Source organism: Acetomicrobium sp. (assembly GCF_059026225.1).
In genome coordinates this window covers 109514-167184 of the sequence record NZ_JBWQOQ010000002.1, presented here as the reverse complement: position 1 = coordinate 167184, position 57671 = coordinate 109514, and the positions used below count along the sequence as shown (strand labels likewise).

Genomic DNA, 57671 nt, shown 5'->3' with positions numbered 1-57671 from the left:
TTTGAGGGCAAAGCGGATAAACCTGTGTATCTGTGGATCTACAACGATCACGTGGAGTTAAAAGATGCCTCGCATCTTTGGGGAAAGGATTGTTACGAGACGACAGACGCCATTTTAGCCGAAAACGACCCAGAGGCGAAAGTAGCCTGCATTGGTCCTGCGGGAGAAAACTTGGTGCTTTTTGCATGCGTCATGAACGACAAACACAGAGCAGCAGGTAGGACTGGCGTTGGGGCTGTAATGGGATCGAAGAACTTAAAAGCCATTGCTGTTAGGGGAACGGGTGGGGTAAAAATTGCCGATCGAGAATCCTTCTTGGAAGTTTTAAGGAAGGCGCGCAAAAAAATAGCGGAGCATCCCGTTTCTGGTGGGGGACTTCCGACTTATGGCACGAACGTCTTGGTGAACGTTATCAATTCCGTTGGCGCCCTGCCAACCAGGAATTTTAAAGAAGCGTGGTTTGAGGGTGCTGACAAGATCTCCGGAGAGACCATGGCTTCGACAATCCTTTTAAGGAACAAGGCTTGTAGCAGCTGTGCATCTGCTTGTGGCAGGGTCACCAAGGCTATGGGAGAGATTGGCGAAGGGCCTGAGTACGAAGCAGTTTGGGCTTATGGTGCACAATGTGGCGTGGACAACTTAGAGGCAATCTCGAAAGCCAACTTCATTTGCAATAAACTTGGAATGGACCCCATAACCCTGGGAAGCACCATAGGGTGTGCCATGGAGTTGGCCGAACTTGGACTGATCGACGAAAAGAAGGCGGGCGTATCCTTACATTGGGGTAACGCCGAAGCGATTGTGAAATTAACTGAAGATACGGGCTATAGGCGTGGCTTTGGTGATGAGCTAGCCCTCGGATCTTACAGGTTTGCCGAAAAGTACGGCCATCCGGAGCTTTCGATGTCAGCTAAAAAACAAGAGATGCCTGCTTACGATCCTAGAGCCTTGCAAGGAATGGGCTTAGAATACGCCACGAGCAACAGGGGTGGATGTCACGTTAGGGGATATCTTACTTCTCCCGAAGTCCTTGGCATTCCAGAAAAGCTCGATCCAGCTGATACGCAGTCTAAACCACAGTGGACTAAGACGTTCCAGGATTTGACTGCCGCGGTAGATTCTTTGGGCTTTTGCCTGTTTTTGACCTTTGCATTGGATGCAGGTGACTTGGCTTCTCAAGTTACTCCTATCATTGGCAGAGAAGTTACGGCAGAAGAGCTGCTTACAATAGGAGAACGTATATGGAATTTAGAGAAGCTCTTTAACTTAAAAGCTGGCATATCACCTAAGGAAGATGCTTTACCTCCTCGATTGCTCAAAGAGCCAATACCTGCAGGTCCTTCCAAGGGGAGCGTTAACAAGCTTCACGAAATGCTTCCAAGATATTACGAACTCAGAGGTTGGGACAAAGATGGCACACCTACCAAAGAAAGGCTTGAAAGCTTAGATCTGCTGGACCTAGCAACTAAATAATTACATCAATATTTCGCCCCTTGGTTTGTTTCGAGCAAAGCGATATAAAAAGCAGGGAAAAGGTGTCCTTTTCCCTGCTTTTTACGATGTAATCGTTATTTTCTTTCGCGTAAGGTAAGCGGTAAAATGAAAATATACTGTGAGTTTGCTGTTTAATCAAAAACATTTTGAAATTCAGAGGTATGGTTTATGGAGAATCGAGATGACTTGAAATTTAGAGCAAGAAGCGCAAGCAGGGTTATACTCATTGGCCTAGTATGTAATGTTCTTTTGATGGTTTTTAAGGTTGTGGTGGGGGTACGGGCGAAAAGCAGTGCTTTGGTGGCCGATGGGGTAAACTCTTTGTCTGATTCCATAACGGACGCTGTCGCCTTGCTTAGTTTTTTTGCGGCGGGTAGGCCCAGAGATGATAGCCATGACTTTGGACACGCAAAATTTGAGACTTTGGCAACCTTGATAATAGGCATTTTTTTAATTATCGCTGCGACATTTATACTTTGGAAAAGTGGTCGCAAGATAACGTCAGTTATTATGGGATACCCTCTTGAAAGCATTAGAGCTGTTGCATTGGTGCCCGCGGCGTTAACCGTGATAATTAAAGAATTGTTATATGTCCATACCAATAAAATGGCCCAGGAGCTTGACAGTAGCTCGCTGAAACTTAAGGCGTGGGATCATAGAAGCGATGTTTTTCTCGCTTGCGGGACTCTTTTAGGAATCGCAGGAGCCGCTTTTTTTGGTGAAAAATGGCGTGTTCTTGATCCCATAACAGCGGTTATCTTGGGAGCCATCATTTTAAAATTGGCAATTCCATTAACTCTTGAAAGCTTAAACGAATTGCTCGAAGCATCTCTTACCGAGCACGAGGAGAAGGATATTCTTAAGATGATATGGAGTATTCCTGAGATAAGAGGGATTCACGATTTGAGGACACGACGTCTGGGTCCGCACATTGCCGTAAGCGTTCACATCATGCTCGAAGGAAATATGCCGCTCTCTAGGGCACACGATATAACGATTCAGCTAGAACGAGATTTCAAAAGGCGCTTTGGACCCCACAGCATCATAACAATACATATGGAGCCGGCTGACGTAGGGAGGTTGTCTAAAAGTTACCCTAGACTTGAGGAAGGCGATAAAGAAGTTGAGAAGCCGCCAGAGGACAACAGAAAAGGAGACTAGTTCTCCTTTTCTGTTGATGATTTAGAAGTTCTAAACTTTAGTCGAATAGTTTTGATGCCTCGGTGTTATTTTTCATTTGGGGTTTAGAATGGCTCGAAACCCATTTCTGCCATGAAATCCCTGTGCAATTGTTTAACTTGCTCCTCGATGATTCTCATGTGCTCTGCTTCCCAATTTGCTAACATGTTTAAGACTTTCTTTCCATCTGGATGTTCTATCTTCTCCGAGGCTTTTTTGTAGAAGTTGTTAAAATCACGTTCTAAAGTAAGTGCCATGCGAAGCACGCTTATGTCGGACACATCAGCAACGCGCGACGCTTGAAGTTCTCCTTCTGTCCAAGGTTTTCTCAAAATCTCCTGGGCAGACTCCTCGTCCATTTCTGTGGCAGCAGCTGGGTCCCATTTGCCAACGCTTTGAATTTTTTTAAGCTGATCATCAATGAAATTGCAATGGGATAACTCCCAATCTGCAAGGTGAGCGATCAGTGATTTGTTCGTCGGATCGGCAACTCGATCTTTGACAAGAAGGTAAAAATCCCTCGCTTCATTTTCCATCTTTAAGGCAAACTCAAGGATTTTTCTTTCCATTTTTACTCCGGCCCCCCTTTTTAAAAAGTTCGAAGCTACTCAATTATACACCACGGTTCAATTAAAAGTCATGTTAATAGTATAACTTGCAAAAATTGCGTAGAGTTTTATATTCCCCTGATTTTGGAAGTTATGATTAGCTTAAGCGTGCATTGCGTGACTTTTTAGCGTATTTTATGTTAACCTCCTGCTCTTAGGAAGCGCAATCTAAACTTCTTCATAAAATCTTCCAATTTATCATCCTTTACGTTTATCTTGACGTAAAGGGAAGAAAAGTTCATGGCACCAAGTTTTACCTCCCAGGGCTCGCTCACACAAGCTTTCCAAAAAGGACCTTCAAAAGTGCCCGGTTTTGTTTCTATACCCCCAATTTGACGAAACCACTCAATAAATTCCTCCCTTTTTATCGTCCTCATTTCAAGAAGCACTTCTTTGCTCATGTTAATTGCGCCACCTCACGCCATGCTTAGGGATGTTGCCCGGGTAACCCTATATACCTAGGAAAGATGTCTTTACCTGCTCATTTTCCAGAAGCTCTTCAGAGTTGCCGCTCAACGTGATCCGACCGTTTTCTAAGACATATCCGCGATCGGATATGGCCAATGCCTCTGAAACGTTTTGCTCCGTAAGCAGCATGCTGATACCTGAGTCCTTCAATGCTTTTAATGTTTCAAATACGCTGGATACAAGTTTTGGCATGAGCCCCATGGAAACTTCGTCAACCAAGAGTAGTTTGGGCTTTGACACTAATGCCCTTCCAATCGCTAGCATTTGTCTTTCTCCGCCGCTTAAAGTGCCCGCCTTTTGGGTTAGCCTTTCCTTCAAGACCGGGAATAGCGAGTAAATCATATCAAGCCGTTTTCTCACGTTCAACTCATTTTTACAAAGGCTTGCTATTAGTTTTAAGTTATCCTCAACGGTTAAATCTGGGAAAACTCTGCCTCCCTCGGGGATATAGGCGATGCCCATTTTTGCTCTCTCCCATGGATGTTTTTTAGAAATATCGTGTCCTAAAAAGTTTATGCATCCCTTTCGTAAGGGTACTATGCCCATTATCCCCTTTATTAAGGTGCTTTTTCCTGCTCCATTGGCTCCTACTAAAGAAACGATTTCACCCTCGCCGACACAAAGTGAAATGCCCCATAAGACCTTTATGCGACCATAAGCTATCTCCACATCTTGAAGGTTAAGAAGCATGTTTACCACCCTTCCGGCCAAGGTATACCTCAATTACAAGGGGATCGTTTGCGACATCGGAAGGAGAACCCTCCGCTATTTTCCTTCCTCTATGAAGTACCACTATTCTGTCGCTCAAATTCATTACGAAACTCATAGTATGCTCTATAAGTATGATAGGAATACCTTTTTCTCTAATTTCCCTTATTAGCTCTGAAAGCTCATTTCTCTCCTGGTTATTCAATCCAGCTGCGGGTTCATCCAGCAACAACAACGATGGATCCGTTGCCAAAGCTCTGCCAATTTCAAGCTTCCTTAACAAACCTATAGGCAAAGAAGAAGTCAATCGATCTTTACAATCATAAAGCCCAATCAGATTGATTATCTCGCGTGCTTTTTGGAGGATTTCCTTTTTTCTGCAATTTTGGAATAAAGACGAAATTGATCCGTGTAATTTACATCCTAATCCCACAAGTATGTTTTCCTCGACAGTCAATAGTCCAAAGGGCTTGGCTATTTGGAACGTACGGGCTATTCCCAATTTCGCTCTCTTAAACGCGGGTAAAGATGTAATGTTTATGCCCCTAAATACTATTTCTCCTTCGTTGGGCATTAAAAGGCCGCTTATGACGTTTAAAAGTGTAGTCTTACCGGCACCATTCGGTCCGATTAATCCTAAAATTTCCGTCTCATTTAGGGTCATATCAACACCATCAACCGCTTTTAACCCCTCAAAGTGCTTTTTAACATCTTTTAAAGACAAGACATTCTTATCTACAAAATTCCTTGGTTTTCCGCTTTCTTTTTCGTGAGTTTGGAGAAGCATCTATCAAGCAATCCTCCTCTTCCTAACATGCCATTCGGTTGTAAAATGACGATCATCGTGAGCAGCGCTCCGTAAACTAACATTCTATAATTTTCTATGAACCTGAAGCATTCGGGCAATAAGTACAAAAAGAAGGCTCCAAATATTGCTCCCCTTATAGTTCCAAGACCTCCGAATACCAACATGGATAAAAAGAGCACCGACATCTCGAAGGAAAAATTTCTGGGGAATACCGATCCTATGCTATGTGCCCAAAGAACACCGGCTAAGCCAGTAAAGGTTGAACTTAAAGCAAATGCGTATATTTTATAAAGAGCAGTATTGATACCAAGGGATTGAGCAGCCTCTTCGTCCTCTCCCGTGGCTTCCATGGCAAGCCTTCCCCAAGTTTTTGAAAAAAGATAGCTGACGCAAAGGGCTAACATGAGGAAAAACACAGTGATCGTGAAATATCCCGACGTGCTTATGGGACGACCCCAAAGTGTGGGCATCGTAATCCCTATGATACCCATGGCGCCACCGAAAAAATCGAAGTACTCGGTTATTCCCATTACGATAAAATTGAGCCCTATAGTGGTCAAGACAAGGAAATCGTCAGAGACACGAAGGCTCGGCAGTCCCATGATAACCCCTATTGCCATAGATAAAGCTATGGACAAGGGGAGAGCACTCCAGAAGGTTAGTCCGGCTTTGGTAACTAAAAGCGCCTGCGTGTAGGCGCCTATGGCGAAAAACGCAGCATGTCCTAACGATACCTGCTTTGTATAACCTGTTAAAATGTTTAAACCCAAGATCAGGATTGCGTATATACTGGCAAAGGTGCAAATGGAAAGAATATATCCGAAAGTCATAGCATCATCTCCCAAACAATCCTTTTGGCTTGAACATTAGCACTAGGACCATCACTAAGAATGCTATTGCTTCCCGTGGCAAATTAAAAAGAGGGACCATCCCGAGCAAGCTTTCTGCAACTGCCAAAAGAATACCTGCAATGGCTGCTCCTGGAATGCTGCCAAAACCCCCAAGCACCACGACGACAAAAGCTTTATAGGAAACCATAGCACCCATCGTTGGAAAGACCGAATTTCGATACAAAGCCATTAAAACTCCTGCAGATCCTGCCAAGGCTGAACCTATCATGAAATTAACTGCTATGATGAGATTCACGTTTATGCCCGATGAAGCGGCCAGTTCCATATCTTGGGTGCACGCCCGCCACATCATCCCAAGATTAGTATTATTTATGACCAAGTACAAACATAAAAAAGCACCTATCATAAAAGTTATTATTAGCATTTGTGTCTCTGTTATCCTTAAATGAGAGTGCGTTAGGGATAGAAACTTAAAACTCGCATTAAAGGGGTATGGATACGGTCCCGCTAACAACCTGAATATTTCTTGTGACGCTATAAAAACTCCCGCGCCAGCAATTAGAGGCACATATCTTGGCGCAGTAAGCACAGGGTTGTAAATTATCCTATACATTAATGTCCCGATCAAGGCAGAGAATATGGCACCAAATATCAAAGAAAGCCATAAGGATGAGGAAAAATGATATAAACAATAAAGTCCGATGTAAGCTCCTAAAGTGTAAAGAGCAGCGTGTGCCACATGAATGATCCTCAAAAGGCCGTAGACCATGTTAAGGCCTACGGCCATAAGCGCGTAGGAACATCCCAAAACGATTGCATCTACTAAGACTTGGAGCATTTATTTCCCCTCGGACGGCGGATTAAGATAAATGACCTCAGGCTCATAATATCTGTAAAAATACCTAAATTGATTGTTTAAAACGATCTGAATATCCATTGGCCTTATAGCAGACCTGTTTTGGAACATTAGTATTGGTCCTGTTGAGCAGTCCTCGAAATTCTCAATTGTATCCCAATATTCAATTATCTTGTTCGCATCGGTTCCAACTTTATTTAGGATGTGGGAAACTAACATAACTGCGTCGAAAGCAGAGGCTCCGACCATATCCGCGTCTATATTTGTCCGCTCCTTGTAATTTTTGAGGAAGTATTGAGTCATTGGCCTATCGCTGTCTCTGTTTAGGTCAGTCGTTATAAATACTCCATTAGCTGTTGCTCCTGCCAGTTCGATGAACTTTGGAGAATCGTATCCCTCATCGCCCATCAGCCAGCACTTTAATCCGATTTCCCTTGCTTGAGGTACAATGTTTGCAGCTTCGTTATAATATCCGGGCGCATAGATCAAATCGGGATCGGCTGCCTTGATGGCATTTAGGTAATTTCTAAACTCGGTCTCCCCTAAGGGGTATTTTTTTCATATACTATTTGAGCGCCAAGCTTAATTGCGGTTTCCTTCAAAGCTTCGGCGAGAGATACTCCGAAATCGTTGTTCATGATAAGTAGGGCGATGCGCTTTGCCCCAAGCTCTCTTACTGCGAAATATCCGCCAGTTCTGCCTTGAATGGGAGCGGCCATTCCAATTCTGTGACAATATTCTCCTGCCTCGACTATACTGGGATGTACTGCATAAGTGGAAGTGAAAGGTACTTTAGCTTGCTGGCAAATGACTGCTGCTGCACGACTTGGCGAAGAATAGGAACCGCTTATCATTACTGCAACCTTGTCATTTTCGATTAGCTTTCGCGTTAACGCCGAAGCTTGGTCAGGCTGACAGGCATCGTCATAGGATACGAGTTCCAATTTTTTCCCTTTAATTCCGCCATGTTCATTGACATAATCAACGGCTAGTTTTGCGCTTTCCAGTGAGCTATATCCATCGGCAGCTGCAAAACCGGTCAAAGGCGCTATAAAACCTACTTTGACGGTCTCTTGAGCGTAAGCACTAATGGATAATAGCCCGCAAATAGAAATAATTGCTATAGCAGCTATACTGAAAAATCTTCTCATTTTACCCACCTCTTTGACCTGAGATTTAAATTATTAATAAATCTTACATCGCATTAGTTAATACAACAACAAAAAAGGGGGGCTGACCCCCCTTTTTAAAATCTTCCCTACACTCCCAGTAGGGTCTCGATTTCTTCTTCGTGATGCATTTCCTCGCCCATGATATGGCGAATGACATGGAAAGTGACAGGATCTTTAACTTCTGTTTGTAGAAAGTTTATAATGTTGGCATAGACCTCTATGGCTCCCTGTTCTGCCACGTGGACCGACTTTAATATTCCAACGTAATCGGATCTATCTTCGGGTATTTCTATCTTCGGGTAATTTGCGTTTTTAGTTATAGCGTCCCAGTCATCTATGGGTTCTCCTCCAAGTTGGATAATGCGTTCGGCTAATTCTTCTGAGTGTTCTAATTCTTCCTTGGCAATTTCTTCCAGCTGATCAGCTACAGTTTTAGCGTGAATTCCTTTGACCAAAATAGCTGCCGTCTTGTAATAAAAATAGGCTATTAGCTCATCGGCATAAGCTTTATTTAGCAACTCTATCAGCTTATCAACATGTTCTCCAACTAACTCTCTTGTCTTTTGTGCCATTTACGCTCCCTCCTTTGAGAAGTTTTTGATGATTTTACAGGACTATTCTAACTTAAATATCCCGTTTGAACAATAAGCTATTCTCAGCAGACAAATTAGGAGCATGATAATTTACAAACCGGGGGGGCTTGTGAAAGTTTGTACCATAAAGCACGCAACTGCTATATAGCGAATAGTTAACCTATGGCAATCTCACGACAGAGAGCTATTGAAAACCGCACAAAAATATCTGCCAAGATGGAAAAGCTACTATAGTTTTAAGTACTTAAATGCCAATCACGAGCCATAGTGCTGCCATTTTCACACAGGCGCTGTATAGAATCGGCAAATAGTGGTATACTATGTAAAATAAAAAATAGATGATGAGAGATTTGAGAGATAAATCGTTAATGTGATATGCAGATAAACAATCTGCGGGGAGGTTTTGAAAGATGAGTGTTGTAAGAGCTGGAGTCAAATATGTATTTCGCTTTGACGAGGGTAATGCCGGCATGGTAGCCCTTCTTGGCGGTAAGGGAGCAAATTTAGCTGAAATGAAGATGCTGGGCTTGCCAGTGCCAAATGGGTTCATCATTTCTACGGAGGCCTGTCGTGCTTACATGAAAGAAGGTTCAAAGTGGCTTGATGTCTTATGGCCCAAGGTTATTGAGCACATGCACTATCTTGAGCACATCAGTGGAAAAATTTTCGGTGGCAGCGAAAATCCACTTTTGGTATCAGTTCGTTCGGGAGCGCCCGTTTCGATGCCCGGGATGATGGATACCATATTAAATCTCGGTTTAAATGACAAAACTGTCAAGGCCCTAGCTGATAATTCTAAAGATTTGCGATTTGCCTATGATTGCTACAGAAGGTTTATCCAGATGTTCGCAAATGTAGTTTTAGACATCGAACTTGATGCCTTTGAAGATGCTTTACACGAAGTTAAACAAAGGCTGGATGTTACATACGATTACCAGATACCTGCAGAAGAGCTACAAGAAATGGTGAGTAAATTTAAGGGCATTGTGAAAGAAAAAGTGGGAAAGCCCTTCCCTCAAGATCCCTGGGTTCAGTTAAAAATGGCCATAGAAGCGGTGTTTAAAAGCTGGAATAATAAAAGGGCTGTCACATATAGAAAGATCGCCAATATACCGGACGACTTGGGGACCGCGGTGACAGTTATGGAAATGGTCTTTGGAAACTTGGGTGAAGATTGCGGCACGGGGGTTCTTTTCACCCGCAATCCCTCGACTGGTGAGAAAAAACTTTTCGGAGAATTTTTGATCAATGCTCAAGGAGAAGATGTGGTGGCTGGCATAAGGACGCCACAGCCTATTTCATTGCTTAAAGAAGTCAATTTGGAGCTTTATAATGAACTTGCAAGGGTGGCTGAACTGCTTGAAAAGCACTTTAGAGATATGCAGGATATTGAATTTACAGTAGAAAGGGGTAAGCTTTTCATTCTGCAGACGAGAAGCGGAAAGCGCACGGCAAAAGCAGCAGTAAAGGTTGCCGCCGATATGGTAAACGAGGGCATTATTGACGAGCAAACTGCTGTGACCAGGGTAACTCCAAAGGAAATAGAACAGTTGCTTCACCGCCAGGTTGATCCGTCCGTTCAGTTGTGTCCCATCGCTAATGGCATCGCTGCATCGCCCGGAGCTGCCGTTGGCAAGGTAGTTTTTGATGTGGATGAAGCGGAAGAGCGCGGCAAAAAGGGGGAACCGATAATACTTGTAAGGCCCGAGACGACGCCTGAAGATATTCACGGCCTTTCAAGGGCAGTTGGACTACTTACCAGTAGAGGTGGTCAAACAAGTCACGCTGCTCTCGTTGCCCGTTCGTTGGGAATACCTTGTATAGTAGGTTGTGAGGCTATAAGCATTGATATGATCGATGAAAGGTTTACAATTGGAGAGCATGTCGTCAATAAAGATACCGTCATCACGATTGATGGCACAAGCGGAAATATTTATTTAGGCGAAGCGCCATTGGTCGAGCCTTCCTTGCACGAGAAATACCTTCATGAATTTCTGAAAATGGCCGATAAATTCGCCAGATTACAAGTATGGGCTAATTCCGATACCCCCGAAGAGGCAAGACAGGCGCGGGAGCTTGGAGCCAAGGGAATAGGGTTGTGTCGAACGGAACATATGTTCCGAGAGGCCGACTGCCTACTCATTATGCAACAAGTCATCATTGCTGAACAGAAAGAAGATAGGGTAGATGCTTTAGATAAGCTTGTGAAACTGCAAAAGGGCGATTTCATGGAAATTTTCAAGGTGATGTCCGGACTCCCCGTCATTGTTAGGCTGCTGGATCCTCCATTAAATGAATTTTTGCCCAAAGAACATGAAGTGACCAAAAAGCTTGATCTTCTTCGGGCGGAAGGAAAGGGAGAATCCGACGAGGCAAAAAAACTTGAACTCCTTTTAAAGAGGGCTGAAGCATTGAAAGAAAGCAATCCCATGTTAGGCTTTAGGGGCTGTCGTGTGGGGGTGTTGTATCCTGAAATATACGAAGCTCAGGTAAAGGCCATTGCTGAGGCTGCATGCGAACTAGTTAAGCAGGGAATTGACGTGAACGTGAAGATAATGGTTCCTTTAGTGGCAACAGGGCAAGAGATGTGTATGCTTCGTGCAAATATAGAGAAGGTAGTTGCCGAAACAGCAGGATTCTTTGGAATGAATTTGCATTGCAAAATAGGGACCATGATTGAGCTCCCCAGAGCGGCGATCGTTGCCGATGAGATTGCCGAGTATGCCGATTTCTTCAGTTTCGGCACCAACGATCTTACTCAAACGACTCTTGGCGTATCCCGCGATGATGCAGAGGGTAGATTTTTAGCTGCTTATGTACAGTTAGGGATATTTATGGACGACCCATTCCGGACTATAGACCGCAAAGGCGTAGGGACGTTGATGAAGATAGCGGTTGAAGGGGGCAGAGGCGTCAAAAAAGATCTCGAACTTGGCATATGTGGCGAACATGGCGGGGATCCCTCCAGTATCGCCTTTTGTAACTCTGTAGGGCTCGATTATGTTAGCTGTTCGTCCATGCGTATACCTGTAGCGCGTCTGTCCGCTGCACATGCGTCATTGGGATTATTAAATTAAAGTTTCAAGTTTAGATCGTAGCGCGGATCTAAGCACGAAAAGGGTTTAATGTCGATAACAGGGGTGCCGTCTATTGCCTCCAATCCTACAAGATCCAGGTCCAAGCCATTGAGGGCAATTAGACGGCATCTGTTTGTTCCTATGGAGTTTGGCCTTGTAGGGGAACATGTGGCAAATACCCCTCGTAAGGGCTTCGAGGTGTCTCCTCGCGGGTGCACTAAAAGATGAGCTTTTCCGATGTTCAAATGAAATAAAAAGAGGACCAAAATATCTTTTCCTTCCTCGAGGCCAAGCAGTCCTTCCGCAAATTCAGGATATATCTTTATGGTGCATCTGATGTTGTGAAATAAGTCAGGACTGATGGGCTCTTTGATCGGTGAAACAACTTCGCCTATAGGTACTATCTCCCATCGATCGTACATTTGTGTCATGACCTTCCTAATTCGCTTGATCTTACTTTTTCTAAAAATTCCATGTTTCGCCTTTGTTGGTATTCTTCGGGGCTAAACTTGCGTTTCGGAGTATAAGCTTCTCGTAGTAATGGCGAGGAAATCAGGTAATCAGCGGTTGATCTGTTGCAAGCCGTTGGTATATTGTAAACGACGGCTATTCTAAGGAGTGCCCGTACGTCCGGATCGTGAGGGTGTATGTTTAAGGGATCCCAAAAGAATATCAATATATCGATTAAACCTTCAGCGATCCGAGCACCTAATTGCTGATCCCCGCCTAACGGTCCCGATTTAAATTTAAAAAGCGTAACACCTAGCTCCTTTTCCAGCAAAAACCCCGTCGTGCCCGTCGAATAGAGATCGTGTTCTATTAATGTTCCTTTATTGTAAACTGCCCACTCTATCATATCTGCCTTCATGCTATCATGGGCAACCAAGGCGATCCGCTTTCTCTCCATACTCCCCAGCTCCTTTTTGTGCTTTCATAATATAAAATGCTACATAATGTAAAATGCTATAATCACCCTTGGGTGATGTCAAGTGTGTATAAATGGCGGCAAAAAACTTCAAGAGATATTAATACTTTTATACTCTACAGCAAAATGGGGAATACTTTCTGTCATGGCAGGGCTTGTCGTAGGTGGGGCCGTCTCACTTTTTTTGTATCTCTTGGAAAATTCTATCGCCTTTGTCAGTGGATTGCCTTCATGGCGTTTTTCCCTTCTTCCCCTAGGGCTTCTTATAAGTGCTTTTTTGATCAAAAAGTTGGCTCCTGAGGCAGAAGGGCATGGCACCGAAAAGGTAATAGAGGCAATTCACTTTAAGCAAGGGTTAATCCCTTTGAGGGTAGTTCCGGTAAAGCTTGTAGCAACTGTAGTTACTTTGGCATCTGGCGGATCGGTAGGCGAGGAGGGGCCCTCCGTTCAAATTGGAGGCGGGCTTATGTCATGGATAGCCCAGATCCTTCGCCTTGATGTCTACGACAGGAAAAAGTTGGTAGTCTGTGGCATATCGGCCGGCTTTTCGGCGGTTCTTGGAACTCCAATTTCGGGTGCTGTATTTGGAGTCGAGGTGTTATATGTAGGGCAAATGCTTTATGACGTGTTGTTGCCTTCGTTTATAAGCGGCATTATTGCGAGAATTGTTGCTTCAAGTTTTGGCGTTCCAAGTTTGACTGGTAAAATTATTGCCATATCCTTAGATTGGAAAGTAGTATTATTATCGATTCTTGCCGGTGTTTTCTTTGGATTGGTTTCAATCATGCATGTTGAGATGCTGCATTATGTTGAAAGTAAATTTAAAGGAATCAATGTATTGTGGTGGAAGAAACCCATTTTGGGCGGTTTTATACTTTTGATTGTCGTTTTAGTTTTTGGGACCAGGTACTTAGGTCTAGGTACAGATACAATATACGATGTTTTGTCCGGAGGCCAGGTTCCCTTATTTGCTTTCATCTTGAAATCATTTGCCATGGCAGTGACGCTTTCTTGTGGAGGAAGCGGAGGAGTTCTCACCCCTACGCTTTTCGTGGGAGCCACGGCGGGATCAACTTTGGCACGATTAATTGGAATGGATTCGGCTTTATTTGGCACAATGGGCTTAGCGGCAGTGCTGGCGGGCGCTGCGAACACACCTATAACTACTAGCATTATGGCCATGGAATTAATGGGCCCTCAAGCAACGCCCTTGGCTGCCATTGCTTGTGTCGTTTCTTTCGTCGTTAGCGGACATAGGAGTATATACCCGACACAAATTTTATCTAGGCCTAAATCGAAGGTTTTTGAGGTTTCGCCTCTTTCGTGGGGGCAAAATTTATTTAAAGTGAAACTTCTTTCTTCCAAACTTTTTTTCGCACGATACATGAGAGCTTTAAGGCTTAAACGAAAAGGATAAAGTATTTACGCTATTACGCGATTTTAAACCTTAATATTAACCGATAAGCTATAAAGGGAGATGAAGTAGCGATGAAGACAAATCTTTATTATGACGGTTGCGATTACGTAGGATTGGCACTGAAATATGGCACTCCTTTGTATGTATTTTCTAAAAGCATGATCGAGGGACGTTGCAGTGAAATAAGAGAAAAATTCCTAAAGCGCTATGAAGGTTCCCGTGCTTATTACGCAGGTAAGGCTTTTTTAACGCTTGCTATGTGTCAAATAGTAGAAAAAGAAGGCTTAGGCCTTGATGTGGTCTCTGGTGGGGAGCTCCATCTGGCTCTGAAGGCCCACTTTCCGCCTGAAAGGATAATCTTTCATGGCAACAACAAGACTCGCCAAGAAATCGAAATAGCGGTGGATCAAGGCGTAGGCAGAATAGCGGTAGATTGGGAAGGCGAAATAGATATCATAGACAAAGCAGCGGGCCTGAAGGGCAAGCGGACTTCAATTTTGCTCAGGGTTACTCCCGAAGTGGAAGCTCTAACCCATAAATACATACGAACCGGCCACAGGGGATCGAAGTTTGGGATTCCCTTGGAACGCATTCCCTATGTGGTCAAAAAGTCACTTTCATTGCAGAACCTAAATTTAATGGGCTTTCATTTTCATCTGGGATCGCAAATAGAAGATTACCGCCCATATATCGAGTCCGTAGATGTGATCACTAAGGTTATGAGCGATTTGCGTGACGACTTTGGTTTTATAACAAAAGAGCTTGACATAGGCGGTGGCTTTGGGGTTGAAGGTTTCGAAAAGACTACGTCGAAGCCGATATCCTATTTTGTAGATCCGATTATGGAGAGGATTAAGGCGAGGTGTTCGGAGTTTGAATTGCCCATGCCCTCTGTTGCCATTGAGCCGGGCAGATGGATCGTTAGCGAAGCGGGCATTACCTTGTATACGATAGGAGCCATAAAGGAAATACCAGGCTCAGTTACCTATGTAAGCGTCGATGGAGGAATGTCAGATAATCCAAGGCCTGCTTTATATGACGCGAAGTATTATGCGGAAGTGGCAAACAAGATGGGGCGGTCAAAGGATAAGATAATTACCGTGGTTGGCAGATGTTGCGAGAGCGGCGACATTTTAATAGAGGGCCTTGCTGTTCCAAGCGATGTGAAGCCTGGCGATATTTTAGCAGTCTTCAATACTGGAGCTTATAATTACTCTATGGCAAGCAACTATAATATGCTTCCGAAGCCTGCCGTTGTTTTTGTCGATAAAGGGAAAGACATATTAGTGGTCGAGAGAGAAACACACGATGATCTGCTGGCTAAACAAAAGTTCATCTTTAATGTATAGGAAATTGTTGTACAAAACTCAAGTTTCTGGTTTTATCGGCAAACTGATCGTCGGGCACGCTTTGTAGATTGGTGGAAAAAGGGGGAATTGCAGTGCTTTTTGGATATAACGGCAAAGTGCTGCACGTTGATCTTTCGTCCGGAGATTTTGACGTTGAAGATATATATGAAGAATTTTATCGCACTTACATGGGCGGTTCCGGGCTAATTGGTTATTATCTGGTAAAAATGCTAAAACCTGGCATAGATCCTTTCAGCCCAGATAACGTGTTAGTCTTTGCCCCCGGCGTGATGACTGGTGCCCCTTTGGGAGGTATGTGCAGATTCGCAGTCGGGGCTAAATCCCCATTGACATGCGCCTTTGGACAGTCCGAAGCCGGAGGTTTTTGGGGGCCGGAATTAAAACGTGCAGGCTTTGATGCCATCGTCATCAAAGGCAAAGCAAGCAAGCCGGTTTACATTTACATAAATGATGGAGATGTGAAAATATGCGACGCCGATCATCTGTGGGGAAAAAAGACCGGCGAAGTTCAAGATATTATAAGAGCCGAGCATAACGATCCAGCAATACGCGTTGCGCAGATAGGACCTGGCGGAGAAAATCTGGTCAGGTTTGCTTGCATAACGAATGAGCTGAAGCATTTTAACGGGAGAAACGGCTTAGGTGCGGTTATGGGTTCCAAGAATCTGAAGGCAATTGCTGTTCGCGGCAAAAGGCAGATTCCCGTAGCGGATCGCCAACTTATGTCAGAAATATCCAAGGAATTTGGTGCGACTGTGATGGAAAGTCCTTTGACCAGGGGACTTTACGAAAACGGCACGGCTGCAGCTGTTTTGGGAAACAGCGCTGCAGGGATTTTGCCGACCAAAAACTTTCACTACGGCGAATTTGACCGTGCCGAATCAATCTCCGCTAAAGCGATGAACGAAAAGATATTAGTCGCAAGGGAGGGTTGTTACGCCTGTCCCGTAAGATGCAAGCGGGCGGTTAAATCCGAGCGTTACTCCGTAGAGCCTCGTTTTGGAGGGCCTGAATACGAGACGTTAGCATCCTTTGGATCTCTGTGCCTAATTGACGACATCGAAGCAATAGCCAAGGCAAATCAAATGTGTAACGAATACACCCTTGATACCATAAGCACGGGGATGACCATAGCTTTTGCGATGGAGTGTTTCGAGGCCAATATATTGACCAAGGAAGATACTGACGGTATAGAGTTGGTCTTTGGCAACAAAGAGGCGCTTCTTACCACGATAGAAAAGATAGCAAAAAGAGAAGGCTTCGGCAACGTTTTAGCTGAAGGGAGTAAAAGAGCTTCGGAGATCATAGGAAGGGGATCGGAACGGTTTGTTTTAACCGTAAAGGGGCAAGAACTTCCAATGCACGATCCCAGGGGGAAATATTCCGTTGGACTAGCTTATGCTCTCTCTGAAAAGGGTGCAGATCATATGGTTGCCGCCCACGATACAATGATAGCTTCAAAGGATCAATTTAGTTTTAAGGAGATAATGCCCTTGGGGATACTTGAGCCGGAAAAACCCACCAAATTTTCTCCCTTAAAGGTCCGGACCTTTGCCTATCTTTCGATGTGGTGGAGCTTTTTTAACGCCGCGGGCATATGCGATTTCGTCCCAGTGCCAAGAAGTTCGATGTCTATAGATGATGTAATCAATGCTTTGAATGCTTTTACAGGATGGAAGACGAGCGTATTTGAAGTCATGAAAGTAGGAGAACGGGCTTTAGCATTGGCCAGGATTTTTAATGCGAGGGAAGGTTTCGATGCTAAAGATGATATTGTTCCGGAAAGATTACATGGCCCTCTTAAAAATGGCGCCCTTAAGGGCAGTTTTCTCCCTAAAGAAGATTTTATGCAAGCTTTGCAGCTTTACTATGGCATGATGGGTTGGACAGAAAATGGAATTCCGACCAAAGAAAAATTGTTGGAGTTAGGGCTTGAGTGGTTGGTCGAAGGGTAATGGCTAAAGTGATCATATTCAAGGGCAATAAATTAATCGAACGCGAGATAAAGTTGGATTCTCCTTTCCCCTTGGGGGATTTGTTGGATAAAATTGACGTTTCAAGGGAAGAAGTGGGGTTTGCAATTTGTAAATCAGATTTTATCTCCATGGATGATTTGGTGAACCCCGATGATGAGGTACGAATTTTTCCTCCTTTAGGGGGAGGTTAAAAAGATTATGCTGCCAAATACACTTTATATTAAAAAGGGCTTTGAGAAAAGCATTTATGACGGACATCCCTGGATTTATAAAAACGCCATAAACAGAATCAGGGGTAAATTTACACCTGGGGATTTAGTGGAAATTAAGGATTGGCGGGGGAAGTTTTTGGGCATAGGATACGCAAATCCCGCTTCTTACATCACTGCGCGCGTGCTCACCAGAGAGCAGGAAAACATCGATGAGGGCTTTTGGCACAAGAGGCTCAAAAGAGCTTTAGATTTCAGGAGGAAGATCGGCGTTAACACCGTAGATGCCTATAGGCTAGTATTCAGCGAAGCGGACTTTTTGCCTGGTTTAATTATCGATAAATTTGGCGATTATATTGTCATGCAAGTTTTAACCCTTGGCATGGAAAGAGTCAAAGATACGATCGTAAAAATCTTGATCGATTTGTTTCCCGTGAAAGGTATATACCAGAAAAACGATGCAGCCGTTAGAGCCTTTGAAGGGTTAAGTTTGGAGGATAGCATCATTTTTGGTGAAGTACCAGAGAAGGTAGTAATTGAAGAAAATGACGTAAAGTTTTGCGTGAATATAGCTGGAGGACAAAAAACCGGTCATTTTTTAGACCAGCGTTGCAATAGGATCCTTTTAAAAGGGATAGCTCAAGGAGCAAACGTCCTGGACGCCTTTTGTTATACGGGAGGTTTTGGCCTCAACGCCGCAAAATTTGGTGCTAAAAGCGTTTTAGGTGTTGATGTGTCCGAGGAAGCCATAAAGACGGCAAGTCACAATGCAAAGATGAATGAAGTCGATGAAATTTGTGAGTACGAAGTAGCTAACGTCTTCGATAGATTGAGGGAGCTTGAAAAAGAAGGTCAACAGTTTGACGTAGTTGTTTTAGATCCGCCTGCTTTTACAAAGAGCAAAAAGGCAGTTGAAGGAGCCCTTAGAGGATATAAGGAGATAAACTTGCGGGCCATGAAGATCGTAAAAGACGGCTGCTTCCTTTTGACCTGTTCGTGCTCTCATCACATCTCATGGGATCTTTTTGAAGGCGTCATCTTTGAAGCAGCAAAAGATGCACATAAAACCCTTCGTACCATAGCCAGAGGGGGACAACCTCCCGATCATCCTATACTATTGGGCTTCGATGAATCTTTATATCTCAAATGCCTTTTATTGGAAGTATCATAGGCTTTGATCTTTAAGCCCAAATGGTTTTAGTTTTCATCTTGCGGTTCTTTTAAGATTGCAGCTTTTTCCTTTTTCCTTATGATGGAGACGAAACATAAGCTTGCAAGGGGCAGAGCGCCAACTACTACCAAAGCACAAGTAAGGCCAAGATGATCGCCGATGATGCCCAACGGTGGAATTAGCAAACTGCCCAGTCCCCATGCAAAACCCATGACTATGGAGCTTGCCATGGCCCGAGAATGAGGCATCCATTCCTGAGAGATAGCGCCCGTTATGGGAGTAGTAGCCTCGATGCAAGCCGCGCCCAACGTGAAAAGCAACACTGATAGGACGCCTTTCGTCAAAGCAGCCGGGATGAGCAAAGCGCCTCCCATGGCCATGCATAAAAAAATTATTTTAGCCTTGCTGGTGCGGTCAGCAATATAACCTCCCAAAAGGGGCGATATCGATCTTGCTATCATTATGATAAATAATACTTTGCCAACGTCTCCAATTGTTCCCCCCTTGGCCGCAATTGCGATAGGCATGAAGAATTGGATCCCTTGGATCGAGGTGTCTCGTATCACGGCAACGGATAGGGGGGCAAAGGTAGTTTTCATGGAATGCAGTATAAACTTTAGCCCCTTTGTCTCGACAGAGCTTTGATATGCATGCTTGCCTGGTATGGTGGGCAGGAACTTAAAGACGAGCATCGCGTATAGTAAGACCGGAATGGACGTCATTATGGGCAAGAAAGCCTCACCCAACCTTTGATAAAGATAAGCTCCGTAAAGCGGGCTTAGAGCACTTGCCAATATCCCTCCCACCGAGAAGATGGAAAAGGCAAAGGATAAGTTTTGCGAAGTGGTTAAATGGCCGACCGAACCTTGACCCTGTGGATGAAAAGTAGCACTTCCTATAGCCCACAGCCCGACAAAGAAAAAAGCCAAAGCATAACTGGGCGACGAGGGTATCAGCGAAGCGCCAAGAGCTGCGAGGATGGGTCCTATAAGTATCATTAGGGGACGCGACGTTTGATCCGAAGCATAGCCCAGCAAGGGCTGCATAAACGAATTAATTATGCCTGATAGGAACGTTAACATACTTGCCTGAGTGATGGATAGTCCCAAATTCATCATTAAGATGGGAGTAAAAGTTGGCAAGAAAGCGGCGTGCACGTCATTTATAAAGTGCCCTATGGTAAGTATAGCAAGTCCCTTGTGAGTATTTGTCTTTGAGTTTTCAGCCTCCAAAGTCGCAACCCCCCATACATTAGATATGTTATTATTCAAGTGTAACATACCAAATAAGACTATTTAGTCCAAGGGGGTATAAAAAATGCCAGTAATCATTGTAAATGGTCCGGCTTTAAGTTTAGAGAAAAAAAGAGAATTGATTAAAGGCCTTACAGAAGTAGCAAGCAGGGTTATGAATGTGCCCGAGGAAGCCTTCGTTGTTTTGGTCAACGAAAATCCGCAGGAAAATGTGGGGGTTGGCGGGATACTTTTGGCCGATAGAAAACAAAGTTGTGAGGAATCAATCGAGGTAAAACCAAAAAGAAGCGGATGCCGCAAGCGCAAGACCGAAGTTTGACGATGTGGTGTTTGCACATGAACCATTGCCCTTGGTCATAAAAAATTAATGAAAAGCAGGAAAATACGTGCGGATCATTCGATGTCTCATCGAATGATCCGCACGTATTTTTTATTGAAAAAGCGGCATAGGGTTAACAGCATGCCCTAAAAGGTATAATCCAAAGTGCAAGTGGGGACCTGTTGCCCTTCCAGTTTGTCCAGAGTGACCTATTATTTCGCCTTTTTCAACATACTGAGCCTCTTTGACGCCTATATTAGACAAATGCATGTAGCAAGAAATGATGCCGTTCCCGTGATCGACGTATATGCTTTTCCCGCCGAAGTAGTGATCTCCCACAAGAATGACGACCCCACTCGCGACGCAATGCACCGGTGTTCCCAAGGCTGCCCTGAAATCAACTCCTCGATGAGGACTTCCGGGATTGCCGTTATATATTCGCTTTAATCCGTATTGGGATGTGATTGCCCCGTTGACCGGACGTGTCAACGGCAGTTTCCAATATCGCTCATTCGTTATGGTGTTAATGGCATTGGCAACTAATTTAGCTTCTTCTTGTATTCTTTTTAAGGTTTCTTTTGGTGGTGTTACCATGACTTGCGGTAGTCTTAGTTCCTGTGTCGGATAAGACTTTGATTTTACCTTCACATTATGTTTTAACGTCCAATATCTTTCCCTTTCGTAATATTTTACTATTAGCTCGTAAATGCCAGGTTTAACTTCCCTAACGTCAGTTCCCAGAAGCATCCATGCCTCATGTCTGTCATTGGTGTATATCACCTTTAAAGGGACCTGGCGATTCAGCCAAGTTATGGTGACGTCAGACAGAGCATAAGGCGAGACAAGGCGCATGAGGAAAGGTTCTCCCAAATTTGCATCGTAAGTGCATTTGAGCTCAGCAGCCCAAGCGGCAGGTATATGCAGAAGAAGGATCAACAAAACGATCCAGGTTAGCATAATGACTCGTAATTGCTTGATCAAATACCATCACCTCATCGAATGAAGTTTATGAAGTTTGTCGTTTTCATGACAAACATGATAGCATAAATGATGTATTGATTGAAATTTGCGTCTATTAACATTAAGATTCTTTTTAATAGAAGGGTTTCTTTAAATGCTAAAGCGTGAAAACTCATCCCTGGTCTGGTAAATGTCCTACCTGAAGAAAACCCTAAATGCCAACTATAGAAGCAGTTTTGTCTTTAAAATCAGTGTAGCGTGTTGACCCACAAATATGGTATTATTGTTTAGAAATGATTGAGCAGTTTTTGTATCAGGACAAAGGAGGGAAGCAGCATGGGAAGTGCGAGAGTGTCCATAGTTAAGGCAAGCGGAATAAAGGGAAATGGGGAATTTATGGGCGGCAAATTTGTTAGATATGACGAAGATGTCGCAGCTATAAAGACAGCCGTTAAAAAGGCCATTGAGCTTTCAGTTGGCAGTATAGATGCCATCATAAAACCTGGCGATAGGGTACTAGTCAAACCAAATTTGGCTTTCCAGGCACCTCCCGAAAGTTTTGCTGTGGTGGATCCCAGAACGGTCGAAGCTGTGGTAGCTTTTCTGAAGGAAGAATCAAAAGCTGCCGAAGTGTGGGTGGGCGATAATCCATCGCTAGGCTTACATGTTGGCAAAGCTAAGCCTGCGTTCAAGGAATCGGGGATGGAAGAAGCCGCGTTGCGTGGCGGGGCAGATCGAGTGATATATTTCGACGAAGAATCAACCGTAGTTGTGGAAATTCCAGAAGGAAAGGTATTCAAAAAGGCAGAGGTATTTCGCCCTGTTTTAGAGGCCGACGTTGTCATCAATTTGCCAAAGATGAAAGTTCATGTTGGCGGGACTGTGACCCTTGGTATCAAAAACTGGAACGGCATTGTTCCTAATAGACATCCAAGCGGACAACAGCAGGGTGCCCACAGAATAGACTTGGGACAAAAGCTTGCTGATATGCTGCGAATTAGGAAAGCGGATCTCACTATCATCGATGGGATTATCGGCATGGAGGGCCAAGGACCGCACGCAGGCACGCCTATTGAGATGAACCTGATAATAGCAGGTAAAGATACGGTAGCTGTGGACACTGTTACTTCGTATATCATGGGCTTTGAACCCGGCGAAATTCCTGCGGTTCGGATAGCGGCTACGGAAGGGCTTGGGGTCGGCGATTTGGCGTCCATTGAGGTCGTGGGCGAAAAACTGGAGGCTGTTAGGAAATTCTTTAAACGTGCTAACGATAACCCTGTTGGAGTATACAAAGGTTTAACGGTAATAATTCAGCAAACCTGCCCTGGTTGTTATGTATACCTTCGTGGAGCTCTCGATTCCTTCAAGAACACAGGGATTGACGTGGAAAAGATGGTTGCAGAAAAAGGCGAATGCGTCTTCATTGCAGGTGGAGTGCCCGACTTCGATCCACTTTATGCAGAAGGCAAAAACCTTTTTGTCCTAGGTGATTGCTGGAAATACTTCCCCTCGAAAGAAAAGGTCGAAGAAGCCATGAGGCTCGCGAAAAAAGTATTTACCTATCCTGGTTGCGCTCCGGTTTATGTTTTCTCCAAAGTTAATACTGATCTTCAAGCTTTTGCTGAAGGGAAGGTTTAGAGATTAAATGGCTCAAGCAAGTTTGCTTGAGCCATTTAATGATTCACATACAAGCATCGTGTCCTTTATTCCTATTTTGATAGAGAAGGTAGAGAGAAATATAAATGGGGAAGTTGCGATGTGATCTTGGGAGGTGATATCTCAGGAGAAGGGGGCATAGTAGTTTTTGGGAATAGCGCAAATTTTTTGAGGGGAGGGTTTTAAGATGAATTTTGCAACGCTTCTCGCTTCTTTTGGCGGAGGTGTATTTGGAGCGGCTTTGGGTGCATTGCCGGCCTTTGTTTTTACCGGATTCGCCGTGTTAATAGGGGCTGCTGCTGTACTTGGAGGGTCATCATTTGATTTCATTTCTAACGTGGCCTTTGGTCCCGTTTTTGGTCCTCACATTGCTTTTTGTGGTGGTGTCGCTGCTGCAGCGTATGCCGCAAAAAAAGGCATACACAAGGCTGGCAAGGATATTGTATCAGGCGGGGCTGGCTTCAATGATCCTATGGCATTACTGATTGGTGGACTATTTGGTATTTTAGGTTATTTGTTGGTCTCCATTTTTAATACAATTTTCCCCGCCGGTTTTACTGACAATGTCGCTTTAACAGTATTTCTGTCAAACACCATTACAAGGGTAACCTTTGGGAAAACAGGTGTGTTTGGCACCTTAAGTGAAGAGGCTAAGGCAAGAGGGCGCTTTACTCCCGGTGGAAATGATGTATGGTTGCCACATCAGCAAGATTTTGGTCAAATCTTTGTAATATCTCTGGGAGTTAGCTTGCTGGCAGCGTGGTATGCTCTTGCTGTGATTGGAGTAGACCAAGCTTACTTCCCAGCAGCCGCTTTTGTAGGATTTGGGATCTCGGCTGCGTCGTTGATACTCCTGTGCATTGGCACAAATGTGCCTGTCACACACCACATAGCGATTATAGCTTCTTTGTCCGCCATTGCTAGCGGTTCTTTGGTCGTAGGCGTCATTATGGGGATTATATCCGGGTTCCTCGGGGAACTAGCTTCGCGCACGTTCTTTATTCATGGCGATACCCATATTGACCCGCCCGCAACGGCCATTTTCATAATGACATTCTTACTATGGGTGATCTTTTAGGTGGATGACTCTTTATCAGGGTTTTACTTAGCAAATGTAAAAGGGCAGCACCATCTTAATAATCAGGTGCTGCCCTTTTACATTTTTTCGGAGCAAAGAAATTTTGAAATAATTGCATTGTTCATCGAGCATTTTGTCCGAACTATTCAATTTAGGATTAACGCTGGTGGACATTTCGTGATTTTGATGATACATTTACTAATGTATATGTAATGTAACTGTACGCAATATTCCTATCAGATGAGAGCCTATTTGTAATAGCTAAAGAGAATAGAAGTTGCTTTAGTAATTGATACTATGCCAGTATAAGCATAATAGAGCATTAGATGGCAATATATTTGACATCAAAGGTATAACAAAACAATAAAAATATTATTAAAAGGGGGTTGTTCTGGTTGGAAATATTTAATTACATGCAAAAGTATAATTACGAGCAATTGGTTTTGTGTCATGATGAAGCGTCAGGTTTACGGGCCATAATTGCAATTCACGACACTACATTGGGGCCTGCGCTGGGTGGGTGCCGCATGTGGACATACTCATCCGAAGATGAGGCCATAGAGGACGCCTTAAGGCTTGCCAGAGGCATGACGTACAAGAACGCTGCCGCTGGCCTAAATCTCGGAGGAGCAAAAGCCGTTGTCATTGGCGATCCTAGAAAGGACAAGTCCGAAGCATTATTTAGGGCTTTGGGTAGATATGTCGAAACGCTAGGCGGTAGGTACATCACGGCAGAAGATGTCGGTACAACCATCGAGGATATGGAATACATAAGGATGGAAACCAAATATGTCGCTGGATTGGGAGAAGGCAGCGGAGATCCATCGCCCATTACTGCATTGGGCGTGTTTCACGGAATAAGGGCCGCTTGTAAGGAGGTATTTGGGACCGACGATGTAGCTGGCAGGAAAGTTGCCATCCAAGGCATAGGAAACGTTGGATATAACCTGGCAAAGTACTTAAAAAAGGCTGGGGCAGAACTTATCGTGACGGACATCTTTGAGGATAACGTAAATAAGGCGGTAAAGGAATTGGGCGCAAAGGCCGTAAAACCCGATGAGATTATCGGCGTAGAATGCGATATATTTTCTCCCTGCGCTCTTGGCGCCATCATAAACGATGAAACTATAGATAAGCTTAAATGCAAGGCGGTTGCAGGTTCGGCTAATAACCAATTAAAGGAAGATAGGCATGGCGATATGCTGGAACAAAAAGGTATTCTTTACGTGCCTGATTATATAATTAACGCCGGAGGGGTCATCAACGTAGCTGCGGAGCTCGAGCCGGGCGGATACGTTAGGGAGAAAGCGGTAAAGAAAGTCGAAGCCCTCTATAACGCTGTTTTAGAAGTAATTGAGATAGCTAAACAAGAAAACATACCTACATACAAGGCAGCAGATAGGTTGGCGGAAAACAGGATTAATTTATTGGCCAAGGTGAGGAAGAATTACGTAGGATAGCTTGCATGTAGCGTTAGGACAACTGGCTTAGCTTGAGCATTTTAAAAAGATTACATACAAAGCAAAGAGCTTTTGCAGCTATTCGTCGAATCGTCTCAAGGTAAAGGTGCTTGAGCAGGCATTTCTGTTAAGTAAACAATAAACACATAGGAGCAGATCGATCGATCTGCTCCTATGTGTTTATTTGAAATGTTTGATCAAATTCGGGCTACATGTTTATCCTCAGGTATTTAAAACGCTCCACTTGTTCTTTTATTGCCCTTTCCACGGGGATGCGCTCCATGCTCGATGCACCAAAGAACCCAACAATTCCTTTGGTGTGTGCAAAAATATATTCCACGTCCTCCGGCTCGGCTATGGGGCCGCCATGACATATTACCATGACGTCAGGATTGACTGATTTTGCAGCATCGTGTATCTCTTGCACGCGCTTTGCTGCCTCTTCCAATGTTAAAGCAGTTTTGGCTCCAATGCTTCCTTTGGTAGTCAAACCCATGTGGGCAACTATGATATCAGCGCCTGCTTTTGTCATGGCTATGGCTTGTTTTGTGTCGAAGACGTAGGGACAGGTCAGCATGTCCAGCTCGTGGGCCAAGGCTATTGCCTCAACTTCTAGATCATAGCTCATTCCTGTTTCCTCCAAGTTCTGTCTAAAGACGCCATCTATTAGTCCCACCGTGGGGAAATTTTGAACGCCATCGAAGCCAATTTCTTTTAACTCTCTTAGAAAAACTTTCATGAGCCTAAAGGGGTCCGTCCCGCATACGCCCGCTAAAACTGGTGTATTTTTCACCACGGGGAGAACTTCAGAGGCCATTTCTACAACTATGCCGTTGGCGTCACCGTAAGGGAGAAGCCCTGCCAAGGATCCTCTGCCGCCCATGCGATATCTGCCCGAGTTGTATATTATTATGAGATCTGCCCCGCCAGCTTCCGCGAACTTTGCTGAAATCCCCGTGCCAGCGCCACATCCTACTATAGGTTTTCCTGCCGCTACGTTTGAACGTAGTTTTTCTAATGCTTCTGTTCTAGTTATGAAGGGCATTTCAACTCCACCTCCTAAATTATCTTTTCGATAAAAACTCAAACGTCTTATCCGTGACGGCCTTCGCAAATTCAGCGTCATTTATGTTGGCATCCACTTCGATTAAGGGTATGTCCTTTCTGAGATTTTCTTTTAAAGCGTTTAATAGGGCCTCATTAGCTTCAGGCCACCAAAAATCTTCACCCGGAGAATCAAGCTGAGATAACCCCTTTAAAGGGAAAAAGACGGCGGTTGGTCCTTTTGATTGGTTCAGCCTTTCTGCCATTATTTGACCTAATTTCGTATTTTCTTCGGGATTCGTGCGCATTAGCGTAACATTTGGATTCCATGGATAGAGCTTTCTATTTTTGTACTTTTCGGGAACCGTATCGATAGCCCAAAAGTTAACCATATCGAGACATCCTGGTGCAACGACTTGCGGGATGCCCTTTAGCCCGGCAGTTGTGAGTCTCTTTGGCCCGGCTGACATGACCCCTCCACATAGTTCATCGGCCAGTTCGGTCGTTGTCAAATCTAAAGCTGCGATGAAATAATCGTTTTCGATCAAGTCTTCCATCGTCATTCCGCCGGTGCCAGTAGCATGAAACACCATCACTTCGTAGTTTTCTACTTCCATTATCTCCTTACATTGCTCTATAAGCTTAGTTGTGTTGCCAAACATGGAAGCGGCTATCAAGGGTTTCGATTCTATCTCCGGCACCTCAGTTTCCATCATCCCCGTGAGAGCCCCCACAGCTCGCGAGTAAATATCTACGCTTATTGCGTTAACGCCTGCTACATCTACGATTGAGGGAATCATAACTATGTCTTTTGTTCCAACGTAAGGCTTTGTATCGCCCGATGCAACAGTGGAAACCAATACCTTAGGTACTCCCAAGGGAAGAGCTCTCATTGCAGCAGAGATAATAGCAGTCCCGGCAGATCCACCCATCCCAAATATGGCATCGAGATTGCCTTCCGCGTAAATTTTTTTGGCAATTTCCGCTGCTCCTTTGGTCATGACTGCCATAGCATGACCCTTGTCCTTTTTTTGTCTTAAAGAGACCAAGCTTTCTCCGCCCGCTTTTGCGACAGTATCAGCATTGATATCGGGTTTAAAAAATGGCTCTCCCATAACTCCTACATCTACGACGAAAGCTCGGAAACCTTTTTCTTCAATTCTTTCTTTGACGAATGCGTAGTCTTTGCCCTTTGTATCTAATGACCCAAATAAAACGACAATTTTTGACATTGACTTCACCACCCTCACTTTCAATTGATTTTTTCGATAGCAAGTTTATTATATATCACAACAGGGCGAAAAAATATCTTTAGTGTAGCGAAGGTCCCATTTTGCATTTTTGCCGAAAGGTTTCCTCCTTAGGAGAGTTGGTGCTACTTCCCAGTGAAGAAATGAAACTTATCCTTGAAAAATTCAAGACCTATAATATATAAAAATAAATGATGAGCGATGAAATTTTTAGTTGTCGGTGATGATTTTGGAAGAAGCTTCCTTTTCGTTTATGTCATGTAAGCATGGGAACTGTAGCAGCTAAAATTAAAAAGACTATGGATGCTGTCGCTGGCAACAAGAGAAATTTGGAGGCGAGACTGTATGGTAACAGTTGGACTCTTTGATTCCGGGTTTGGGGGGCTTACGGTGGTGCGTGAGGTGAAACGCCAATTACCAGGAGCCAATGTAGAATTCTATGGGGATAATGGACGCGCACCCTACGGACCACTTTCTAAGGAAACAATTGTTGGATACGCACGGCAGATTTTGGATTTTCTAGCTGGCAAAAAAGTTGATATTGTTATTATTGCCTGTAACACGGCTACTGTTGCTTCTTGGGAAGAAGTAAAGGACCAATACCCATTCCCCGTACTGGGGGTAATCAAGCCTGGAGTGAGAGCTGCGCTGGCGGCAACGCGTAACAAAAAGATCGGCGTGATAGCTACTAACTTTACCATCGAAAGCGAAGCCCACAAGTCAGGGATCCAGGCTATAGACCCGAAAGCCGAAGTTATCGGTCTGGCGTGTCCTAAGCTTGTACTTCTGGTGGAATCTGGAAAAACCTCGGGGCCGGAAGTGGAAGAAGCAGTTATTTGTTATCTTAAAACATTTAAGAGCACGGGAATAGATACGCTTGTTCTGGGGTGCACTCATTATCCGGTGCTAACGGACATAATTCGGCGATACTTGAATCCCGATGTTGTCATTGTAGATCCGGCAGTGGAGACTGTGACTGAGATCAAGAAACTGATCGCGAAGAAGGGACTTGTGGTTGATTGCGCTTATCCGGTCTACAATTTTTATACCAGCGGTGACCCCGAGTTGTTTGTAAAAGTGGGATCAATGATTTTGGGATGGCCAATTGATAAAGTAGAAAAAGTTGTTTTAGATGCCTGACGTTAGCTAAATTGCCACGATGGCACCGGGATCAGAATCAAACATTTGTAATTCGGGATCGCGTGTTTTAACAAGATCACCTAAAAAGCTGGGCAAAATCGATCATGTTTAGTAACCAGTTACGTTATAATAAATAATAATAAGCAAAGTTAAAAGTTGAATATAAATTTATTTTGCTTGGAGAGACAGTAAATGGCTTCCTATGGTTCTTACGAATGGTGGACTGAGATAATTGAACTAAATACACTTAAGAACCTTGTGGACAGATTTGCTGCAGCAATGAATGTAGGTGCCGTTATAGCGACGACAGATGGCACCGCCTTAACTATACCAAGCAATTTTTGCGCTTTTTGCCGCAGACTTCGTTCTCACCCGGAAGGTAAATGTGGGTGCGAGAAAAGCGATGCATGGGGAGGGGAACATGCCTTAGATGTCGATGGGCCGTTAGTTTATAGATGTCATTGCGGATTGATAGATATGGCAAGCCCGTTGATCATTGAAGGAAGATTTGTTGGCACTTTACTGTGCGGTCAGGTTTTGCTTAGACCATACACAGAAGAGGAAGTTAGAAAAGAGTTAGTTCCCCTTTGGCCCTGTAGCGCAAATGAGGTTGATGATTGGGTTCGCGACTTTTTATCCTTGCCGATCGTAGATGAGACTACTCTCCTTAATGCCATGAATCTTTTAAATGTGATGGCATCGCATATAGTAGAACTCTGCGAACGCCACCTAATTGAAAGCAAATTATTGCACAAGACGATGGAGTTAGTGAAGGCACAACGCGACAAGGAAGTGCTTGAGAGAAGCTTAAAGATGGCACAACTTAAAGCCCTTCAGAATCAGCTCAATCCGCATTTTATGTTCAATACTTTAAACATCATGTCGCGTTTGGCCATGTTTGAGGGTGCGCCGCAAACGCAAGAACTTACCATTCAATTCGCTGAATATCTTAGATATATTCTTAGAAGGCAATCGTCTGACGAGCTGGTTTATTTAAGCAGTGAACTTGAGTGTCTTAAGCAGTATTTAGCAATTCAAAAAGTCAGATTTAGCGATCGATTTTCTTATGTTTTGGATGTAGAGTCAGCAGCTTTGTCGTGCAAGATTCCTTTTCTAATACTCCAACCGCTGATAGAAAATGCGGTTGTACATGGCATAGAACCATCGTTACGCCCAGGTGTTGTGCTCGTAAAAGGAAGAGTAAGGGCGGAGAAATTAGAAATCAATGTAGAAGATAATGGTGTTGGTTGCTCTTTAAAGAAAATCAAAGAAGGCGTTGGAATTTCTCATGTAAAAGAAAGACTGAAGCTGCATTACGGCAGCGATGCTTCATTTGATATTTGGAGCGAGCCCAATGTAGGCACAAAAGTAAGTATATGTATGCCTTCTATGGGGGATTGAAATTGGTGTCCAGAAGAGTACTTGTAGTGGAGGACGAACCGTTAGAAAGAAAAGCATTGGTGGAAATGCTCAAGTCTTACCCTTTGCTTCTCGAGCTTGACGAAGCATCAAATATCCCTGATTTTGAAAGAAAGGCCCGACAATGGGACCCCGACGTTGTTTTATTGGATCTGAAGATTCCCGGGGGTAGTAGCCTCGACTCCTTAAGTAGATTGCGAAGTGAAGGTTTTCATGGAAAAGTTATAATCGTGACAGCTTATGATGTCTTTGAGTATGCGCAACAAGCGGTTGGACTCAATGTAACTGCCTTTTTAGTAAAGCCCATCAAAGATGGGGCGCTTTACGAGGCCATGAGCAAGGCAATAGAAGAAATTAAAGAGGCTGACAAAGCATCGCAGCAGCTCTTGAGATTAAAGAGATTTATTTTAGAAAATAAGAGCTTCGTGGCTTCTGTGATGATACAAGGAATAGTGCGCGGAGAGGAAATTACAGAAGGGCTTAAAAATGTTGCCAAAGAAGTGGGATTTCTTCCAGCAGAAGGCATGCATATCTTTGGAATCATCGCGTTGAGTGGTTCTGACGCTGAAGAAACTCAATGGCCACAATTGATGCTTTGGGGAGAGTTGCAGAAGATATTAGATGATTCAGCCTTCCTGGTGCCATGGCAGCATTACATTATGCTACTATTCTTTAATAGTCCCATAAAAAATCCGGAGGATATAGCTTCTAAAGTTTTCGATGTCACTCTACAAAACAATATGCATTGCAATGTAGTTTATATGGGCAAGATCAAGGGATTGGACGAAATTTATGAAGTTCTTCCTTCTTTGGAGGAAATATTAGAGGAAAGTATACTTGAGGGTTTTGGAAATTTTATTTTTGGACAACCACAATCGCGGGTTAGAAACATAGAAATAAGCGAAGAACATCTCGATTTTAACAAGCCCTTTTCTATGATTTTAGAGGGAATGAGAAGCGGACAGTTACAACTATTAAATGAGGGAACCAACAAGTTATTTGCTCTCTTGTCTCAGCATGACGTTGCACTTGATATTGGGATCGTAAGGTTATTATTCGGAGGATATACTGGACAAATATGTCAATTGCTTTTAGATCTTAAGTGCGATCAAGAGGCTATTAAAACATGGGCAAGAAGGCAGGTCAGAGACATGATGATCCCGGTTAGATCGCTTTCTGACCTTAAAAATATGTTTTTTATATCTCTTGAAGAGGCATGGAAAGTCAGGCAAAGCATGAAAGATCCAGAGATTGCTTTGATACAGCAAGCTCTTGCGTTTATCGATGATAATTTAGAAGAAGCAAATTTAACTAAAGTATCGGAGCATGTTTACGTCAGCCCAAGCCATTTAAGTCGGATGTTTGGCAAGGTGTTAAATAAAAGATTTGTCGATGTAATCAAGGAAAAGCGCATTGAGCGTGCTAAGAAGTTTCTGGCCATGGGGTACAATGTTACGGAGACAGCTACATCTGTAGGATATGGTAACATAACCTACTTTAGTTCTCTTTTTAAGGAAATGGTCGGTTGTTCCCCCAGTGAATATAAGAAATCTTCTCTATCCAAGCGATGACCACTTGTGAAAAATGCTATGGGGCAATAATGCGATAACATAGAACATAAATTTTCTTCCTCGCTCGGTGTATTGATATTTATTATTATTTGAACAAGAAAACAAAGATTTAGTAAAAAGACCTGAGAGAGTGCTCTTAGGTCTTTTTATGTATGCATCGATAAAAGTAATTGAGCAAAATAGTGCTGTTCTCTTTAAATGCAATTTCATCAGTTTTTTGATTTACTATGTGTTACACATAGGAGGTGCCTTAGTGGACGGCGGCGATCGTTTAAGGGTGATACAGGAATACGTTCCTGGTAAGCAGGTGACTCTTGCCCATATAATAAGAAATCCCAAAGATGATCTGTGCAATAAGGTGGGCATTCATAAAGCCGGAGCAATAGGAATAATGACGATTACTCCGGGAGAGGGTGCCATTATAGCCGCTGATGTTGCGAGCAAATCTTCCACGGTAAACGTTGATTTTGTAGATAGATTCACAGGCTGTGTTATCGTTACCGGCGAGGTGGCTTCCGTAGAAAATGCTCTGCGCGCAGCCGTGATTTCATTAAAGGACATCCTCGGGTTTTTCCCAGCGGAAATTACTTACACATGATGCGCATTATGGTTATAGGACCCTCAGGGTCTGGTAAAACTACATTGCTGCATAAACTGGGACTCACTGAAGATAATGATGTCGTTCGGAAAACCCCCTCTTTATGATTCTTTGAAAGAGCCATAGATACACCAGGTGAATTTTTTGATTTACCTCGTTTTTATCACGTATTGATAACTAGTTCTTCTCGGTGTGCCATCACTTTGCTTCTAGTTGACCCAACAAATTTAAAACAGTTTCCGTCTCGGTTTGTAAGGGCTATTCGATCAATAGTTATAGGAGTGATCAACAAGGCGGATCTGGCAAAGGAAGATCAAATAGAAGTTGCGAGAAAAATATTATATGAAGCGGGCGTTATGGAGGTGGTTTGTGTTTCTGCTTTGACTGGAGAGGGACTAACGACACTGAAATACAAAATTGGTCAATTTATTAAGTTATCGGGAGGTGTGTAAGGCCATGAACGGAGAAGCATTGGGAATGATTGAAACGAAAGGGCTGGTGGGAGCTATAGAGGCAGCCGATGCGATGGTGAAAGCGGCGAATGTTAGGCTCATAGGCTACGAAAAGATCGGTTCCGGCCTTGTGACGGTGATGGTTCGTGGCGATGTAGGGGCAGTCAAAGCTGCCGTCGATGCTGGTGCAGCCTCAGCAAAACGTGTAGGAGAGATCGTGTCTGTTCACGTAATTCCCAGGCCCCACAGTGATACCGAGAAGCTGCTTCCTAAGCTAGGATAGCGGCGCCCTTGTTCGGGAGGTGTGATTGATGGATCAAGAGATCATGCAAAAAGTAATGGATGAGGTGATGAAGCGCATCGGGGGCGGAAGCGTTATTTCCCCTGAAAAGGCTTCTGATCAAAAGGAAGTTCCTACCGCTAGCGTGCAAAACCTGGTCGGTGTCACCGAATATGTTGGTATTTCCGAGGGAGACACCATTGGATTAGTAGTAGCTAACGTTGAGCCGATGCTTCACGAAAAATTGGGCATAGATAAAAAATTCAGATCTGTGGGTATTTTTTCGGGCAGAACTGGAGCCGGACCTCAAATAATGGCAGCTGACGAAGCCGTTAAGGCGACCAACACGGAGATAGTCGTCATTGAATTGCCCAGGGACACTAAAGGCGGAGCCGGTCATGGATCGTTGATAATTTTTGGCGCAGAAGACGTGTCAGATGCCAGAAGAGCCATAGAAGTAGCTTTAAAAGATTTGCGGCGCACTTTTGGCGATGTTTATGCAAACGATGCCGGTCATTTAGAGTTTCAATATACGGCTCGAGCCAGTTATGCCTGTAATAAAGCCTTTAATGCACCAATAGGTAGAGCTTTTGGTCTAATCGTGGGTGCACCGGCGGGCATTGGTTTCGTAATGAGCGATACAGCACTCAAAGCTGCTGAAGTCGAGCTAATAGATTATATGTCTCCCACGAAAGGGTTATCTCTCACGAATGAAGTGGTCATAACTTTCACGGGCGATTCCGGTGCAGTTCGTCAGGCCCTAATAGCCGCTAGAAGTATAGGCAAAAAGCTCCTGGGTGCTATGGGAGCAGAACCCGAGTCGGCTACGACTCCTTACATTTAGGGGTCACCGAGTGTAAAGGGGGCGTAAAAATTGGTTGAAAAGAAAAGCAAAAGGTTCGAAGTGCTAAACAACAGACCAGTCCATAAAGACGGATTCATTGGCGAATGGGTAGATGTAGGACTTTATGCTATGGGAAGTCCTAATGATCCGACCCCGTCCATAAAGATCGAGAATGGCAAGATAGCGGAGATGGATGGGAAGAAGCGCCAAGACTTCGATATGATCGAGCAATTCATAGCGAATTATGCCATTGACATTGCGATGGCTCCTCAAGCCATGGCAAAAAGCGAGATTGAATTAGCGAAAATGTTGGTTGATCCCAACGTTTCCAGGGATGAAGTTACCAGGGTGTTTCAGGGTTTGACGCCAGCTAAAATAAGCAGGGTTATGGATTGTCTAAACATAGTTGAAATAATGATGGGTATTTCTAAGATGCGATCTCGTAAAACTCCTGCAAATCAAGCTCACATAACTAGTGCAAAGGACCACCCCGTACAACTTGCCGCGGATGCAGCTGAAGGAGCGTTAAGGGGTTTCGTGGAACTTGAGACTACAGTGGGTGTTAACCGTTATGCTCCTTTGAACGCTTTGTCTTTGCTCATAGGATCTCAGGCCGGTAGGCCGGGAGTGCTTACTCAATGTGCTCTCGAAGAGGCCTTTGAGCTTCAGATTGGGATGAGAGGTCTCACGAGCTATGCAGAAACGGTCTCGGTATACGGTACCGAAAGCGTGTTTATCGATGGCGACGACACGCCCTGGTCAAAGGCATTTCTTGCATCCGCCTACGCAAGCAGGGGATTAAAAATGCGTTTTACGAGCGGCACAGGTGCGGAAGTGCAAATGGGAGCCGCTGAGGGTAAGAGCATGCTCTATCTAGAAGCTCGGTGTGTCATGATAACCAAAGGTGCCGGTGTGCAGGGCCTTCAAAACGGCTCTATCTCTTGTATAGGCGTTCCTGGTGCTGTCCCCAGCGGCTTGAGGGCAGTTGCGGCAGAAAACCTCATCACGGTGACGCTTGATATGGAAGTTGCCTCCGGTAATGACCAGACCTTTTCCCATTCCGATTTAAGGCGAACCGCGCGTACGATACCTCAGCTCTTTCCCGGTACAGATTTAATTTTTTCCGGTTACTCCGGCGTTCCAAATTACGACAACATGTTTGCCGGATCCAACTGGGATATCGAGGACATGGACGATTATCTCGCAATTCAGCGTGACTTTAAGGTTGATGGCGGTTGTAGACCTGTCTCCGAAGAGGATGTAGTTGCAGTGCGCAATAAGGCGGCAAGAGCTCTTCAGGCTGTGTATGACTCATTGGGATTTCCGCCCATAACTGATGCTGAAATTGAAGCTGCAACTTATTCTCACGGAAGCCAAGATTTGCCCGACAGAAATGTGACTGAGGATCTAAGGGCTGCCGAGAGACTTTTAAGCGAGGGCATAAATGGCATCGACATAGTTAAAATCCTTGCGCAAAGGGGTTTCAGGGACATAGCTGAAGCCATAGTAATGATGATGCGTCAGAGGGTTTCCGGGGATTATCTGCAGACTTCAGCATGGATCGATCGTGACGGTACTGTTTACAGCGCCGTTAACGACCCCAACGATTATCAAGGCCCTGGGACCGGATATAGGATCTCTGAAGAGCGTTGGCAAGAAATAAAGGAAATTCCTTGGGCGATTAGACCTGAGGATGTGTGAGGAGGGGAAGGCAATGCAGGTCAATGAGGAATTAATCAAAAAGGTGATCGCAGAGGTTTTGCAGGAAGTTTTAGGAGAGCAAGCGAAGATGCCTTCCCCAAGCGCGACGCAACTTCTGCCAAGGGGAGGGAAGATGACTTTAGTTGAAGTAGGTGTAGCTAAAAGAGGCACAGATCCCAAGGAAGTGGCCGTTGCTGTACCTCCGGGTTTCGGAACGGCCTTTACCGAAACCATAATAGGAGTTCCTCACAGCGAGGTATTACGTCAAGTATTTGCCGGGATTGAAGAAGAAGGTTTAAAACCGCGATTAGTCCGCGTATATCACACTGCAGATGTGGGATTCATTGCTCATCAGGCAGCTAAGCTGTCCGGGTCGGGCATTGGCATTGGTATATTGTCGAGAGGTACTACAGTCATCCATCAACGTGACCTCAATCCCCTAAATAATTTGGAACTATTCCCTCAAGCCCCTCTTCTCGACCCCGAGGTGTACCGGGCAATTGGACGTAATGCAGCTAAATATGCTAAAGGAGAACGTCCGACGCCGGTGCCTACCAGAAACGACCCCATGGCTCGTCCTCGCTATCAGGGAATCGCTGCACTCCTTCACAATAAAGAAGCGAGTTATTTGGATCGCTCCAAGCCACCTATGGAGCTTGAAGTTCGTTTTGAATAAAAGGGGGCGTTGAAATTGGCTGAAAAGTTTAACGAAGAAATGTTAGCTGAACTGGTAAGGCAAGTCTTAAAAGAGATGAGCAGTCAAGAAAGTGAGAAAAAAACTGGAGCGCCTTACAAAGTGCAGGTTGAAGAATGTCAGGGGCTTACAGTTGAAGATTATCCCTTAGGCACTAAAAGGCCTGACATAATAAAAAGCCCAAGAGGTAACGCCTTTAATGATCTTACCTTGGATGCTGTCTTGCAAGGAAAGGCGACATTTGAAGATTTTCGAATAGCGGCTGATGCTTTGTTAATGCAGGCTCAAATAGCCGAGTCTGCCGGAAGAAGTCAAATAGCAACCAATCTGAAGAGAGCTGCTGAATTGACGAAGGTCCCTGACGAAAGGATTTTGGAGATATACAATGCCATGAGACCTCATCGCTCAACGAAAGAAGAACTTCTTGCCATAGCAGATGAGCTTGAAAACAAACATGGAGCGACGACGTGTGCAACTTTTGTCAGGGAAGCGGTCTCCGTATATGAACGTCGAAAACTTTTCCGAGGGGATGTTCCCGAATAGTAATAGTTGCGAAAAGGGGGGGCTAAGGTGCCTACAATTGCCGGAATTGACATAGGAAACGCTACTACTGAAGTGGCCCTGGCACGAGTGAATGAGAACTCGGTGGAATTCATCTCTTCTTCCATTGCTTATACTACAGGCATAAAGGGGACTTTGCAAAACGTTGCCGGTGTCCGTAGGGCATTGTCCCTTGCTTTGGAGAAGGCTGGATGGTCGCGTGATGATTTTAAAAAGGTAGATTTCATTTGCTTGAACCGAGCAGCCCCTGTGATAGGCGATGTAGCAATGGAAACCATTACAGAGACAGTAATTACCGAGTCTACCATGATAGGGCACAACCCCTCTACTCCCGGCGGAGTTGGAGTTGGAGTTGGTGAGACGGTATCGATTTTTGACCTGGATATGACTAAGCCCGGGCATCCTGTAGTGGTTGTCATCCCGGGCAGCGTAAATTTTGAAGAAGCTGCGGAAAAGATCAACGATGCCTTGTCTAAAGGTATAGATGTCAGAGGGGCCATATGCCAATCGGACGACGGGGTATTGATAGTAAATAGGTTAAATAAGGTAATTCCGATAGTCGATGAAGTCAAAGCCATCGATCGCGTTCCTCTGGGTATGCAATGTTGCGTGGAAGTGGCACCACCCGGAAGGTCTGTGGAGTTGCTTTCTAATCCTTATGATATCGCCACAATTTTTGATTTATCAGCTGATGAAACTCGTCAGATAGTCCCCGTTGCCAAGGCTCTTATAGGGAATAGATCTGCAGTCGTCATACGGACACCCTTAGGCGAAGTCAAGGAAAGGCGGATTCCTGCCGGTGAATTGTATATCATTGGACCAACTGGCAAAAGGACCATTAACATCGACGATGGAGCTAGGGCAATAATGGAGGTAGCGGAATCTAACTGGCCCATCCAAGATATTTTTGGGCAACCGGGGACAAACGTGGGCGGAATGATGGAAAGAGTTCGCAAGACTATGTCGGAACTGACAGGGCTTCCTTTGGGGGAAATTCACATTAAAGACTTACTGGCAGTTGATACCATGGTTCCCCAACGCGTTGTTGGCGGTCTGGCCGAAGAGTTTGCTATGGAAACGGGTGTAGCCCTGGCTGTGATGGTGGAAGCCCAAGAACTCCCCATGCAAAAACTTGCTTCTGCCATAGAGTCCGACATAGGAGTTAAGGTGGAAATTGGTGGCGTTGAAGCTGAGATGGCTATAAGTGGAGCTTTAACTACACCTGGGACAAGTACTCCATTAGCCGTCTTAGATTTAGGTGCAGGCAGTACGGATGCATCTTTGATGCGACCTAACGGACAAGTAGAGCTCATTCATTTAGCAGGAGCAGGAAATATGATAGACACCATCATAGCAAGCGAGCTTGGGATTGACGACATGGAGTTGGTGGAAAACATAAAAGTACACCCCCTTTGTAAGGTAGAAAGCGTATTTCACGTTAGACTCGAAGACGGGACTGTAAGATTTTTTGATAAACCCCTGGCTCCAGAGCTGTTTGGCAGGGTAGCTCTGATGGTAAATGATAAATTTTTGAGTCCCCTTTTGCTTGATTTTTCTATTGAAAGAATTAGGAACGTGAGAAGAAAGGCAAAAAGAGAAGTCTTCGTAACTAATGCGCTAAGGGCATTGAAGCGCGTTGCTCCAGCACAAAATATTCGCTTGATCGATTTTGTAGTCTTGGTCGGTGGATCTGCTCTTGATTTTGAAATTCCAAACATGATAACAGAGGAATTAGCAAAATTTTCAGTTGTTGCTGGTAGGGGAAATATAAGAGGAAGTTTGGGTCCGCGTAACGCTGTAGCTACAGGACTTGTCTTGTCGAGTGTTGGGAGGAAAATTTTATGACTTGGTGTGGAAAAGTAGGCGAAATAAGTGAGGAACGGCCCACTATCTTATTGCTGCTTCCTGATCCTTTGAAAGACAAGGTCCATGAAGTGGGAATTGGCGCAGAAGAAGAAGGGGTGCCAATAGCATGGGATATCCTGGATAGTGATGCAAAGACCCTTGCTTGGGAGGCTGCAAACAGATCGCGTCTGCGGGTGGGAATAGGCATTTCTCCCAATGAATGTGCGCTTACGTTAGCCAATCTGGATCCAGAGGAGCCACTAATTTTCATGGAGGATAGTATTGTTCCACTTCGTTGGCTAGGGCAAGCCGCAGCAAGGTTGGTAAAGGGTCTTCCTCTCCCTCCAACAAACGGTGAGAGAGTCCTTGTGGAAGATGATTTAGATGAAGGGAAAATTGCTGAGGTAGTTACCAGGATATTGCAACAAATGGGTTTGACTTAGGAAAGGGGGATTCCCAGTGTGCAAAATATAAAAATGGCCTTGGGGTTCATAGAGACAATAGGCTTAGTGGCCGCTATTACTGCTGCGGATGCAGCTTTGAAAGCCGCGCATGTTACTTTAATAGGACGCGAAAACTCGCGTGGTGGCATGATCACAATTAAGATAGCGGGTAATGTAAGTGCAGTGAAAGCTGCGCTCTCTGCCGCCAAGGCCGCTTCTGAAAGGGTAAATCGAGTTTGGTCTATTGATGTGATTCCTAGACCTGGACGCGGCGTTGGTGAAATGTTGGCATATAACCAAGCTACGTTAGGATCTAAAGAATGGCTAAATTTGATCTCACCTCCTGTGACTCCAGAAAGAGAGGAACCAGTTAGCGACGATACAGAAACAGTTGCTTTCGAGGAAGCTCGGGACGAACCAAAGGAAGAGACAAGCGTTGATGCTGACGTTAAGCCTAAAGACTTAAAAGAGGACAAGGAGGCTAAAGGTGACAAAGGCAAGGGAAAAAATCAAGTAAGTGGAAAAAAGACCACAAGAAAGAAGACTAAAAAAATGCCCGAAAAGCACAATCAAGATGTTATTGAAAGAGAGGGAGGTAAGGTAAATGGCTCAGGAAGCCCTGGGAATGATTGAAACGAGAGGGCTCATTGGTGCGATAGAGGCTGCAGATGCAATGGTCAAGGCAGCAAATGTCCGTTTGGCGGGACAGCGGTTTTCAGGAGCTGGTCTTGTGACAGTGATGGTTCGCGGTGATGTGGGGGCGGTTAAGGCCGCTGTTGACGCCGGAGTGGCAGCAGCTTCTCGGGTTGGCGAGGTTATATCGTCCCACGTCATACCTAGGCCACATACCGATACAGAAAGCATTTTACCCGGAGAAGGTGCTCGGAAAACTGAACCGCTTGATGTGCAAGCCGATTGACTAGCTCATTAGGGGGAAATGACCATGGTGAATGAGGCCTTGATAAACGAGGTTGTTCGCCGCTTGTTGGATAAACTTAACTCAAACGCAAAAGACCCGGCGCTTGTAGTAGCGGGCGTCAGTAACCGTCATCTTCATCTCACTGCCGTCGACGTAGAGACCTTGTTTGGCAAAGGTTATATTTTGACCAAAGTTAGAGATCTTCGTCAACCAGGCCAATATGCTTGCAAGGAGACAGTTACTTTAGTTGCTGCAAGCGGTGTGCTGGAAAACGTTCGGGTTCTTGGCCCGCTTAGAAAAAACACACAGGTAGAAATGGCAATGTCAGATGCAAGAAAGCTACATATCGATATTCCACTCCTCAAAAGTGGATCAAGCCAGACCTGTCCTCCCATTGTAGTTTTGGGTCCGAAAGGACATATTGTTTTAACGAAGGGAGTCGGTATGGCATGGCGCCACTTACATTTTTCTCCAGCAGAGGCTGAAGTTTTAGGCTTGAAAGACAACCAAGAGGTTGACGTGAAAGTTTATGGAGATCGAGGCCTCATATTCAAACGAGTATGGGTAAGGGTTGGTCCGGAATTTATAAGCGAATTCCATGTCGATATAGACGAAGCAAACGCCTGTGGCCTACAAACGGGCGATTACGTGAGGATTTTGATATGACTGTCGATGCCCACGATGTCACCATAGACGGCATTATCAGTGCGGAAACGTATGAAAAACTTGCAACCGTTAATAAGGCTTTAAATTGCGATGAGCCTCTTTCGGAGTGGGAAGAACTTTATCTGGGCTTTGATCTTGGTACCACGAACCTAAAGTTGGTCGCTTTTAACGAGGCAGGACAACCGGTTAACGCGGTGCTCTTTGATTCTCGTTCCTCACTGCGCGACGGCGTTATAGTAGATTACATAGCTGCTATAGAAGGAATGCGAAAGTGTCTTAGAACATTGAAGAAGCGCTTAGGCTGCAACGATATTACAGCAGTAGGTGCTGCAGCTTATCCCCCAGGGATATCCCAGAGGACTGCTCAAGTGTGTGCTAATGTCGTTGAAGCCTTAGGCCTCACCTGCATGGGACTTTACGAAGAGCCCGTGGTTGCGGCGACTGCGTTGGGGATGCAAAATGGGGCAATAATAGATATAGGAGGGGGCACTACAGGCATCGCGGTGGTCCAGGATGGAGAAGTCGTATATTCTGCCGATGAGCCCACAGGAGGTACCCATGTAACCTTAGTCCTCGCAGGAGCCTTAGGTATATCTTTTGATGAAGCTGAAAAGTTGAAGCGTAATAGTACCGCTCATAAAAAAATATTTAATATAACTCGCCCCGTGTTTGAGAAAATGGGCGTCATAGCAAGGGATCATCTTGCTAAAAGTGGCTTCCTGGAAAAAGAACGTGTAATTGTGGTCGGCGGGGGAGCTAATATTGAAGGTGCCTCCGAAGTCATTTCTCAGGTGTTAGAGACTAAAGCAATTTTAGCTCCCTTCTCATTGATTGTTACATCGGTGGGTATAGCTGAATGTCTATGGAGGCGTTGTCATGGAGGTCACAATAAATAGTTTATGCGAAATTGTCTTAAAAAGACTTTCTATGCCACGAGTGGGAATGGTGTGGTCATCGCCACCCACGCTTCAATGGAAACCACGCGGGGAAATAACGTTGGTACATTATCTGCCCAATCATTTTCGTGAAACTTTTGAGTTTGAAAACAACCCATCTTATCTTATCGAATCCATAACAAACCCTAGACATGAAGCCAAAACTTTATCGGCTTTGGTAGTTCCAATGGCCTCCTTACAATTGATTTCAGAGCTCTGTTTAGGCTTTCCTTTCTCTCCCGCCGGATCGCTCATTTATGGCTGCCTCGATGAGCAACTTCCGGTGATCATTGACGATAGCAACTTAAGATGTGGTTTTGGATTGAGGGACTGTATGGCACACTGGCAAGCGCTCGATAAAATTTCATCGAGACTTTGCGATTTGGGATTCGTAATGGTTTTAAAGGACAATCTATCGTCAGGCATTTCACATAACGTCATGGAAATCTGTGAAAAAGGTTGGATAAGTTGGTGTGAATTAGCAGGTCGTCTTTCCGGCGTCAATGCGATCGTCTTAAAAGGGGGAGCCCGTTTGACCGACGAAGCAAAAGATAGATTGAGATCGTTGAGAATTAGGATAGAGGAGGACATGTGATCATGGCCCTTCAGTGGGAACTCATAATTGCGCCATCCACTTCTTGTAAAAGAATTTTAAAGAATCGGATTCGCAGAGGCATCTTCAGGGAAGAAGATGAAGAATTGCTTAATAACGTCAAATGGGGGGCTGTGTTAATACTGCAGGGAATGGTAGCGCAAACGATAGCTGCCGTAGATATTGCCACCGATATTGCCTCCGTAGAAGCCTTTGAAGTCATGGGCAATTGTCCCCAGCACATGCCTGCAGTTGCTATCATCGGAACCGTTGCCGAAGTAGAAAGAGCTTTGGAAGCTTTGAAGGGTGGGGGTAAATTGCAATGAAGCTCGGCAAAGTGATAGGACAAGTTGTTTCGACCAGGAAAGATGAGAGATTAGTAGGACATAAATTATTGTTAGTACAATTCCTTGAACCTGGAAAGGATGGCAGGTTGGTGTCTGCTCGTGGTGACGGTCGAGTAGAAGTCTCGGTTGACCTTGTGGGAGCTGGAGTCGGAGAAACAGTTCTTCTTTGTTCAGGCAGCTCAGCCAGGAATGCTACGGGTGTAACAGATGCTCCCATAGACTTCGCCATAGTTGGCATCGTTGATACGGCAGATGTGTTCTTAGACGAGTTAACATGAGAGGTTTAATAAAACGTCATGGCGAAAATATATACCAAAACGGGGGATTTGGGAAAAACATCTTTGTATGACGGTACCCGTGTCAGGAAAGATGACCCCAGGATCGCTTTAAATGGGACGTTAGATGAAGTAACTTGTGCTTTGGGAATTGCTCGTGCGAGAGCAACTCCAAAGGTTTCCAATTGGATTGAGCTACTTCAGGCAGAACTTATCGAAGTCATGGCTTACATAGCGCGTGGAAAGGCCAAAAGAGAAGCCATTTCACCTCTTGGCCTGGAGAAGCGAATAGATTTGCTTGTGAGCGAATATCCCTTTTATAGCGATTTCATCCTCCCCGGTGATGATGAGGTGAGCTCGGCACTTCATCTTGCAAGGGCCTTTGCCCGTAGGGCAGAAAGGGTAGGCCTGAAAGCTCTAGAGTCCAGTTTAATCGACAGGGAGATATACATATATTTGAATCGCCTTTCAGACTACATCTATGTTCTGGCCGTTTCAGCATATTGGGAAGGTGTTATAGCAAGAATTACCAAGAAGGTGGTGTTTGAAATGGATCAGAAAACAAATATAGGATCAAAATATTTAAATGCAGAAATAGCACGCAAGCTCATAGACGCGGGACGCAAAAAGGCCCAAGAAATTGGTGTTCCTATGGCCATGGCTGTTTGTGACGCTAACGGTTTTTTAATAGCCTTCGAAAGGATGGAGGGCGTTCTTCAGATAAGCTTGAGCCTTGCGCCCAAAAAGGCTTCTACTGCGATAAAGCTTAAAATGCCAACCGAGGTTTTGTCCCAGTTGGTGCAACCTGGAAAAGATTTATATGGGCTCCAAAATGATCCTGAATTGGTTGTGTTTGGTGGAGGATTATTACTCAAGAAAGATGAAGATATAGTAGGAGCAGTTGGAGTAAGCGGCGGATCAGTTGAGCAAGATATCACTGTAGCCGAAGCTATGGTAAAGATGTGGGAGAGTTGAGGGGGGAGTTCCATGAAGGCTATCGAGGTTGACGATCTCGTTAAAAAGATTGTAGCAAAAGTTGCTAAGGAACTTGCCCAGGAAGGAGAAAAATATCCTTCATCGGTAAAGGACATTGTTGAAATTACCTCTAAGGCCCAAAAAACTTGGCAGTGGGATTTCAATCTGGAAAGCCGAAGCAAAATTATCGCAGCCTTAAAGACGAAACTCTTGCCCCATGCTGAGGAGTTGGCCCAGCTTGCCCGTGAAGATACCAATATGGGTTGCTTAGATGATAAAATACTAAAGAAAAAGCTTTCGATAATTAAGACGCCAGGTCCAGAATACTTCACGACTAGGGCAATATCGGGAGATAATGGCTTAGTTCTTGAAGAGCTCGCTCCTTTTGGAGTGATTGTGTCAATAACCCCTTCTACAAATCCGGTAGCTACCGTCATAAACAACACGATCTGCATGTTGTCCGGAGGAAATGGGGTGGTGTTTTCGCCTCATCCAGGCGCATTGCGGTGTACTTTCAAAACTATTGACCTTATACGAAGTATTTTGGCTCAAGAAGGCGCTCCCGCTGACGTGGTCTCAGTTTTAAGCGACGCCTCGTTGGACAGTTTGAAGGAGCTTATGTCCCACCCAGAAGTTAAGCTCGTTTCGGCTACAGGTGGGCCAGGTGTTGTTAAAGCTGCCCTTTCATCGGGGAAACCGGCTATTGGGGCGGGCCCGGGCAACCCTCCTGTATTGGTCGACGAGACGGCGCATCTCGAGAAGGCAGCCAAAGACGTGATTGCAGGGGCTTCCTTTGATAATAACCTTCCTTGTATTGCCGAAAAGGAATTAATTGCCGTAAATTGCATTGCCGATGAGCTGAAAGAATATATGTGTAAAAACGGAGCATTTGAATTAAAGGACCGAACGAAAATAGAAGCATTAGCAAACTTGGTATTGACCAAAGATCAAAAAATAAAAAAGGATATGGTCGGCAAGGATGCCTCTGTATATTTGGCCAGGTTAGGTATCGCTCCTCCTCCAAACGTGCGTCTTATTTTGGTCGAATGCGACGAAAAACATCCCTTTGTTCAAGAAGAGCTTATGATGCCCATATTGGCGATGGTAAGGGTGGCAGATTTTAAAGAGGGATTGGCCATGGCAAAGCGCGTTGAACATGACTTTAGGCATTCCGCTGTTATTCACAGTACAAATATAGACAATATGAGTGACATGGCCAAGTTTATGGAGACATCTATATTCGTAAAAAATGCGCCCTCTTTCGCGGGTATAGGCATTAGAGGCGATTGTCCCACGTCATTTACCATAGGAACGACTACGGGTGATGGTCCGACTACACCGTTGTCCTTCTGTAGGGTCAGACGTTGTGTTCTTCATGGAGCATTTCGCATAGTTTAGACAGGGGATATGCCGAATGACTAAAGATGAATTAGTGGAGCTGGTAAGGGATGCCGGTGTTGTTGGAGCGGGGGGTGCAGGCTTCCCGACCCACGTCAAACTTCAAGCTCAAGATATAGACACTTACGTGATGAATGGCGCTGAATGTGAACCGCTACTTTATGTCGATCAGACGTTGATGCAAAACTGGGCTTCCTTTTTGATCTCGACTTCCGAGACCTTATCGTCGGTTTTGAGATGTAAAGTTTTGTTTGGCATTAAGCATAAACACGTTGAATCGCTAAATGCCATTCGCCAGGTTGGTGGGAATGTTTGTGTTTTGGGGGATTACTATCCTGCCGGAGATGAATTGATCTTGTTGCAAGAATGTACCGGCCGCATCGTTCCTGAAGGGGGATTGCCATTGCATGTGGGCGCCATCGTAAACAACATAGAGACATTATACAACATTGGCAGAGCCTTAGAAGGTAAACCAGTAACGCATAGTTTTGTTCAAGTAGGCGGAGCGGTTAAGGCTCCCGGCATATGGAGCGTTCCTGTAGGTGTCGAAGCTTCGGAAATGATCCAGGCGGCCGGAGGTATAAGCGTAAATGATCCAATATTTATCGATGGCGGTCCGATGATGGGGCAATACCACAGGGATGCCAATTTCCCAATTTCTAAGATGACCAAAGCTGTTTTAGTTTTGCCATCGAACTCCGTCCTTGCCAGGTATGAAAATATGCCTGTGAGCGTTATGCTAAGACAAGCTAGAGTTGCTTGTTGCCAATGTAATGAATGCACCTTGGTTTGTTCCCGCTATCTTATAGGTTACGATCTCCGTCCGCATAAAATCATGCAGGCCATGGCTTATAAATTCATGAGGTTGCCCGACATAGTTCAATCGGCCATGTTGTGCTCTGAGTGTAATCTGTGTAGCGGTCTTTACGCATGCCCTATGCATCTTTCTCCTAGGCGCGTAAATCAAGTAATAAAGGACATCATGATCAAACAAGGCATAAAGCCACAATTTAATAAAAAAGAAATTCCACCACGACCTGAGAGACCCTTTAGATTGGTGCCCACGACGAGATTGACTTATCGCCTCGGCTTATCTGTATATGATCCACATCCGCCGTTTAACGGTGATTTTGTTGCACAAAAGGTTAGGATACCCTTAAAGCAACATGCAGGTGCTCCATCCGATCCCATTGTCTCTATAGGAGACCAAGTCCATGAGGGTGACTTGATTGCTGATGTTCCAGAAGGCGCCCTAGGTGCTCGCATTCACGCCTCAGTGAGTGGCTTTGTTGAGGAAATAACTTCAGAATATATTGCCATTAGAGCTTCAAATTTGTAGGAGATGGTTGTCATGGAAAGAGCTATAGGAACTTTTGAGCTTATTAGTGTGGCTAGGGGTGCAGCAACAGTGGACGCAATGCTTAAAGCCGCTAACGTCAAACTTTTTCATGCCTCACCAATATGTCCCGGAAAGTATTTGATAGTCGTATGGGGGCAAGTTGGTGCCGTCAAAAACGCCCTTAATGCTGGAAGACAGGTAGCAGGTGAAATGTTGACCGATGAGATGTTGCTTCCTAACGTTCACCCTTCCGTGTTCCCTGCCTTAGCATGTACAACTGAGGTAAGCGAGATGGGAGCCCTCGGTGTAGTTGAAGCCATGGCTGCACCTTGTATCATCGAAGCCGCAGATACAGCTGCTAAAGCGGCTAAAATTTTGCTGATTGAAATCCGATTGGGTAGAGGGATGGGAGCTAAATCCTTCTTCTCTATGGGAGGAGATATTTCAGAGGTAAAAACTGCCCTTACGGCTGCTAAAGAGCTGATTATTAATAAGGGTTTGCTTGTTGATATCTCATTTATACCCAATCCTCATCCCGATTTAAAAGGTGCAGTGTTATAGCATTTAAAAAATGATGTAAGACTGCTTCTATGTGCAGTTAGAAAATGATAAATATTTAATATATGAGACACAAGGGGTGAAATTTGATGACTAGAATAATGATTGCTCCTGGCAGGTATGTCCAAGGAGCGGGTGCAATGAACGAAGTGGGAAAACATGTCGCTTTGCTGGGCACGAAAGCGTTGGTGCTTGGAGGCAGGCGAGGACTCGATTCAGTTAGGGAAGAGATGAAGAAAAGTTTTTCCGAGCATGGAATAGAATATTTTGAGGAACATTTTGGGGGAGAGTGTTGCGATCAGGAAATTGACAGGCTGACAGAAATAGGACGTGAAAAAGGCGTCAATGTTCTCGTCGGCGTTGGTGGTGGCAAGGCGCTGGATACGGCCAAAGCTGTTGCTGAGTATTTAAAAGTCCCTGTAGCTACGATACCCACTATAGCTGCCACTGATGCACCTTGTAGCGCTCTGTCTGTAATTTATACCTCAGATGGCGTGTTCGAGAGATACTTTGTCCTTCCCAGCAATCCAAATTTAGTTTTAGTAGATACTGATATAATAGCCAAAGCCCCGACGAGATTGTTGGTTTCCGGCATGGGAGATGCTTTAGCGACTTGGTTTGAGGCGGAAGCATGTAGTTTTACGAAAGCCCCCAATATGCCTGGAGGCGAAGGTACATCTGCTGCTTTGGCTTTGGCAAAATTATGTTACGACCTTCTCCTCGAATATGGATTAGATGCCAAGATTGCTTGCGAAGCTCATGCTGTAACTCCTGCTTTGGAAAAGATCGTAGAGGCCAATACATTGCTATCGGGTTTGGGGTTCGAAAGTAGCGGGCTCGCTGCCGCTCACGCCGTACATGACGGCCTTACTGTATTGGAAGAAACGCATCAATTTTACCATGGAGAGAAAGTGTCATTTGGAACATTGACACAACTTGTCCTTCAGGACGCAGATCCGGATACTATATATGAAGTGCTTGATTTTGCGTGTTCCATTGGACTGCCGGTCACATTAAAACAATTGGGTCTTGCCGGTGCAAGCTTTGAAAAACTCCTGCCGGCGGCGGAAGCCGCTTGTGCAGAAGGAACAACCATGGCAAATATGCCTTTTAAAGTGACACCATCCATGGTAGTCAATGCTATGTTGGGTGCAGATGCCCTTGGCAGGGCTTTTTTAAAAAGCTAGGAATGATTTTATGTGCTGATTGAATCATATGATCAATCATTAGACCCTTAAAAGGAGTGTCAATTTTGGCTGAAGTGTAAAAAAGATTTAATGTGCTGGATAGTTTCTTAAAAGAGACTCCAAAGTCTGGATTAGTCGCTACGGATTGTCTTTTTGGTCCAAAATCTAGCATTGATGTTGCTAGTGGGGAAATTAAATGGATGGAGTTAGACGCGAGAATTTAGACATGCTTGATAAGTTTATAGCTGATCATGCCATAGATCAGATTTTCGAAAAATATAGAGACAACCGGAACGAACGAGACATGTTCTAGGTTGGAAAAAGTGTTTTTGGATATGGCAGGCGGAGGTTGTTAAGTTTTTTCAACAAACCCATCGTTTTATCTAAGCCCCCACAGGGGGGCGTAGATAAAACATTTATAATTTATTCTTTGGTTGGCAATTCCATGGCTTCAGTCGACTCGGGGAGTATTTGTCCTCCATCAACCACTATCGTTTGTCCCGTTATGAATTTTGCAAGGTCAGATGCTAAAAATGCAGCTGCATTTCCAACATCTTGAGGATCACCCAAAGTGCCAAGAGGGATCGATCTTTTCATTATGTCGAGATATTCCTCTCCTAAGCTTAAGAGTCCTTCCGATACAATGTTTCCTGGCAACACAGCATTAACGCGAATTCCGTACCGGGCTAGCTCAATTGCTGCAGAGCGCATAAATCCAAGCTGAGCTGCCTTTGTGGCACCATAGTGGCTCCAACCGGCAAATCCGGTAATGGGGCCTGTAATCGAGGAAGTTATGACGATACTTCCGCCTCCCTGTTTTTTCATATGAGGGATGCATTCTTTGATGCTTAAAAACATCCCTTTTACATTTATAGTGTTAATATAGTCCCACTCTTCCTCCGTCATATCTTCTATTAAAGACATAGGATATATACCAACGTTACTGCATAAAACATCGATTCGCCCATGCCTTTCTATAGTCGCGCTAACCATACGCTGAATATCTTCCGTCTTGCTTACGTCGGCCACTACGTAAGAAATTTGACCGAAGCTTGATAACTCTTCGACTGTTTTTTGGAGATCTTGTTCCTTTCTTGATGCAATGACAACTGTAGCTCCATGTTTTAAAAATGCCTCTGCGATACCTTTGCCAATGCCTTTACTGCCCCCAGTGATTATTGCAAATTTACCTTCCAGCAAACGTGTCACTTTACATCGCTCCTTTCAAATACTATTACACTAATTCCTTATTCTTTACACGAAATGGGAATGTCGACACTCAGCTCCCTTTGACGCGATTGCTTTAACCCCACACTGCCATATCCTCATTCAGACTTTACGTCTTGTCCTTTTATTGAAATATTATCTTCTATTACGCATTAAGGTGTCTACCCCCCTACCTTTTCAAATCCCTTTAAACTATGGTGAAACGATCGCGTGATGTCATAGGAGGTTTTGTATCGTATAATTAATAATAACTGCAAATCAAAGGGCAAATTTATTAATATATGGTTTTTCGCTCGGCGAAACGGTGTTCGTAGTGACGTTACAAGGAGGTTTAAGAATGGCTTGCAATCGACTTGGACTCATAGTTAATCCTATTGCAGGAATGGGCGGTAGGGTGGGATTAAAAGGCACTGATGGCGAGGAAATCTTGAGGATATGCAAGGAAAAAGGTGCTATTCCAGAAGCTCCCCAAAAAACGGTCGAGGCCCTGAAGCGACTTGTGCCTGCTAAAGACGAGATCGAAATAGTGACTTATCCGGGTGAAATGGGAGAGTTGGAGGCTCGTGAAGCCGGCTTCGAACCAATCGTGATTGGCAGCATTATTCCAGGCAACACAACGTCTGAGGATACGAGGAGGGCGGCCAAGGATATCGCTGATTTTGGTGTAAAGTTGTTACTATTTGCGGGTGGGGATGGTACAGCAAGGGATGTGTATTCGGCGTTAAAGGATAGGCAACAACCAGTATTGGGAATTCCAGCGGGCGTCAAAATTCATTCTGGCGTATTTGCCATAAATCCAAGGAGGGCGGGAGAACTTGCCCTCCTTTTTATGCAGGGAAAAGTAAGAGACATGAAGGAAGCTGAGGTCATGGATATCGATGAAGAAGCCTTTCGCCAAGGATGGGTAAGCGCAGCGCTTTATGGGTATTTGTTAATTCCTCACGAAAGAACTTTCGTTCAAAGCAAAAAGGCGGGTCAAGCCGCCTCCGATACGGTAGATTTGGAAGGGATATCTTACTATATCTTAGATCACATGGACGAAAATAAAGATGCAATTTATATCATAGGGCCCGGCACTACAACTAGGGCAATAAAACAGAAATTAGGAGATGAATGCACACTGCTTGGAGTGGACGTCAGCCAAGACAAAAAAATTATTGCACTTGACGCCGATGAAAAGAAGTTGCTTGAAATTTTATCCGATGACAAGAAGGCCTTTATAGTGGTTACCATAATAGGCGGTCAAGGTTATATATTTGGAAGGGGCAATCAACAGATAAGCCCGAAAGTCATAAGAAAGGTTGGCCTTGAAAACATCATAGTAGTTGCTACACGTAACAAAGTATCAGCTTTGGGCCATAATCCCCTCTTGGTGGATACGGGCGATGAGGAATTAGATCAGGCCCTCTGTGGCTACGTGAGGGTTGTCACGGGTTACCTTGAGCAGCGGATTATGAAGGTATCGGTCTAAAATTGTTTTATTTTAAGGGAGGTATTTGACGTGGAAATTGGCGAGCTCACGTCATCCGTCCATAAGGCATTGTCGGAATTGCTGTCCATAGCTGAACTCAAACCAGAAAACATATTAGTTATTGGATGCAGTACGAGCGAGGTTTTGGGAAAAAAGATAGGATCTGCTTCTAATCTAGAGGTAGCTAAGGCGATAATGGAAGGCATAGAACCGTTGGCTAAAAAGTTTGGCTTATTCCTTGCAGTACAATGTTGCGAACATCTAAATAGAGCTCTTGTGGTAGAAGAGGATTGCGCAGTGAAATATGACCTGGAGGTCGTAACCGTTTTGCCACATCTAGAGGCTGGTGGTGCCTTTGCGGTGTTGGCTTACGAAGAGTTTGCAAAGCCGGTAGTGGTCGAAAGCATACAGGGTCATGCAGGAATGGACATAGGGGATACTATGATAGGCATGCATTTGAAAAGAGTTGCCGTACCTGTGAGGAGCGAAGTCAAAAGGATGGGCGAGGCTAATCTAGTTATGGCGCGCACGCGGCCCAAATTGATCGGAGGAGAAAGGGCGAAATATCCCCCCTATTACGTAAAATGATTTCGTTCAATGTGGGAACCGTTGATATAGCGTTGATCAACATGCCCTTTGCCAGCTTCAGACAGCCTTCCTTTGCCCTTGGTCTTTTGAAAAGTTCAATAAAAGATAAATTAAAAGTTAAGGTTTTTGATTTTAATGTGTATTTTGCGGAAAAAATAGGCGCGGATCTTTATGATAAAATAGCTACGTGGCATATAGTAGACTTATTGGGTGATAGGTTATTTGCTCAAGACCTTTATGGCGATCAAATTCCCCCCTTCGAGAAATATGTAGATAAAGTGCTTAATGGAAATTTAGAGGAGCATAAGGCACCTTACGACAAAAAATTGGTGGATTGCGCCTTTTACAATGAACTTCTCGAAGTTCAAAAAATGACTAACCAATTTTTAGAAGAATGCTCACGTATCATTATTCAGGCAAATCCTAAAATAGTGGCCTTTACCAACATGTTTCACCAGCAGACATCAAGCTTGGCGTTGGCTAAAAGACTTAAAAAAGTTCTTCCACGTGTTTTAGTAGCCTTTGGCGGGGCCAATTGCAAAGGCCCGATGGGTGTGGAGTTAATAACACATCATACTTTTATTGATTGCGTGTGCTTGGGCGAAGGAGACAGTTCCTTTAAAAAGCTGGTTAATACCTTCATAGACGATCAGGCCATAGAGACTTTGTCCAATATACCTGGGATGATCTTTCGCAAGGATGTAGAAGGCGATAATGTAAATCCTTTTATCCTTTGCAGCCAAACGCTAGAGATGGATTTAAACTTGGTACCTACTCCTGATTACGATGATTTTGCCCAGCTCTGTGACGAAAGAAAATTTATGCACAACGAAAAACCAAGAGTGTTTTTTGAGATGTCCAGGGGGTGTTATTGGGGACAGAAAAAAAGATGCATATTTTGCGGTCAATCGAGCGAAACTCTCATCTTTAGAAAGAAAAACCATGAACGAATAGTCACGGAATTAAGGAAAATTGTGAATAAATATCCAGCCTTTGCTTTATCTGCTAGCGATGAATCAGTTGACGAAAGAGCGCTTGAAGCGTTGATTGAGGCGCTTTCCACTCTAGAGAGAAAACCTGAAATAGTTTACCTTCAAGTTAGGCCTGATATAGATGTAAAAATGCTCGAGAAATTGGCGGCCTGCGGGTTGAAAAGGCTCGAGGTTGGTATTGAATCACTTAGTTCAAATGTGCTTTCCATAATAGGCAAAGGCGTTAACGGGCTTCAGAATATAACATTTCTCAAAAATTGTCGCGAAGCGGGAGTAAAGCCGATATGGAACTTCTTGTGGGGTTTCCCGAAGGAACCGGAAAGCTCGTATGAGAATATGGCAAACCTGATACCTTTGCTCACTCATTTGCATCCTCCCAATTACGCAGGACCCTTTAGGCTTGATCGCTTTAGCCCCTGCTTTGAAAACCCTTACGAACGCGGCATAAGGGAAATAAAACCTTACCCTTCCTACCGATTTGTTTATCCCTTTAACGAGGAAGTCATAGATAATTTTGCCTCTTTTTTTACCTTCAAATTTCAAACCCCACAAAATGTCAAAGATTACACACGTCATCTTCAAGAAAACATATTTTTTTGGAAAGAAATTTACCCCAAAAGTGCTTTGTATTACAGGCAAGACTTGGTAATAGACAGAAGATCCGGCATCGACGAGTGGCACATAAGACTTGATCCTTTGACCATGGCGGTTTGTAAAGCTTCCAGTGAGCCTGTGACCTTGCAGGGGATTGCTCAAAGGCTTAAGGAAGTGGAAATCGTTAAATCCGAAGAAGAAATAAGGCAATCCATCAAAAATTTAATTAAATACGGAATTTTGTTAAAGGAGAAGGAGATGTATTTAAGCTTGGTTACCGAAGAAAAAGAGGTGATGCCATGAGGTGCGATGATTAGGTGTAAGCGTTATAAAATTAATTAAAAATTGGGAGGGATATGGTCATGGAAGAGAAGGGAAAAAAAGTTGCTCATCCCTACATTCCCAATTCCGTTCCAGAGATCAAAGAAGAATTGTTAAAGGAAATAGGGATCGAAAGTGCGGAAGATATTTTCGGTCAAATCCCCGAACATTTGCGGCTTAGAAGACCGCTTAACATTCCCAAAGCGATCCTTTCAGAATACGAACTTAAAAAACACGTCACAGAGCTTCTTTCCAAAAACAAAAATTGTGAGGAATACAAAAACTACCTAGGCGGTGGCTGCTGGCAGCATTACGTTCCTGCGGTATGTAAGACCATAATGGAAAGGGACGAGTTTTTGTCTGCCTACGTGGGAGAGGCCTTTGCCGATCATGGTAAATTTCAGGCACAATTTGAGTATGCAAGTTGCATAGGGGAGCTTGTGGATATGGATATGGTAAACACCCCGACTTATGATTGGGCTATGGCCTGCGCCACTACGGTGAGGATGGCTTCGCGCATGACGGGAAGGAGCAAAGCCCTGGTGGCTAAATCCATAAGCCCCGAGAGGTTGTCCTGCATCAAAGATTACGCATGTTCTGCGACCCCCGATATAGAGCTTGTTAACTACGATCCGAAAAGCGGATTGCTTGACTTAAATGACTTAAAAGACAAACTTTCAGATGATGTTTGTGTCCTTTATATGGAAAATCCTAATTTTTTTGGGGTTATAGAAAGGCAAGGGCAAGAGATAGCAGATCTGCTTCATTCAAAGGGAGCATTGTTGTCGGTAGGCGTTGATCCAATTTCCCTTGGCGTGTTAGAAGCGCCTGCTCGTTATGGTGCAGATTTTGCTTGCGGTGATGTGCAGCCTCTGGGAATACCGATGAGCTATGGTGGCGGTTTAGGGGGTTTTATTGCTACACCTGACGAACCGAAGTTCGTAGCCGAGTATCCTTCCTTACTATTCGGGATAACGGAGACGATAGAAGAGGGCGAGTATGGCTTTGGAGAGGTCTTATACGAGAGGACGTCTTACGCATCTCGTGATAAGGCCAAAGATTTCTTGGGAACGATGGCTCAACTTCACGGCATCGTGGCGGGCGTATACATGGCTTTAATGGGCCCACAGGGAATGAAGGAGTTGGGCGAAGGCTTGCTGCAGCGGGCAGCATATGCTGCCAAAAAACTATCATCTATTAAGGGAGTCAAAGCTCCTCATTTTAATTCATGCCATTTCAAGGAATTTACAGTGAATTTCAACGATACGGGAAAGACGGTCGCAGATATCAACAAGGCGTTACTAGATCACAAAATATTTGGCGGAAAGGACCTGTCAAAGGACTTCCCAGAGCTCGGGCAAAGCGCTTTATTCTGTATTACTGAGGTTCACAGCAAAAAAGACATCGATGAACTGGCCGAAGCCTTGACTTCCGTCTTGGGAAAGTAATTGAGGGAGGGGATAGATCATGACGAACGTAAGGTTAAGAAAATTTCACCAGGCCCGTTGGGACGAGCCGATAATATTTGAGCTTTCCGTTCCGGGACGAAGAGGCCTCATCCCTCCGGCTCCAGAAGAAGAAATTAAAGAGGCAGTAGGCGATCCAAAGGGCTTGGTGCCAGAGGAAATGCTTCGAAAAGAGCCACCAGCATTGCCGGAGCTTGACCAAAAAAGGGTTTTAGCTCATTACATTCACCTCGCTCAAGAGACCTTAGGGGGAAACCTTTGCAACGACATAAGCCAAGGCACGTGCACGATGAAATATAACCCCAGGATCAATGAAGAATTGGCGGCACATCCCGGCATAGCTTCACTTCATCCGTGGCAAGATGTTGATACTGTTCAAGGCATACTTAAAATATACTTTGAGTTTGAGGAAATCTTAAAGGAGATCTCGGGGATGGACAAGTTCAGCTTGCACCCCCAAGGTGGAGCGCATGCCGTTTATACGGCTGCGAGCATCATGAGGGCTTATCATCGCGATCGCGGCGAACTGGATAAGCGCAGGGAAATCATAAGCTCCGCTTTCACTCACCCCTGCGATCATGCAGCCCCTGCCACTGCTGGTTTTAGGCTGATAATACTCCCCCCGAGCGAGAACGGCTATCCATCGGTTGAGGCGGTAAAAGCTGCCGTATCGGAAAACACCGCCGGCATGTTCATAACAAACCCGGAGGATACTGGAATATACAACACGGAGATCGACCAATTTGTGAAGATAGTGCATGACGCGGGGGGTTTATGTTTTTACGATCAGGCCAACGCAAACGTACTCTTGGGTATCGCCAGGGCGCGAGAGGCCGGATTTGATATGTGTCACTTTAACATCCACAAAACCTTCGGTACGCCTCACGGATGTTCAGGGCCGGGGCTTGGTGCGTTGGGCGTAAGGGATCACTTAGCAAAATATTTACCCATACCAACCGTTGAATACGATGGCACCAAATATTACCTCGACTTCGATAGGCCCCACAGTGTAGGCAAAGTAAGACAATTCCAGGGACCTGCAGGCGTCCTTGTGCGTACTTACGCATGGGTAATGACCATAGGACAGGAATATCTTAAAGAGGTATCTGAGATATCCACGATAAACCATAACTATCTACAAAAGAAACTGCAGGAACAGATCCCCGAAATAGAAGTACCTTACGCACCCGGTAGGAAGCGCCTTGAAGAGGCTCGTTACTGTTGGCAGAAATTGCTGGAGGCCACGGGTGTAAGTACGACGGATATCTTGAGACGGGTGGGCGATTTTGGGTTGCAACATTATTGGACAAGCCATCATCCGTGGGTGGTTCCGGAACCTATGACACTAGAGCCCTGTGAAAGCTACGGCAAGGAGGATTTAGACGAATACGTAGCAGTTTTAAAACATATTCGTGATGAAGCCTATTCTGATCCGGAAATTGTAAAAAATGCTCCCCACAAATGCGCATCTCACAAGCTGGCCGATGAATCGGCTTTAGATGACCCGAAGCGCTGGGCAACTACTTGGAGGGCGTACGTAAAGAAAAAAGGTCGAGCCTAAAGTTAGTAGGACGGAGTAGCGTAGATAAAAACATAATGGTGGTAAAGCCTCTAAAGAAACATGACTACGTAATAGGCTTTGCCACCATTTTTATATGACCATAAAGCTGCCTTGGACAAGGTTTTAACCCATCGAAGACGCCTCAAAGAGAATGTCGCTGTCGTCGCAGAAGGCGCATGCATCACGAACTTATGTGATCTGTTCTGCTGTTGCATCATTCTTATTGCTTATCCAATTAGAGAGCCAAAACGCTTGTTTCTAATAGACCATATGTGATATAATCGCCACATATTTTATGGACGAAGGAGTTGATTTTGAGTTGAAAATACAAGTTCTCGGCACGGGGTGCCCTAAGTGTAAGAAACTTGCCGATATGGCTGAAAAAGTTGCAAGAGAACTTAATCTCGACTACGAGCTTGAAAAGGTTACAGACATTAACAAAATAATATCCTTCGGAGTCATGACCACCCCCGCCTTGGTGGTTGACGGAAAGGTTGTTATTGCAGGGAAACTTCCATCGGAAGAGGCATTAAGAAATTTGTTGGGTAATTAGATATCTTGTAAGTATAATGTTTCATAAGCTACCTGCCTTAATGAAGAAATTTAACGCAATAAAGGCAGGTTTATCGATACATAATAACTATACATATGAACATGGCCAAATTCCGCTTGTTCAAAGATTACCATAAATTATTCCAGCCAGCGAAGAAAGCAGCACCACAAGAATTACGTATATAACAGTTTTTTTTGTCCCTAATACGGTTCTTATTACCAACATACTTGGCAATGATAGAGCCGGGCCGGCTA

General features: G+C 44.5%; 56 protein-coding genes and 2 pseudogenes (2 of these 58 running past the window's edge). 42 read left to right on the top strand and 16 right to left on the bottom strand.

Annotation, left to right across the window (positions count from 1 at the left end; all coding sequences use genetic code 11):
- A protein-coding gene (locus AC5SXE_RS01965; protein ID WP_493916634.1) for an aldehyde ferredoxin oxidoreductase family protein crosses the window boundary here: on the top strand, nt 1-1473 show its 3' portion. 333 nt of this gene lie to the left of the window's left edge; 1473 of the gene's 1806 nt are visible here — the last part of the coding sequence; its start codon lies beyond the left edge, outside the window; the stop codon is at nt 1471-1473.
- Between the two features lie 189 nt (nt 1474-1662).
- Nucleotides 1663-2655 carry a cation diffusion facilitator family transporter gene (locus AC5SXE_RS01960; protein WP_493916448.1) on the top strand — a complete coding sequence of 331 codons (993 nt, stop codon included), beginning with the start codon at nt 1663-1665 and terminating at the stop codon, nt 2653-2655.
- 83 nt (nt 2656-2738) lie between these two features.
- Here AC5SXE_RS01960 and AC5SXE_RS01955 read toward each other — a convergent pair whose 3' ends face one another.
- From AC5SXE_RS01955 to AC5SXE_RS01920, 8 genes and pseudogenes are all read right to left on the bottom strand, one after another.
- Nucleotides 2739-3242: a ferritin family protein gene (locus tag AC5SXE_RS01955; protein WP_310848538.1), complete on the bottom strand. Its 504-nt coding sequence runs from the start codon at nt 3240-3242 to the stop codon at nt 2739-2741.
- A gap of 179 nt (nt 3243-3421) precedes the next feature.
- On the bottom strand, nt 3422-3682 hold the full coding sequence (locus tag AC5SXE_RS01950; protein WP_310848540.1) for a MoaD-like domain-containing protein: 261 nt from the start codon (nt 3680-3682) through the stop codon (nt 3422-3424).
- A 49-nt stretch (nt 3683-3731) separates the two neighbouring features.
- Entirely contained in the window at nt 3732-4460 is a 729-nt protein-coding gene (locus AC5SXE_RS01945) for an ABC transporter ATP-binding protein (protein ID WP_493916447.1), read from the bottom strand.
- Complete coding sequence (locus tag AC5SXE_RS01940) at nt 4429-5244, bottom strand: ABC transporter ATP-binding protein (RefSeq protein WP_493916446.1); 816 nt, start codon at nt 5242-5244, stop codon at nt 4429-4431. The genes AC5SXE_RS01945 and AC5SXE_RS01940 overlap by 32 nt, the downstream gene beginning before the upstream one ends.
- Nucleotides 5193-6095, bottom strand: a complete 903-nt coding sequence (locus AC5SXE_RS01935) for a branched-chain amino acid ABC transporter permease (protein ID WP_310848546.1) — start codon at nt 6093-6095, stop codon at nt 5193-5195. Before AC5SXE_RS01935 ends, AC5SXE_RS01940 begins: the two co-directional genes overlap by 52 nt.
- Before the next feature lie 4 nt (nt 6096-6099).
- Nucleotides 6100-6954, bottom strand: a complete 855-nt coding sequence (locus AC5SXE_RS01930) for a branched-chain amino acid ABC transporter permease (RefSeq protein ID WP_310848548.1) — start codon at nt 6952-6954, stop codon at nt 6100-6102.
- A pseudogene (locus AC5SXE_RS01925) lies at nt 6955-8123 on the bottom strand (ABC transporter substrate-binding protein). It abuts the gene before it with no gap.
- A 107-nt stretch (nt 8124-8230) separates the two neighbouring features.
- Complete coding sequence (locus tag AC5SXE_RS01920; protein ID WP_493916445.1) at nt 8231-8716, bottom strand: ferritin-like domain-containing protein; 486 nt, start codon at nt 8714-8716, stop codon at nt 8231-8233.
- Nucleotides 8717-9147: 431 nt separating this feature from the next.
- Here AC5SXE_RS01920 and ppdK point away from each other — a divergent pair, with 431 nt between their 5' ends.
- A complete protein-coding gene (ppdK, locus tag AC5SXE_RS01915) occupies nt 9148-11814 on the top strand; it encodes a pyruvate, phosphate dikinase (RefSeq protein ID WP_493916444.1) in 2667 nt (888 codons plus the stop codon).
- Here the strand turns inward: ppdK and tsaA are convergent.
- Both tsaA and AC5SXE_RS01905 read right to left on the bottom strand, forming a co-directional pair.
- On the bottom strand, nt 11811-12236 hold the full coding sequence (tsaA, locus tag AC5SXE_RS01910; protein WP_493916443.1) for a tRNA (N6-threonylcarbamoyladenosine(37)-N6)-methyltransferase TrmO: 426 nt from the start codon (nt 12234-12236) through the stop codon (nt 11811-11813). The two genes, ppdK and tsaA, sit on opposite strands and share 4 nt — an antisense overlap.
- A 5-nt stretch (nt 12237-12241) precedes the next feature.
- Nucleotides 12242-12721: a methylglyoxal synthase gene (locus tag AC5SXE_RS01905; RefSeq protein ID WP_310848560.1), complete on the bottom strand. Its 480-nt coding sequence runs from the start codon at nt 12719-12721 to the stop codon at nt 12242-12244.
- A gap of 82 nt (nt 12722-12803) precedes the next feature.
- Between AC5SXE_RS01905 and AC5SXE_RS01900 the strand changes: the two genes are divergently transcribed.
- The 5 genes from AC5SXE_RS01900 (at nt 12804) to AC5SXE_RS01880 (ending at nt 18882) form a co-directional block, all read left to right on the top strand.
- Nucleotides 12804-14156: a chloride channel protein gene (locus AC5SXE_RS01900; RefSeq protein WP_493916442.1), complete on the top strand. Its 1353-nt coding sequence runs from the start codon at nt 12804-12806 to the stop codon at nt 14154-14156.
- A 71-nt stretch (nt 14157-14227) separates the two neighbouring features.
- Complete coding sequence (lysA, locus tag AC5SXE_RS01895; protein WP_493916441.1) at nt 14228-15505, top strand: diaminopimelate decarboxylase; 1278 nt, start codon at nt 14228-14230, stop codon at nt 15503-15505.
- A 92-nt stretch (nt 15506-15597) separates the two neighbouring features.
- Nucleotides 15598-17481, top strand: a complete 1884-nt coding sequence (locus AC5SXE_RS01890; RefSeq protein ID WP_493916440.1) for an aldehyde ferredoxin oxidoreductase family protein — start codon at nt 15598-15600, stop codon at nt 17479-17481.
- Nucleotides 17463-17693, top strand: coding sequence for a MoaD/ThiS family protein (locus AC5SXE_RS01885; protein ID WP_303882317.1), 231 nt, complete (start codon nt 17463-17465; stop codon nt 17691-17693). The genes AC5SXE_RS01890 and AC5SXE_RS01885 overlap by 19 nt, the downstream gene beginning before the upstream one ends.
- Nucleotides 17694-17700: 7 nt before the next feature.
- Complete coding sequence (locus AC5SXE_RS01880) at nt 17701-18882, top strand: class I SAM-dependent rRNA methyltransferase (protein ID WP_493916439.1); 1182 nt, start codon at nt 17701-17703, stop codon at nt 18880-18882.
- Nucleotides 18883-18908: 26 nt separating this feature from the next.
- On the opposite strand, the gene AC5SXE_RS01875 is transcribed toward AC5SXE_RS01880, so the two are convergent.
- Nucleotides 18909-20114 carry an MFS transporter gene (locus AC5SXE_RS01875; protein WP_493916438.1) on the bottom strand — a complete coding sequence of 402 codons (1206 nt, stop codon included), beginning with the start codon at nt 20112-20114 and terminating at the stop codon, nt 18909-18911.
- Between the two features lie 85 nt (nt 20115-20199).
- On the opposite strand from AC5SXE_RS01875, the gene dmpI reads away from it, so the two are divergent.
- On the top strand, nt 20200-20454 hold the full coding sequence (gene dmpI / locus AC5SXE_RS01870; protein ID WP_493916437.1) for a 4-oxalocrotonate tautomerase DmpI: 255 nt from the start codon (nt 20200-20202) through the stop codon (nt 20452-20454).
- A 111-nt stretch (nt 20455-20565) separates the two neighbouring features.
- Here dmpI and AC5SXE_RS01865 read toward each other — a convergent pair whose 3' ends face one another.
- The gene (locus AC5SXE_RS01865) at nt 20566-21435 is read right to left on the bottom strand and encodes a M23 family metallopeptidase (protein WP_493916436.1); all 870 of its coding nucleotides are present in this window, start codon (nt 21433-21435) and stop codon (nt 20566-20568) included.
- Between the two features lie 315 nt (nt 21436-21750).
- Between AC5SXE_RS01865 and AC5SXE_RS01860 the strand changes: the two genes are divergently transcribed.
- The 3 genes from AC5SXE_RS01860 (at nt 21751) to AC5SXE_RS01850 (ending at nt 25611) form a co-directional block, all read left to right on the top strand.
- The gene (locus tag AC5SXE_RS01860; RefSeq protein WP_493916435.1) at nt 21751-23055 is read left to right on the top strand and encodes a DUF362 domain-containing protein; all 1305 of its coding nucleotides are present in this window, start codon (nt 21751-21753) and stop codon (nt 23053-23055) included.
- 205 nt (nt 23056-23260) lie between these two features.
- Nucleotides 23261-24151: a DUF7973 family transport facilitator gene (locus tag AC5SXE_RS01855; protein ID WP_493916434.1), complete on the top strand. Its 891-nt coding sequence runs from the start codon at nt 23261-23263 to the stop codon at nt 24149-24151.
- 395 nt (nt 24152-24546) lie between these two features.
- Nucleotides 24547-25611 carry a Glu/Leu/Phe/Val family dehydrogenase gene (locus tag AC5SXE_RS01850; RefSeq protein WP_493916433.1) on the top strand — a complete coding sequence of 355 codons (1065 nt, stop codon included), beginning with the start codon at nt 24547-24549 and terminating at the stop codon, nt 25609-25611.
- 208 nt (nt 25612-25819) lie between these two features.
- On the opposite strand, the gene AC5SXE_RS01845 is transcribed toward AC5SXE_RS01850, so the two are convergent.
- Both AC5SXE_RS01845 and AC5SXE_RS01840 read right to left on the bottom strand, forming a co-directional pair.
- Complete coding sequence (locus AC5SXE_RS01845) at nt 25820-26656, bottom strand: phosphoenolpyruvate hydrolase family protein (protein ID WP_493916432.1); 837 nt, start codon at nt 26654-26656, stop codon at nt 25820-25822.
- 19 nt (nt 26657-26675) lie between these two features.
- On the bottom strand, nt 26676-27887 hold the full coding sequence (locus tag AC5SXE_RS01840) for a Tm-1-like ATP-binding domain-containing protein (RefSeq protein ID WP_493916431.1): 1212 nt from the start codon (nt 27885-27887) through the stop codon (nt 26676-26678).
- A gap of 363 nt (nt 27888-28250) precedes the next feature.
- Here AC5SXE_RS01840 and murI point away from each other — a divergent pair, with 363 nt between their 5' ends.
- The 24 genes and pseudogenes from murI (at nt 28251) to AC5SXE_RS01720 (ending at nt 48644) form a co-directional block, all read left to right on the top strand.
- A complete protein-coding gene (gene murI / locus AC5SXE_RS01835) occupies nt 28251-29045 on the top strand; it encodes a glutamate racemase (protein WP_493916430.1) in 795 nt (264 codons plus the stop codon).
- A 192-nt stretch (nt 29046-29237) separates the two neighbouring features.
- Nucleotides 29238-30446, top strand: coding sequence for a sensor histidine kinase (locus tag AC5SXE_RS01830; RefSeq protein WP_493916429.1), 1209 nt, complete (start codon nt 29238-29240; stop codon nt 30444-30446).
- Between the two features lie 5 nt (nt 30447-30451).
- Nucleotides 30452-32035, top strand: coding sequence for a helix-turn-helix domain-containing protein (locus AC5SXE_RS01825; protein WP_332636449.1), 1584 nt, complete (start codon nt 30452-30454; stop codon nt 32033-32035).
- Nucleotides 32036-32288: 253 nt separating this feature from the next.
- Nucleotides 32289-32633: a BMC domain-containing protein gene (locus AC5SXE_RS01820; protein WP_332636448.1), complete on the top strand. Its 345-nt coding sequence runs from the start codon at nt 32289-32291 to the stop codon at nt 32631-32633.
- A gap of 119 nt (nt 32634-32752) precedes the next feature.
- A pseudogene (locus AC5SXE_RS01815) lies at nt 32753-33085 on the top strand (EutP/PduV family microcompartment system protein); the annotation flags it as partial.
- A 4-nt stretch (nt 33086-33089) separates the two neighbouring features.
- Nucleotides 33090-33368 (top strand): BMC domain-containing protein, encoded by a 279-nt coding sequence (locus AC5SXE_RS01810; protein ID WP_009201841.1) that lies wholly within the window; start codon nt 33090-33092, stop codon nt 33366-33368.
- Between the two features lie 28 nt (nt 33369-33396).
- Nucleotides 33397-34209 carry a propanediol utilization microcompartment protein PduB gene (pduB, locus tag AC5SXE_RS01805; protein ID WP_303881525.1) on the top strand — a complete coding sequence of 271 codons (813 nt, stop codon included), beginning with the start codon at nt 33397-33399 and terminating at the stop codon, nt 34207-34209.
- 30 nt (nt 34210-34239) lie between these two features.
- Nucleotides 34240-35910, top strand: a complete 1671-nt coding sequence (locus tag AC5SXE_RS01800) for a propanediol/glycerol family dehydratase large subunit (protein ID WP_310850222.1) — start codon at nt 34240-34242, stop codon at nt 35908-35910.
- A 13-nt stretch (nt 35911-35923) separates the two neighbouring features.
- Nucleotides 35924-36586, top strand: coding sequence for a propanediol/glycerol family dehydratase medium subunit (locus AC5SXE_RS01795; protein ID WP_303881528.1), 663 nt, complete (start codon nt 35924-35926; stop codon nt 36584-36586).
- 15 nt (nt 36587-36601) lie between these two features.
- Nucleotides 36602-37147: a diol dehydratase small subunit gene (locus AC5SXE_RS01790; RefSeq protein ID WP_310850225.1), complete on the top strand. Its 546-nt coding sequence runs from the start codon at nt 36602-36604 to the stop codon at nt 37145-37147.
- A gap of 27 nt (nt 37148-37174) precedes the next feature.
- The gene (locus tag AC5SXE_RS01785; RefSeq protein ID WP_493916428.1) at nt 37175-39010 is read left to right on the top strand and encodes a diol dehydratase reactivase subunit alpha; all 1836 of its coding nucleotides are present in this window, start codon (nt 37175-37177) and stop codon (nt 39008-39010) included.
- Complete coding sequence (locus tag AC5SXE_RS01780; protein WP_493916427.1) at nt 39007-39453, top strand: glycerol dehydratase reactivase beta/small subunit family protein; 447 nt, start codon at nt 39007-39009, stop codon at nt 39451-39453. Before AC5SXE_RS01785 ends, AC5SXE_RS01780 begins: the two co-directional genes overlap by 4 nt.
- Before the next feature lie 18 nt (nt 39454-39471).
- Nucleotides 39472-40086: a BMC domain-containing protein gene (locus AC5SXE_RS01775; protein WP_303881539.1), complete on the top strand. Its 615-nt coding sequence runs from the start codon at nt 39472-39474 to the stop codon at nt 40084-40086.
- Complete coding sequence (locus tag AC5SXE_RS01770; RefSeq protein ID WP_303881541.1) at nt 40058-40372, top strand: BMC domain-containing protein; 315 nt, start codon at nt 40058-40060, stop codon at nt 40370-40372. The genes AC5SXE_RS01775 and AC5SXE_RS01770 overlap by 29 nt, the downstream gene beginning before the upstream one ends.
- Nucleotides 40373-40396: 24 nt before the next feature.
- Nucleotides 40397-41038, top strand: a complete 642-nt coding sequence (locus AC5SXE_RS01765; RefSeq protein WP_310850230.1) for a PduL/EutD family phosphate acyltransferase — start codon at nt 40397-40399, stop codon at nt 41036-41038.
- The gene (gene eutJ, locus AC5SXE_RS01760) at nt 41035-41934 is read left to right on the top strand and encodes an ethanolamine utilization protein EutJ (protein ID WP_310850231.1); all 900 of its coding nucleotides are present in this window, start codon (nt 41035-41037) and stop codon (nt 41932-41934) included. Before AC5SXE_RS01765 ends, eutJ begins: the two co-directional genes overlap by 4 nt.
- Nucleotides 41915-42568, top strand: coding sequence for a hypothetical protein (locus AC5SXE_RS01755; RefSeq protein WP_310850233.1), 654 nt, complete (start codon nt 41915-41917; stop codon nt 42566-42568). Before eutJ ends, AC5SXE_RS01755 begins: the two co-directional genes overlap by 20 nt.
- Before the next feature lie 2 nt (nt 42569-42570).
- Nucleotides 42571-42891: a hypothetical protein gene (locus AC5SXE_RS01750; protein ID WP_303881549.1), complete on the top strand. Its 321-nt coding sequence runs from the start codon at nt 42571-42573 to the stop codon at nt 42889-42891.
- Nucleotides 42888-43190: a EutN/CcmL family microcompartment protein gene (locus AC5SXE_RS01745; RefSeq protein ID WP_303881550.1), complete on the top strand. Its 303-nt coding sequence runs from the start codon at nt 42888-42890 to the stop codon at nt 43188-43190. The genes AC5SXE_RS01750 and AC5SXE_RS01745 overlap by 4 nt, the downstream gene beginning before the upstream one ends.
- Before the next feature lie 18 nt (nt 43191-43208).
- A complete protein-coding gene (locus AC5SXE_RS01740; protein ID WP_310850235.1) occupies nt 43209-44162 on the top strand; it encodes a cob(I)yrinic acid a,c-diamide adenosyltransferase in 954 nt (317 codons plus the stop codon).
- A gap of 12 nt (nt 44163-44174) precedes the next feature.
- Nucleotides 44175-45560 carry an aldehyde dehydrogenase gene (locus AC5SXE_RS01735; protein WP_310850237.1) on the top strand — a complete coding sequence of 462 codons (1386 nt, stop codon included), beginning with the start codon at nt 44175-44177 and terminating at the stop codon, nt 45558-45560.
- A 16-nt stretch (nt 45561-45576) separates the two neighbouring features.
- Nucleotides 45577-46899 (top strand): 4Fe-4S dicluster domain-containing protein, encoded by a 1323-nt coding sequence (locus AC5SXE_RS01730; protein WP_303881554.1) that lies wholly within the window; start codon nt 45577-45579, stop codon nt 46897-46899.
- A gap of 12 nt (nt 46900-46911) precedes the next feature.
- Nucleotides 46912-47460 carry a BMC domain-containing protein gene (locus AC5SXE_RS01725; protein ID WP_303881555.1) on the top strand — a complete coding sequence of 183 codons (549 nt, stop codon included), beginning with the start codon at nt 46912-46914 and terminating at the stop codon, nt 47458-47460.
- Nucleotides 47461-47546: 86 nt separating this feature from the next.
- Nucleotides 47547-48644, top strand: a complete 1098-nt coding sequence (locus AC5SXE_RS01720; RefSeq protein ID WP_310850241.1) for a glycerol dehydrogenase — start codon at nt 47547-47549, stop codon at nt 48642-48644.
- A gap of 423 nt (nt 48645-49067) precedes the next feature.
- Here the strand turns inward: AC5SXE_RS01720 and fabG are convergent, their stop codons facing one another.
- Complete coding sequence (gene fabG / locus AC5SXE_RS01715) at nt 49068-49853, bottom strand: 3-oxoacyl-ACP reductase FabG (protein ID WP_493916426.1); 786 nt, start codon at nt 49851-49853, stop codon at nt 49068-49070.
- A 355-nt stretch (nt 49854-50208) separates the two neighbouring features.
- Between fabG and AC5SXE_RS01710 the strand changes: the two genes are divergently transcribed.
- The 6 genes from AC5SXE_RS01710 to AC5SXE_RS01685 all read left to right on the top strand — a co-directional run bounded on the left by AC5SXE_RS01710 (nt 50209) and on the right by AC5SXE_RS01685 (nt 57417).
- On the top strand, nt 50209-51342 hold the full coding sequence (locus AC5SXE_RS01710) for an ATP-NAD kinase family protein (protein WP_493916425.1): 1134 nt from the start codon (nt 50209-50211) through the stop codon (nt 51340-51342).
- Nucleotides 51343-51372: 30 nt separating this feature from the next.
- Nucleotides 51373-51930: a TIGR01440 family protein gene (locus AC5SXE_RS01705; RefSeq protein ID WP_493916424.1), complete on the top strand. Its 558-nt coding sequence runs from the start codon at nt 51373-51375 to the stop codon at nt 51928-51930.
- Between the two features lie 11 nt (nt 51931-51941).
- On the top strand, nt 51942-53819 hold the full coding sequence (locus tag AC5SXE_RS01700) for a RiPP maturation radical SAM C-methyltransferase (RefSeq protein ID WP_493916423.1): 1878 nt from the start codon (nt 51942-51944) through the stop codon (nt 53817-53819).
- A gap of 59 nt (nt 53820-53878) precedes the next feature.
- Nucleotides 53879-55285 (top strand): aminomethyl-transferring glycine dehydrogenase subunit GcvPA, encoded by a 1407-nt coding sequence (gene gcvPA / locus AC5SXE_RS01695; protein WP_332636439.1) that lies wholly within the window; start codon nt 53879-53881, stop codon nt 55283-55285.
- A gap of 19 nt (nt 55286-55304) precedes the next feature.
- Entirely contained in the window at nt 55305-56864 is a 1560-nt protein-coding gene (gene gcvPB / locus AC5SXE_RS01690) for an aminomethyl-transferring glycine dehydrogenase subunit GcvPB (protein ID WP_493916422.1), read from the top strand.
- 319 nt (nt 56865-57183) lie between these two features.
- A complete protein-coding gene (locus AC5SXE_RS01685; RefSeq protein ID WP_303881097.1) occupies nt 57184-57417 on the top strand; it encodes a thioredoxin family protein in 234 nt (77 codons plus the stop codon).
- Nucleotides 57418-57537: 120 nt separating this feature from the next.
- Here the strand turns inward: AC5SXE_RS01685 and AC5SXE_RS01680 are convergent, their stop codons facing one another.
- On the bottom strand, nt 57538-57671 hold the end of the coding sequence (locus AC5SXE_RS01680) for a permease (protein ID WP_493916421.1). The gene runs 1027 nt beyond the window's last position; only the last 134 of its 1161 coding nucleotides appear in the window; the start codon falls outside the window, past its right edge — the gene reads right to left on this strand; the stop codon is at nt 57538-57540.

Excerpts from the sequence above, each read along its gene's own strand:
- ppdK (WP_493916444.1), top strand. The coding sequence starts at position 9,148 with ATGAGTGTTGTAAGAGCTGGAGTCAAATATGTATTTCGCTTTGACGAG.
- murI (WP_493916430.1), top strand. The coding sequence starts at position 28,251 with ATGGTAACAGTTGGACTCTTTGATTCCGGGTTTGGGGGGCTTACGGTG.
- AC5SXE_RS01720 (WP_310850241.1), top strand. The coding sequence starts at position 47,547 with ATGACTAGAATAATGATTGCTCCTGGCAGGTATGTCCAAGGAGCGGGT.
- AC5SXE_RS01840 (WP_493916431.1), bottom strand. The coding sequence starts at position 27,887 with ATGTCAAAAATTGTCGTTTTATTTGGGTCATTAGATACAAAGGGCAAA.
- AC5SXE_RS01725 (WP_303881555.1), top strand. The coding sequence starts at position 46,912 with ATGGAAAGAGCTATAGGAACTTTTGAGCTTATTAGTGTGGCTAGGGGT.
- AC5SXE_RS01880 (WP_493916439.1), top strand. The coding sequence starts at position 17,701 with ATGCTGCCAAATACACTTTATATTAAAAAGGGCTTTGAGAAAAGCATT.
- AC5SXE_RS01730 (WP_303881554.1), top strand. The coding sequence starts at position 45,577 with ATGACTAAAGATGAATTAGTGGAGCTGGTAAGGGATGCCGGTGTTGTT.
- AC5SXE_RS01710 (WP_493916425.1), top strand. The coding sequence starts at position 50,209 with ATGGCTTGCAATCGACTTGGACTCATAGTTAATCCTATTGCAGGAATG.
- AC5SXE_RS01855 (WP_493916434.1), top strand. The coding sequence starts at position 23,261 with ATGAATTTTGCAACGCTTCTCGCTTCTTTTGGCGGAGGTGTATTTGGA.
- dmpI (WP_493916437.1), top strand. The coding sequence starts at position 20,200 with ATGCCAGTAATCATTGTAAATGGTCCGGCTTTAAGTTTAGAGAAAAAA.
- gcvPB (WP_493916422.1), top strand. The coding sequence starts at position 55,305 with ATGACGAACGTAAGGTTAAGAAAATTTCACCAGGCCCGTTGGGACGAG.
- AC5SXE_RS01770 (WP_303881541.1), top strand. The coding sequence starts at position 40,058 with ATGGCTCAGGAAGCCCTGGGAATGATTGAAACGAGAGGGCTCATTGGT.
- AC5SXE_RS01740 (WP_310850235.1), top strand. The coding sequence starts at position 43,209 with ATGGCGAAAATATATACCAAAACGGGGGATTTGGGAAAAACATCTTTG.
- gcvPA (WP_332636439.1), top strand. The coding sequence starts at position 53,879 with ATGGAAGAGAAGGGAAAAAAAGTTGCTCATCCCTACATTCCCAATTCC.
- AC5SXE_RS01860 (WP_493916435.1), top strand. The coding sequence starts at position 21,751 with ATGGGAAGTGCGAGAGTGTCCATAGTTAAGGCAAGCGGAATAAAGGGA.
- tsaA (WP_493916443.1), bottom strand. The coding sequence starts at position 12,236 with ATGTACGATCGATGGGAGATAGTACCTATAGGCGAAGTTGTTTCACCG.
- AC5SXE_RS01780 (WP_493916427.1), top strand. The coding sequence starts at position 39,007 with ATGACTTGGTGTGGAAAAGTAGGCGAAATAAGTGAGGAACGGCCCACT.
- AC5SXE_RS01905 (WP_310848560.1), bottom strand. The coding sequence starts at position 12,721 with ATGGAGAGAAAGCGGATCGCCTTGGTTGCCCATGATAGCATGAAGGCA.
- AC5SXE_RS01950 (WP_310848540.1), bottom strand. The coding sequence starts at position 3,682 with ATGAGCAAAGAAGTGCTTCTTGAAATGAGGACGATAAAAAGGGAGGAA.
- AC5SXE_RS01960 (WP_493916448.1), top strand. The coding sequence starts at position 1,663 with ATGGAGAATCGAGATGACTTGAAATTTAGAGCAAGAAGCGCAAGCAGG.
- lysA (WP_493916441.1), top strand. The coding sequence starts at position 14,228 with ATGAAGACAAATCTTTATTATGACGGTTGCGATTACGTAGGATTGGCA.
- AC5SXE_RS01745 (WP_303881550.1), top strand. The coding sequence starts at position 42,888 with ATGAAGCTCGGCAAAGTGATAGGACAAGTTGTTTCGACCAGGAAAGAT.
- AC5SXE_RS01810 (WP_009201841.1), top strand. The coding sequence starts at position 33,090 with ATGAACGGAGAAGCATTGGGAATGATTGAAACGAAAGGGCTGGTGGGA.
- eutJ (WP_310850231.1), top strand. The coding sequence starts at position 41,035 with ATGACTGTCGATGCCCACGATGTCACCATAGACGGCATTATCAGTGCG.
- AC5SXE_RS01830 (WP_493916429.1), top strand. The coding sequence starts at position 29,238 with ATGGCTTCCTATGGTTCTTACGAATGGTGGACTGAGATAATTGAACTA.
- AC5SXE_RS01955 (WP_310848538.1), bottom strand. The coding sequence starts at position 3,242 with ATGGAAAGAAAAATCCTTGAGTTTGCCTTAAAGATGGAAAATGAAGCG.
- AC5SXE_RS01750 (WP_303881549.1), top strand. The coding sequence starts at position 42,571 with ATGGCCCTTCAGTGGGAACTCATAATTGCGCCATCCACTTCTTGTAAA.
- pduB (WP_303881525.1), top strand. The coding sequence starts at position 33,397 with ATGGATCAAGAGATCATGCAAAAAGTAATGGATGAGGTGATGAAGCGC.
- AC5SXE_RS01940 (WP_493916446.1), bottom strand. The coding sequence starts at position 5,244 with ATGCTTCTCCAAACTCACGAAAAAGAAAGCGGAAAACCAAGGAATTTT.
- AC5SXE_RS01735 (WP_310850237.1), top strand. The coding sequence starts at position 44,175 with ATGAAGGCTATCGAGGTTGACGATCTCGTTAAAAAGATTGTAGCAAAA.
- AC5SXE_RS01755 (WP_310850233.1), top strand. The coding sequence starts at position 41,915 with ATGGAGGTCACAATAAATAGTTTATGCGAAATTGTCTTAAAAAGACTT.
- AC5SXE_RS01765 (WP_310850230.1), top strand. The coding sequence starts at position 40,397 with ATGGTGAATGAGGCCTTGATAAACGAGGTTGTTCGCCGCTTGTTGGAT.
- AC5SXE_RS01795 (WP_303881528.1), top strand. The coding sequence starts at position 35,924 with ATGCAGGTCAATGAGGAATTAATCAAAAAGGTGATCGCAGAGGTTTTG.
- AC5SXE_RS01930 (WP_310848548.1), bottom strand. The coding sequence starts at position 6,954 with ATGCTCCAAGTCTTAGTAGATGCAATCGTTTTGGGATGTTCCTACGCG.
- AC5SXE_RS01935 (WP_310848546.1), bottom strand. The coding sequence starts at position 6,095 with ATGACTTTCGGATATATTCTTTCCATTTGCACCTTTGCCAGTATATAC.
- AC5SXE_RS01845 (WP_493916432.1), bottom strand. The coding sequence starts at position 26,656 with ATGCCCTTCATAACTAGAACAGAAGCATTAGAAAAACTACGTTCAAAC.
- AC5SXE_RS01920 (WP_493916445.1), bottom strand. The coding sequence starts at position 8,716 with ATGGCACAAAAGACAAGAGAGTTAGTTGGAGAACATGTTGATAAGCTG.